This window comes from Candidatus Krumholzibacteriia bacterium (assembly GCA_035649275.1).
Lineage (GTDB): Bacteria > Krumholzibacteriota > Krumholzibacteriia.
The window spans coordinates 57,672-115,342 of the sequence record DASRJW010000024.1 but is presented as its reverse complement, the minus strand read 5'-3'; the positions used below and the strand labels follow the sequence as shown (position 1 = coordinate 115,342).

44 protein-coding genes (2 of these 44 cut by a window edge) are annotated in these 57,671 nt (G+C 68.0%); 11 read left to right on the top strand and 33 right to left on the bottom strand.

The window, feature by feature from the left end; translation table 11 throughout:
- A protein-coding gene (locus VFE28_02115) for an 8-oxoguanine deaminase (GenBank protein ID HZM14772.1) crosses the window boundary here: on the top strand, window positions 1–662 show its 3' portion. The gene continues 757 nt to the left of window position 1, outside the view; only the last 662 of its 1,419 coding nucleotides appear in the window; its start codon lies beyond the left edge, outside the window; the stop codon is at window positions 660–662.
- 8 nt (window positions 663–670) lie between these two features.
- On the top strand, window positions 671–1,195 hold the full coding sequence (locus tag VFE28_02110) for a class IV adenylate cyclase (GenBank protein HZM14771.1): 525 nt from the start codon (window positions 671–673) through the stop codon (window positions 1,193–1,195).
- A 7-nt stretch (window positions 1,196–1,202) separates the two neighbouring features.
- Here VFE28_02110 and VFE28_02105 read toward each other — a convergent pair whose 3' ends face one another.
- From VFE28_02105 to sprA, 17 genes are all read right to left on the bottom strand, one after another.
- Entirely contained in the window at window positions 1,203–2,129 is a 927-nt protein-coding gene (locus tag VFE28_02105; GenBank protein HZM14770.1) for a cobalamin-binding protein, read from the bottom strand.
- Window positions 2,130–2,147: 18 nt separating this feature from the next.
- Complete coding sequence (locus tag VFE28_02100) at window positions 2,148–3,413, bottom strand: pitrilysin family protein (protein HZM14769.1); 1,266 nt, start codon at window positions 3,411–3,413, stop codon at window positions 2,148–2,150.
- A gap of 76 nt (window positions 3,414–3,489) precedes the next feature.
- On the bottom strand, window positions 3,490–5,820 hold the full coding sequence (gene pnp, locus VFE28_02095; protein HZM14768.1) for a polyribonucleotide nucleotidyltransferase: 2,331 nt from the start codon (window positions 5,818–5,820) through the stop codon (window positions 3,490–3,492).
- 133 nt (window positions 5,821–5,953) lie between these two features.
- The gene (gene rpsO, locus VFE28_02090) at window positions 5,954–6,223 is read right to left on the bottom strand and encodes a 30S ribosomal protein S15 (protein HZM14767.1); all 270 of its coding nucleotides are present in this window, start codon (window positions 6,221–6,223) and stop codon (window positions 5,954–5,956) included.
- A 184-nt stretch (window positions 6,224–6,407) separates the two neighbouring features.
- A complete protein-coding gene (locus VFE28_02085) occupies window positions 6,408–7,340 on the bottom strand; it encodes a bifunctional riboflavin kinase/FAD synthetase (protein ID HZM14766.1) in 933 nt (310 codons plus the stop codon).
- Window positions 7,337–8,296 (bottom strand): tRNA pseudouridine(55) synthase TruB, encoded by a 960-nt coding sequence (truB, locus tag VFE28_02080; protein HZM14765.1) that lies wholly within the window; start codon window positions 8,294–8,296, stop codon window positions 7,337–7,339. Before truB ends, VFE28_02085 begins: the two co-directional genes overlap by 4 nt.
- Window positions 8,297–8,318: 22 nt before the next feature.
- On the bottom strand, window positions 8,319–9,323 hold the full coding sequence (locus VFE28_02075) for a bifunctional oligoribonuclease/PAP phosphatase NrnA (protein HZM14764.1): 1,005 nt from the start codon (window positions 9,321–9,323) through the stop codon (window positions 8,319–8,321).
- Window positions 9,316–9,708: a 30S ribosome-binding factor RbfA gene (gene rbfA, locus VFE28_02070; protein HZM14763.1), complete on the bottom strand. Its 393-nt coding sequence runs from the start codon at window positions 9,706–9,708 to the stop codon at window positions 9,316–9,318. The genes VFE28_02075 and rbfA overlap by 8 nt, the downstream gene beginning before the upstream one ends.
- Window positions 9,709–9,752: 44 nt before the next feature.
- A complete protein-coding gene (locus tag VFE28_02065) occupies window positions 9,753–10,034 on the bottom strand; it encodes a DUF503 domain-containing protein (GenBank protein HZM14762.1) in 282 nt (93 codons plus the stop codon).
- Between the two features lie 13 nt (window positions 10,035–10,047).
- Complete coding sequence (gene infB, locus VFE28_02060; protein ID HZM14761.1) at window positions 10,048–12,429, bottom strand: translation initiation factor IF-2; 2,382 nt, start codon at window positions 12,427–12,429, stop codon at window positions 10,048–10,050.
- Between the two features lie 5 nt (window positions 12,430–12,434).
- Window positions 12,435–12,761 (bottom strand): hypothetical protein, encoded by a 327-nt coding sequence (locus VFE28_02055; GenBank protein HZM14760.1) that lies wholly within the window; start codon window positions 12,759–12,761, stop codon window positions 12,435–12,437.
- A gap of 15 nt (window positions 12,762–12,776) precedes the next feature.
- Window positions 12,777–14,342: a transcription termination factor NusA gene (gene nusA, locus VFE28_02050; GenBank protein ID HZM14759.1), complete on the bottom strand. Its 1,566-nt coding sequence runs from the start codon at window positions 14,340–14,342 to the stop codon at window positions 12,777–12,779.
- Window positions 14,343–14,347: 5 nt separating this feature from the next.
- Window positions 14,348–14,845, bottom strand: a complete 498-nt coding sequence (gene rimP, locus VFE28_02045; protein HZM14758.1) for a ribosome maturation factor RimP — start codon at window positions 14,843–14,845, stop codon at window positions 14,348–14,350.
- Between the two features lie 98 nt (window positions 14,846–14,943).
- Entirely contained in the window at window positions 14,944–15,870 is a 927-nt protein-coding gene (locus tag VFE28_02040) for a M28 family peptidase (GenBank protein HZM14757.1), read from the bottom strand.
- Window positions 15,867–19,136 carry a carbamoyl-phosphate synthase large subunit gene (gene carB / locus VFE28_02035; GenBank protein HZM14756.1) on the bottom strand — a complete coding sequence of 1,090 codons (3,270 nt, stop codon included), beginning with the start codon at window positions 19,134–19,136 and terminating at the stop codon, window positions 15,867–15,869. Before carB ends, VFE28_02040 begins: the two co-directional genes overlap by 4 nt.
- Complete coding sequence (carA, locus tag VFE28_02030) at window positions 19,123–20,406, bottom strand: glutamine-hydrolyzing carbamoyl-phosphate synthase small subunit (protein HZM14755.1); 1,284 nt, start codon at window positions 20,404–20,406, stop codon at window positions 19,123–19,125. The genes carB and carA overlap by 14 nt, the downstream gene beginning before the upstream one ends.
- Window positions 20,407–20,486: 80 nt before the next feature.
- Complete coding sequence (gene sprA, locus VFE28_02025) at window positions 20,487–26,957, bottom strand: cell surface protein SprA (protein HZM14754.1); 6,471 nt, start codon at window positions 26,955–26,957, stop codon at window positions 20,487–20,489.
- 357 nt (window positions 26,958–27,314) lie between these two features.
- On the opposite strand from sprA, the gene VFE28_02020 reads away from it, so the two are divergent.
- The 4 genes from VFE28_02020 to VFE28_02005 all read left to right on the top strand — a co-directional run bounded on the left by VFE28_02020 (window position 27,315) and on the right by VFE28_02005 (window position 32,102).
- Window positions 27,315–28,685, top strand: coding sequence for an LptF/LptG family permease (locus VFE28_02020; protein ID HZM14753.1), 1,371 nt, complete (start codon window positions 27,315–27,317; stop codon window positions 28,683–28,685).
- Entirely contained in the window at window positions 28,685–29,779 is a 1,095-nt protein-coding gene (locus VFE28_02015; GenBank protein ID HZM14752.1) for an LptF/LptG family permease, read from the top strand. The genes VFE28_02020 and VFE28_02015 overlap by 1 nt, the downstream gene beginning before the upstream one ends.
- Window positions 29,780–29,977: 198 nt before the next feature.
- A complete protein-coding gene (locus VFE28_02010) occupies window positions 29,978–31,609 on the top strand; it encodes a PQQ-dependent sugar dehydrogenase (GenBank protein ID HZM14751.1) in 1,632 nt (543 codons plus the stop codon).
- Between the two features lie 31 nt (window positions 31,610–31,640).
- Window positions 31,641–32,102 carry a nuclear transport factor 2 family protein gene (locus VFE28_02005; protein HZM14750.1) on the top strand — a complete coding sequence of 154 codons (462 nt, stop codon included), beginning with the start codon at window positions 31,641–31,643 and terminating at the stop codon, window positions 32,100–32,102.
- Between the two features lie 52 nt (window positions 32,103–32,154).
- Here VFE28_02005 and VFE28_02000 read toward each other — a convergent pair whose 3' ends face one another.
- From VFE28_02000 to VFE28_01930, 15 genes are all read right to left on the bottom strand, one after another.
- Window positions 32,155–32,865, bottom strand: a complete 711-nt coding sequence (locus VFE28_02000; protein ID HZM14749.1) for a DUF5694 domain-containing protein — start codon at window positions 32,863–32,865, stop codon at window positions 32,155–32,157.
- Between the two features lie 227 nt (window positions 32,866–33,092).
- Window positions 33,093–33,713, bottom strand: a complete 621-nt coding sequence (locus VFE28_01995; GenBank protein HZM14748.1) for a CoA pyrophosphatase — start codon at window positions 33,711–33,713, stop codon at window positions 33,093–33,095.
- On the bottom strand, window positions 33,706–34,869 hold the full coding sequence (gene metK / locus VFE28_01990; protein ID HZM14747.1) for a methionine adenosyltransferase: 1,164 nt from the start codon (window positions 34,867–34,869) through the stop codon (window positions 33,706–33,708). The genes VFE28_01995 and metK overlap by 8 nt, the downstream gene beginning before the upstream one ends.
- Before the next feature lie 180 nt (window positions 34,870–35,049).
- On the bottom strand, window positions 35,050–36,123 hold the full coding sequence (locus tag VFE28_01985) for a bifunctional phosphoglucose/phosphomannose isomerase (protein ID HZM14746.1): 1,074 nt from the start codon (window positions 36,121–36,123) through the stop codon (window positions 35,050–35,052).
- Window positions 36,120–37,907, bottom strand: coding sequence for a phosphoenolpyruvate--protein phosphotransferase (gene ptsP, locus VFE28_01980; protein ID HZM14745.1), 1,788 nt, complete (start codon window positions 37,905–37,907; stop codon window positions 36,120–36,122). The genes VFE28_01985 and ptsP overlap by 4 nt, the downstream gene beginning before the upstream one ends.
- Before the next feature lie 3 nt (window positions 37,908–37,910).
- Window positions 37,911–38,210, bottom strand: a complete 300-nt coding sequence (locus VFE28_01975; protein ID HZM14744.1) for an HPr family phosphocarrier protein — start codon at window positions 38,208–38,210, stop codon at window positions 37,911–37,913.
- 149 nt (window positions 38,211–38,359) lie between these two features.
- Window positions 38,360–40,468, bottom strand: a complete 2,109-nt coding sequence (locus VFE28_01970; protein HZM14743.1) for an alpha-amylase/4-alpha-glucanotransferase domain-containing protein — start codon at window positions 40,466–40,468, stop codon at window positions 38,360–38,362.
- 12 nt (window positions 40,469–40,480) lie between these two features.
- The gene (locus tag VFE28_01965; GenBank protein ID HZM14742.1) at window positions 40,481–40,963 is read right to left on the bottom strand and encodes a PTS sugar transporter subunit IIB; all 483 of its coding nucleotides are present in this window, start codon (window positions 40,961–40,963) and stop codon (window positions 40,481–40,483) included.
- Entirely contained in the window at window positions 40,960–41,385 is a 426-nt protein-coding gene (locus VFE28_01960) for a hypothetical protein (protein ID HZM14741.1), read from the bottom strand. The genes VFE28_01965 and VFE28_01960 overlap by 4 nt, the downstream gene beginning before the upstream one ends.
- On the bottom strand, window positions 41,366–42,334 hold the full coding sequence (hprK, locus tag VFE28_01955; GenBank protein HZM14740.1) for an HPr(Ser) kinase/phosphatase: 969 nt from the start codon (window positions 42,332–42,334) through the stop codon (window positions 41,366–41,368). The genes VFE28_01960 and hprK overlap by 20 nt, the downstream gene beginning before the upstream one ends.
- Before the next feature lie 88 nt (window positions 42,335–42,422).
- Window positions 42,423–42,995 carry a ribosome-associated translation inhibitor RaiA gene (gene raiA / locus VFE28_01950; GenBank protein HZM14739.1) on the bottom strand — a complete coding sequence of 191 codons (573 nt, stop codon included), beginning with the start codon at window positions 42,993–42,995 and terminating at the stop codon, window positions 42,423–42,425.
- Window positions 42,996–43,219: 224 nt separating this feature from the next.
- Window positions 43,220–44,659 carry an RNA polymerase factor sigma-54 gene (gene rpoN, locus VFE28_01945; protein HZM14738.1) on the bottom strand — a complete coding sequence of 480 codons (1,440 nt, stop codon included), beginning with the start codon at window positions 44,657–44,659 and terminating at the stop codon, window positions 43,220–43,222.
- A gap of 28 nt (window positions 44,660–44,687) precedes the next feature.
- Window positions 44,688–45,434, bottom strand: a complete 747-nt coding sequence (gene lptB / locus VFE28_01940; protein ID HZM14737.1) for an LPS export ABC transporter ATP-binding protein — start codon at window positions 45,432–45,434, stop codon at window positions 44,688–44,690.
- Window positions 45,431–45,973, bottom strand: coding sequence for an LPS export ABC transporter periplasmic protein LptC (lptC, locus tag VFE28_01935; GenBank protein HZM14736.1), 543 nt, complete (start codon window positions 45,971–45,973; stop codon window positions 45,431–45,433). Before lptC ends, lptB begins: the two co-directional genes overlap by 4 nt.
- Before the next feature lie 121 nt (window positions 45,974–46,094).
- Window positions 46,095–47,714, bottom strand: a complete 1,620-nt coding sequence (locus VFE28_01930; protein ID HZM14735.1) for an N-6 DNA methylase — start codon at window positions 47,712–47,714, stop codon at window positions 46,095–46,097.
- Between the two features lie 120 nt (window positions 47,715–47,834).
- Here VFE28_01930 and VFE28_01925 point away from each other — a divergent pair, with 120 nt between their 5' ends.
- The 5 genes from VFE28_01925 to VFE28_01905 all read left to right on the top strand — a co-directional run bounded on the left by VFE28_01925 (window position 47,835) and on the right by VFE28_01905 (window position 54,547).
- A complete protein-coding gene (locus tag VFE28_01925; GenBank protein ID HZM14734.1) occupies window positions 47,835–49,493 on the top strand; it encodes an ATP-binding protein in 1,659 nt (552 codons plus the stop codon).
- An 80-nt stretch (window positions 49,494–49,573) separates the two neighbouring features.
- Window positions 49,574–50,809 (top strand): hypothetical protein, encoded by a 1,236-nt coding sequence (locus VFE28_01920; protein HZM14733.1) that lies wholly within the window; start codon window positions 49,574–49,576, stop codon window positions 50,807–50,809.
- A 32-nt stretch (window positions 50,810–50,841) separates the two neighbouring features.
- Window positions 50,842–51,402 (top strand): HAD family hydrolase, encoded by a 561-nt coding sequence (locus VFE28_01915; protein ID HZM14732.1) that lies wholly within the window; start codon window positions 50,842–50,844, stop codon window positions 51,400–51,402.
- Window positions 51,403–51,544: 142 nt separating this feature from the next.
- Window positions 51,545–53,131: a serine/threonine-protein kinase gene (locus tag VFE28_01910; protein ID HZM14731.1), complete on the top strand. Its 1,587-nt coding sequence runs from the start codon at window positions 51,545–51,547 to the stop codon at window positions 53,129–53,131.
- Window positions 53,132–53,905: 774 nt separating this feature from the next.
- The gene (locus tag VFE28_01905; GenBank protein HZM14730.1) at window positions 53,906–54,547 is read left to right on the top strand and encodes a hypothetical protein; all 642 of its coding nucleotides are present in this window, start codon (window positions 53,906–53,908) and stop codon (window positions 54,545–54,547) included.
- Between the two features lie 37 nt (window positions 54,548–54,584).
- Here the strand turns inward: VFE28_01905 and VFE28_01900 are convergent, their stop codons facing one another.
- On the bottom strand, window positions 54,585–57,671 hold the 3' portion of the coding sequence (locus VFE28_01900) for a BamA/TamA family outer membrane protein (GenBank protein ID HZM14729.1). 54 nt of this gene lie beyond the right edge of the window; the window shows 3,087 of its 3,141 coding nt (coding positions 55–3,141); its start codon lies off the right edge, out of view — the gene reads right to left on this strand; it ends in the stop codon at window positions 54,585–54,587.

Here is a 57,671-nt window from a genome sequence, read left to right as displayed (position 1 = left end):
AGCGCTACGGTCGCCGGCCGCTCCGCTGGATGGAGGATCTCGGCTGGCTGGGGGCCGACGTGTGGTTCGCCCACGGCGTCCATTTCGACGCGGACGAGATCGAGGTTCTCGCCCGGACCGAAACCGGAGTCGCCCACTGCCCCACCTCGAACATGCGCCTCGGCAGCGGCACCGCCCCGCTGCTGGAAATGCTCCAGGCCGGCGTCCACGTGGGTCTCGGCGTCGACGGCAGCGCCAGCAACGACACCTCCGACATGCTGGGCGAGGTCCGGCAAGCGCTGTTGCTCGCCCGCACCCGCGGTGGCCCCAGCGCCCTCGACGCCGACACGGCGTTCCGGCTGGCGACACGGGGCAGCGCCCGGCTGCTCGGTCGCGCCTCCGAGCTCGGTAGCCTCGAGGTCGGCAAGGCCGCGGACCTGGTCCTCGTCGATCTCGATCGCCTCGACCTGGCAGGCGCCCTCGCCGATCCCCTCGCCGCCGTGATCTTCGCCGGCATCTCGCACCGGGTGCACACGAGCATCGTCAACGGGCGGATCGTGGTGCGCGACGGCCGCCTGGTCACGGTGGACGAGAGCGAGATCGCCCGCCGCGCGCGCGCGCTCGCCGCCCGGATGCTGCGACAGGCAGGCGTGGAGCTGCCGTTCCGCCTCCCGGATTGGTAAGGGAAGCGATGGCGGAGAATATCGAGATCAAGCTGCGCGTGGCCGATTGGCGGGATTTGCTCCAGCGGCTGCGGGCGCTCGACGGCATCCGCGACGAGGGCGTTCTCGAGCAACGGGATGTCTTCTTCGACTGCCCCAGCGGCCGGCTCAAACTCCGGCTCGTGACTGGGCTTCCCGCCCAGCTCATCCACTACGAGCGCGCCGATGCAGCGGCGCTCCGTTCCTCCCGTTACACGCTGATCGAGATCCCAGACGGCGAAGATCTTGGCGCCGTTCTGCAACTTGCTCTCGGTACCCGTGGTGAGGTGTGCAAACGGCGCCACCTGTTTCTGCTCGACAACGTCCGCATCCACCTGGACGAGGTCCACGCTCTCGGACGCTTCGTCGAGCTCGAGGCCGTCGTCGACGCCCAGCATGACCAAGCCGCCTGTCTTGCTGCTGCCCAACGCCTTCTGCAGAAGCTTGGTCTCGACGGCGCCCCGCGGGAGAGCCATGCCTACATCGACCTCTTGCAAGGTGGTAGCGCGGACTGATCTGGGGCTAGGTCGCCGTAGAGGCAGGCACACGCACGGGAGGTGGCAGGCCGGCGGGAAGCGGGTGCACGGCGGGGTCGAGCGCGTGAGCCAGGATCTCCAGGCTATCGACCAGCCGCGGACCGGGACGGCTGAAGTACTGCGAGCCATCGGTGACGAAGACGTGCCCTGAACGGACAGCTGGCAATTCCTGCCACCCGGGGACGAACTGCAACCGCGGCACATCTTCCAGGGTGCGCTCGATACGCAAGCCGCAACAGGCGATGACCACGACCTCCGGCTGCCAGTCGATCACTTCCTCCCAGCGGAGCTGCCGGGAGGGCTCCCCTTCGCGGCCCAAGCCCTCGACGCCTCCCGCCAGCCGCACCAGCTCGGGGCTCCAGTGGCCGCAGGCAAAAGGCGGGTCGAGCCATTCCAGGAGCGCGACCCGCGGCCGGTGCCGCGACCGAGCTGCACGCGCCACCACGGCCTCGACGCGGGCGCTCAGCGCGCCGACGGCTTCGTCCGCCTGCCGCTCCACACCGGCAGCTGCAGCCACCTGCCGTATCGCGACGAAGACTTCGGCAAGCGTCCGCGGTTCCAGGTTGAGAACCCGGGGTGCAGCGGGGAGAGAACAGACGGCAGCGCGGACTTCCTCTTCGGCCACGGCGCACACATCGCAGAGCGCTTGCGTCACGATCAGCTCGGGACGCAGCGCTTCCAGCGCCGGCAGGTCGAGGGTGTAGAGGGCCCGGTTCGTCTGCAGACGATCGCGAACCAAGCGATCGATGGTGCCGCTCGCGGCGTCGACGGGGATCAGGGTGCGCGTCACCTTCGGCAGAGCCTGGACCGGCGCCGGGAAGTCGCACTCGTGGGTGACGCCGAGCAGCTGGTCCTCGAGCCCCAAGGAGCAGATGATTTCTGTGGCGCTCGGGAGCAAGGAAACGATCCGCATGGGCAGTGCGCCCCCGAATCACTGCAGGCTGGCGACGGGGCCGAGGCCGATGAGGACGTTCTTCTCCCGGCGGAGGTAGGCGTCGGCGAGGCGCGCGACATCGTCGCAGCTCACTGCGTCGAGGGCACGCAGGATCTCGCTGACGCTGATCTGGCGGCCGAAGTAGATCTCGTTCTTCGCCATCCGGGACATGCGGCTCGCCACATTCTCCATACCGAGGAGCATGCTGCCCTTGAGCTGGTCCCGGGTGTCCTCGAGCTCGCGCTGCGAGATGCCGTCGCGGCAGAGCTTCTCGTACTCCAGCCAGACCAGATCCAGGGCGGGCTTGGTGTTCTCCGGCGACACCGCCAGGAAGGTGCCGGCGAAGCCGCCATCTCGGGCGAACTCGGTCATCGTGCTCACGGCGTAGCAGAGCCCGGCGTTCTCCCGCACGCTCTGGAAGAGCCGCGAGCTCATGCCGCCGCCGAGCAAGGTGGAAAGGAGCAGGAGGGCGTAACGGTCGTCGTTCTGATACGACATGGTGGTGCTGCCGAGCACCAGATACTGCTGCGTGAGCTTCTCGTCCACCTGGAAGTGCACCGTCTCGGGATTGGGCCGCACGGACAATTCTGCATGCGGCACCTGCCCGGGGGCGAAGCCGAAGGCCGCTTCGACCTTGCCCAGCACTTCCTGGCTCTCCACCGCCCCGGAGACGGAGATGAGGACGTTCTCCCCCACGTAATGCCGGGCCATGAACTCCCGTAGATCCGGCTGGGTGATGCCGCTCACGCTCTCCCGACTGCCCAGGATCGGCCGGGCCAGGGGGTGCTCGCCGTAGAGCTTCTCCGCCAGGATCTCGAAGATCCAATCGTCCGGCGTATCGAACACGTTGTTGATCTCTTCGATGACCACGCCCTGCTCGAGCTTGATCTGCTCCGGCTCCAGGGTCGGCCGGAGCAGGAGATCGGAGATCACGTCGAGAGCGAGATCGAAATGCTCGCGCAGCACCCGGGTGTAGAAGCAGGTGTATTCCTTGGTGGTGTGCGCTTCGAGGGAGCCGCCCACACGCTCCAGGGCGAGGGCGATCTCGTAGGCCGAGCGCCTCTCCGTACCCTTGAAGACCATGTGCTCGACGAAATGCGTGATGCCGGCCACGCGCCTGTCCTCGTCCCGGGAGCCGACCCGCACCCAGACGCCGATGACAACGGAATAAGTGGCAGGCACGGGCTGGACGAGCACGGTCACGCCCGGGGCCAGCACCCGTTTCTCGATGCGTTCTTCCGTGGAATAGGAACCGAGGTGCACGGCCGCCCCTCCCTCTGCCTCCGCCCGAGCGCGACGCGGCAGGGACCCCTGCCGGCGTCGCGCCCCCTGTCCGCGCTCAGCGGTTGTAGCTGCCGCCGCCGCCGCCCCCGCCACCTGGACGGCCGCCTCGCCCGCCACCGCCACCGCCACCGCCACCGCCACCGCGCCGGCGTCTGTCCCGGCCACCGCCGCCGCCGCCACCGCCACCGGGGCCGCCCGGCCCGCGCCGCTCGTAGCCGCCGCGGTCACCCTGGGGGCCGCGATCCCCATGCGGGCCGCGCTCCGCCGGCGGGCGGTCGTAACCCGAGCCCACCTCGACGGCCTCCTCGCGGGGCAGCAAGGCCTTGTGGGAGAGCCGGACCTTGCCCTCGCTGTCGATGCCGATGACCTTCACCTGGATGGTGTCGCCCTCCTGCAGCACGTCGGTGACGTGGTTGATCCGGTGGTGGGCGATCTCCGAGATGTGCAGGAGTCCGTCCCGGTTGGGCAGGATCTGCACGAAGGCGCCGAAATCGGTGATGCGGCGCACGGTGCCGTCGTACACCGCCTCCAGCTCCGGTTCGGCGACGATGTCGCGGATCATCTGCAGGGCTTTCTCCCCCGACGCCTGATCCACGGCGGCGATCTTGATCAATCCCGTGTCGTCCACATCGATGGTGGCGCCGCTCTCCGCCGTGATGGCGCGGATGACCTTGCCTCCGGGGCCGATGACGTCGCGGATCTTGTCCACCTTGATCTGGATGGTGGTGATCTTCGGCGCGTACGGCGACAACTCCGCCCGCGAGGCCGCAAGCACCTCGGCCATCTTGGCGAGGATGTGTTCGCGTCCCTCCCGCGCCTGCTCCAGCGCCTGGCGCATGAAGTCCCGGGAGAGACCGGCGACCTTGGTGTCCATCTGGAAGGCCGTGATGCCCCGGTGCGTGCCGGTCACCTTGAAGTCCATGTCCCCCAAGTGATCCTCGACGCCCAGGATGTCCGAGAGCACTACCGAACGGCCGTCCTCGATGATGGCGCCCATGGCGATTCCCGCCACCGCATCGCGCACCGGCACGCCGGCGTCCATGAGCGCCAGGCTGCCGCCGCAGACCGAAGCCATGGAGCTGGAGCCGTTCGACTCCAGGATGTCCGAGACCAGGCGCAGGGTATACGGGAAGGTCTCTTCCGACGGGATCACTGGCGTCAGTGCCCGCTCCGCCAGCGCCCCGTGCCCGATCTCGCGGCGGCCGGTGCCGCGGATGGGGGAGACCTCGTTGACGCTGAAAGGCGGGAAGTTGTAGTGCAGCATGAAGCGCTTGGTGAACTCGCCACCCAGCGTGTCCATGCGTTGCTCGTCCTTGGCGGTCCCGAGCGTAGCCACCGCCAGGCTCTGAGTCTCGCCGCGGGTGAACAGCGCGCTGCCATGGGTACGCGGCAGGACGCCGACCTCGATGGAGATCTGGCGGATGTCCTTGGGACCTCGGCCGTCGGCGCGCACGCCGTCCTCGAGGACGGCGCGGCGCATCTCACGCTGCTCCACCGCCTCGACCGCGGCGCGGATCGCCCCCTCCGCCTCGGGAAATTCCGTCGCGAGAGTGGTAGCGACCTCGTCCTTCAGCTGATCCACGGCGCTGTAGCGCTCGAGCTTGGCACGAATGCGGTTGATCTCGCGCAGACGCCCGAGGGCCAATTTCTGCACCCGCGCTTCCAGCCCGGCGGGCTTCTCCTTGGGGGTGAAGGTCGCCTTGGGGCGCGGCCCGACGGCCTCGAAGAGCTGGCGCTGCAGGCCGTTCAAGCGACGGATCTCGTGGTGGGCGAATTCCAACGCGTCCACCAGCGCCGCCTCGCTGACCTCCTTGCAGCCGCCTTCCACCATGACGATGGACTCGTCGGTTCCGGCCACGGTGACGTCCATGTCGCTCTCGTCCATCTGTTGCACCGTCGGGTTGATGACGAACTGGCCGCCCATACGTCCGACGCGCACGCCCGAGACCACATGGGGGAACGGGATCTCCGACAGGCCGAGCGCCGTGGAGGCGCCGGTGATGCCCAGCACGTCGGTCTCGTTGTCCTGATCGAAGGAGAGCACCGTCGCGATGATCTGGATGTCGTTGGAAAAGCCGTCCGGGAAGAGCGGGCGCAGGGGCCGATCGATGAGACGTGCCGAGAGGGTCTCGCCCTCGTGCGGCCGGCCCTCGCGCTTGAAGAAACCGCCGGGGATCTTGCCGGCGGCGTAGGATTTCTCCCGGTATTCCACCATCAGCGGCAGCCAGCTCTTCGCCGGGTCCGCCTTGGGCTCCATGACCGCGGTCACCAGGATGACACTGTCTCCGAAGCGCACGACTACCGCGCCGCCCGCCTGTTTGGCCATTCTTCCGGTCTCGATACTGAAGGTCCGGCCACCGACCTCCGCCGTCACGATCTTCTGCATGCTTCCTTTTCCCTCACTTCCGCTTTCCGCTCTCGCGCCGCCCCGGGAACCGCCAATCTCCTCCGGTCCGGCGCGACGGCTGTCGCGCCACCGGGAAGATCCCATGCCGGCCCGGACGGGGCCTCGAAACAGGCTAGCGACGGAGCTCGAGCTCCTTGATGAGCATCTTGTAGTGCTCGACGTTCTTGTTTTTCAGATAGTCCAGCAGCCGGCGCCGCTGGCCGACCATCTTCAGGAGTCCACGCCTCGAGTGGTGGTCGTTCTTGTGGACCTTGAAGTGCTCGGTCAAACTCCGGATTCTCTCGGTGAGTAGAGCGATCTGGACCTCGGGAGAGCCCGAGTCGTGCTCGTGGAGCTTGAACTTTTCGATCACCTGCCGCTTGTTGTCCTTCGATAGAGCCATCGTCGCGAACCTCCCGTGAAGGACTATGGTCACGATGGCTGCAGGCGCTGGCTTGCCCAGTCACCCGCGCTTTTCGAACCGTGGGAACCTAACACAATCAAAGAACGCTGCAAAGCCCCATGTGGGCGCAGAAACGACTCGAAATCACGCCCCCAACCGTCTGTCGACAGGCAGGATGGCTGGCTCAATCGAGCTGCGCACAGGCCGCTCTGGCCTGGGCGATGTCCTGGCGGATCTGGGCCACCAGAGCCTCCGGCCCGCTGAACTTCCGCTCGTCTCGCAGGCGGGCGATGCACTCGAGCCGGAGGCCGGCACCGTACAGATCGCCGTCGAAATCGAGGATGTGGACCTCCACCGATTGGGTTCCCTCCTCGACGAAGGTGGGCACGACGCCGATGTTGAGCGCCCCCGCGTGCAGCCGCCCCTCGATGCCGACGCGTGCCGCGTAGACTCCCCGCGCCGGGACGAGCTTCTCCGCCGACAGCTGCAGATTCGCGGTGGGGATGCCGATGGCCCGCCCGCGGCCGCTGCCGCGCACCACCGTGCCCTGCAGCGCATAGGGCCGGCCGAGGAGCTCGGCGGCGGCTTCGACGTTGCCGGCGTCGAGGAGATGGCGGATGCGGGTGCTGCTCACCGGCGCGCCGCCGATCTCGAAGGCCGGCACCGAGCGCACTTCGAAGCCGAGGACGCCGCCCAGCTCCCGCAGGCGTTCCTGGTTTCCTTGTCTTTCATGTCCCAGACTCACGTTGTAGCCGAGAACGAGACGGCGGGCTCCCAATCCGGTACAGAGGAAGTCGCGGACGAAGTCCACGTAGGACATGCGCGCCAGCTGCTGGTCGAAACGGAGCACCGCCACGGCGCCGAGGGGATAGCTGCCGAGGAGCTCGAGTCGCTCCGGCAGCGGACTCAGCAAGCGCGCCCGCTTCGGCGGCCCCAGCACCGCGCGGGGGTGCGGATCGAAGGTGACCACGGCGACGGCCCCGGCCGGCGCTCCCTCGAGGGCGGCCGCTAGGATGCGCTGGTGACCGCGATGCAAGCCGTCGAAGACGCCCACGGAGACCACCGAGTAACGCGGTGCTGCGGGCAGCTCGTGCGGGAAGTTGGCGTAGACCTTCACGCCGCTTCTCCCCCTGCGTCGACGCGCACCGGCTCCGGGAAGACGCGCAGCAAACGCACGCGCGCCCACTGCTTCTTGCCGTCCACCTGTGCCATGGCCAGGAGGCGTTGGCCATCGGCGGAGAGCAACCGGTGCGGACCGGAAAGGCGCGGCACCTCCACCAGCGCCCGTAGCTCCGGCTGGGCACCGTGTCGCAATGCGGCTTCGAAGGGAGCGCGGACCGTGAGGGCCGGGAAGGAGCGGAGCGCCGCCGGCAGCGCCAGCACGCCGGCGGGGGGCGGCGAAGCCGTGCCGGCTGCCGCGGCCAGGGCTGTTTCCAGGGCTTCCAGGCTCGATGCTTCGGCCAGAGCGAAGGGGCCGACGGCGGTTCGGCGCAGCGCCTCCAGGTGCGCCGGAACGCCGAGCGCCTGGCCGAGATCGTGAGCGATGCTGCGCACGTAGCAACCGCGCCCGCAGCGGAGGTGGATGTCGGCGTAGTCGGTCCCGAGAGCGCGGAGAGCGATACTGTGCACCCGGACGCGCCGCGGCTGCCGCTCCACTTCCCCACCGGCACGGGCGATCTCGTAGAGCCGGCGCCCCTGGTGCTTCAGCGCTGAAACCATGGGCGGGGTCTGGTCGATCTCGCCGGCGAAGCGCTGCAGCGCCTCCTCCACCTGGCTGGCCGCGAGCGCCGGCACCGGCGCGCTGGCGATGACCTCCCCCGCGGCATCGTGAGAATCCGTGGCGGTGCCGAAGCGCACGCGACCTTCGTATTCCTTGGGGAAGTCGACGAAGAGCCCGGCGAGCCGGGTGGCGACCCCGGTGCAGAGGACGAGCAACCCGGTGGCATTCGGATCCAGGCTGCCGCTGTGTCCGGCCTTCTGCACCCGGGCGGCGCGGCGCAACCGGCGCACCGCACCGAAAGAGGTCAGGCCTTGAGGCTTGTCGATGAGGAAGACCCGGTCGTCGAAATGCATGACCTCGTCTCGGGAGGGAGGCTCAGCCGCGCAAGGCCTGCAGCACGGCCTGCACGATCAGCTCCTGCGCCCTGTCGATGTCGGCATCGACGCTGCAACCCGCGGCGTTCCGATGCCCGCCGCCGCCGAACTCCCGGGCAATCCGCGATACGTCCAGGAGATCCGGCGAACGCAGGCTCACCCGGGTGCGCCCGGAGTCGACCTCACGCAGCATCGCCGCCACCTGCACCCCATCCACCGAGGTGGCGTGGTTGACGAAGCCTTCGCTCTCCTCCATGCGCGCACCGCTGCGCTCCAGCATGTCCCGGGTGAGGCACAAGGTCGACAGCTTGCCGCCGGCGTGGAATTCCAGGGTGGTGAGGACCTCGCCGAGGAGGCGGAGCGCCTGCGGGCGCCGCCGGAACATGTAGTTCTCCGCCAAGCGGCCCGGATCGGCACCGAGCGCCACCAGCTCGGCGCCGACCCGCAGCGTTTCGGCATTGGTGTTGGAGAAACGGAAGCACCCCGTGTCGGTGATGAGCCCGACGTAGAGGCAGGTCGCCGCCTGGGACGTGACGCAACCGGGCCAGGCTTCGCGCAACAGGAGATAGGTCAGCATGGTGGTGGAGGCGACGCTCGGATCCGCGAGGTCCACGTACTCGCAGGGGCGCTCGGGGCCGCCGTTGCCCGGGTGGTGGTCGATGTTCACCACCACCGTCTCGGGGCTGACGTGATCGAGCACCGCGTGGATGCGCCGGAAGCTCCCCACGTCCACGGCGATGATCACCTCCGGCGGGAAGAGCTCGCCCAGCCGCGTCACGTCCCCCATGTGTTCGGTGCCCGGCAGGTCCTCGTATTGTCGCGGGAACGGATGCTGGCGGATGGCGACGATGCGCTTCCCCATCCGACCCAGGACCTCCTGCAACGCCAGCGCCGCGCCGATGGAGTCGCCGTCCGGCGATTCGTGCACGCTCACCCAGATGCGATGGTGCGACTGCACGAGGGCGCGGAAACGAGCCGCTGCGGCAGGGATGTCGATCTCAGCCATCTTCCGGCTCCTCCGGCGCGGCCGGTGCCTGCGGCTCTCCGGCCTGCTCCTTGATCTCACGCAGCAGCTGATCGATGTGGGCGCCGCGTTCCAGGGAGGCATCGTGGACGAAACGCAGCTCCGGCACCGTCCGCAGGCGCAGATGGTGGCTGGCTTCGCGGCGCAGGAAACCGGCGGCGTTCTCCAGGCCGCGCTGCGCCTGGCGCTGCGCCGTTTCCGAGCCCAGGACGCTGTAGAACACCTTGGCCACCGCCAGATCCCCGGACACCTGCACCCCGGTCACCGACACGGCCTGCACGCGGGGGTCGCGCACCCGGCGCGCCAAGAGCTCCACCAGTAGGTCGCGGAGACCGGCGTTGAGCCGGGCGAGGGCGACAGGATCCACGTTCTCTCCTCATTCCTCCGGGCGCGCGCCCGGAACTTTCGAGCTTAGCGCAGCTCCACGGCAACGTCGAGCAACTCGACTCGATGATCGCTCTCGACGAGATCGCTGGCCTTGGAAAGCACCGAGTGCACCACGCGGGAATCGTTCGACACCGTCACCAGACACAGCGTGGAGCGCTGCCAGAGATCGTGGTGATCGGCTTCGCTGACCGCGAGATTCAGCCGCCGGCGGAGGCGGTCGATGAGGCTGCGCAAGACGAAACGTTTCTCTTTCAGCGAGGTGCAGCCGGGGATGTAGAGGTCGAGTGTACAGAAGCCGACGACCATGGACGCCACCCTTTCAGAGGGTGCGCGCGACCTCCTCCAGGCGGTAGACCTCGAGGACGTCGCCCACCTTGATGTCGTCGAAGCCGGAGACACCGATGCCGCACTCGAAGTTCTGGGACACCTCGCGCACGTCGTCCTTGAAGCGCTTGAGCGACGAGACCGTGGCGTCGTAGACCACCACGTGGTCGCGGATGACCCGGATCTTGCCGTTGCGGGTGATCTTCCCTGAGGTCACGTAGCAACCGGCGATGGTCCCCACCTTGGGAACCCGGAACACCTGGCGCACCTCGGCGACGCCGTCGATGCTCTCCTTCGTCTCCGGCGTCAGCAAGCCCACCATGGCTTCCTTCACCTCGTTGACCACGTCGTAGATGACCTCGTAGAGCCGGATGTCCACGCCCTCGCGCTTGGCGAGCTCCCGAGCGTGCTGGCTCGGGCGGACGTGGAAGCCGACGACGATGGCATTGGACGCCGCCGCCAGGGTGACATCGGTCTCGTTGATGCCGCCGACGCCGCGATGGATGACGCGCACCGCCACTTCGGTGGTGGAGAGCTTCTCCAGAGACTCGGTGAGCGCCTCCACCGAGCCGTCCACGTCGCCCTTGAGAACGACCTTGAGCTCGGCGAGACCGCTCTCACGCATCATCTGGTGGAACTGTTCCAGACTGACGCGCCGGCTCGACTTCGCCTCGCGGGCGCGCTCGTACTGCTGGCGCTTGGAAGCGATGTCCCGCGCCTGGCGGTCGCTCTCGACGACGGTGAATGGATCCCCCGCCTGCGGCACGCCGTCGCAGCCCAGCACCTGCACCGGGTCGGCGGGGCCGACGTTCTCGATGCGCCGCTCGCGCTCGTTGAGCAAGGCGCGGACGCGACCCGAGTGCCTGCCGGCGACGAAGACGTCGCTCAAGTTCAGCGTCCCCTGCTGCACCAGCACGTTGACGACCACACCGTGCTGCGGCGTCTTGCGCGCTTCCAGGACGACGCCGCGCATGCGCCCTTCCCGCGGCGCCTTGAGCTCCAGCATCTCCGCCTGCAGGTGGATGAGCTCGAGCAGCTGCTCCAGCCCCTTGCCGGTCTTGGCCGACACCTCCACCGCCGTGATCGTGCCGCCCCAATCCTCGAGGAGGACGTTGTTCTGCGCTAGCTGCTGCTTTACTCGCTCGACGTTGGCATCCGGCAGATCCACCTTGTTGATCGCCACCAGGAAGGGCACGTTGGCGGCGCGGGCGTGATTGAGCGCTTCCAGGGTCTGCGGCATGACGCCGTCGCTCGCTGCCACCACCAGCACCACCAGGTCGGTCACCTGCGCGCCGCGGGCGCGCATGGCGGTGAAGGCCTCGTGACCCGGCGTGTCCAGGAAGGTGATGCGATGCCCGCCCGGGGTGGTGACCTCGTAGGCGCCGATGTGCTGGGTGATGCCGCCGGACTCGCCGGCCACGACATTGGTGCGCCGGATCTTGTCGAGGATCGAGGTCTTGCCGTGATCGACGTGGCCCATGATGGTGACCACTGGCGGCCGCGGCAGCCGGGGCGCCTCGGATTCCTCCACGTCGAGCTCGGTCTCCTCGAACTCGCTGATCCACTCCACTTCGTATTCGTACTCGGCGGCCAGGATCTCGATGGTGTCCTTGTCGAGCCGCTGGTTGATGGTGGCAAGAACGCCGTTCTTGAACAGCTTGCTGATGAGCTCGTGGGGGGCCACGCCGAGCTCGGCGGCCAGATCCTGGAGCGGCATCATCTCCACCGCTTGGATGACGTTCTCGCGCTCGTCCACTGCCACGCCGCCGGCGTGGACGCGGCGTCGCCGGCGCTGCCGGCGCGGGCCATCGATCTCGGCCATCGTCTTCTGGAAGCTTTCGCGCACCGCGCGCTCGTCGACTCCCGGCTTCTTCCGCCCCTTGGTGCCGCGCGGCCGGCGCCCGGGAGCGAACTCCGGCGGACCACCGCCGCGACCATGGCGTTGCGGCGGGGGCGGCTCGGGCGCCCGCGAGCGGGGCGGAGGCGCCGTCGAGGAACGGGGCGGGCGCGTCTCCATCGGCCGGGAGCCGCGGTGTTCAGGCGGACGGACTGCCGGTGGCGGCGGGGTCGGAGGCGCGGCGGCTTGGGCCTTGGCCACGGCCGCCTCTCGCGCCCGTTCCTTGGCGGCGCGTTCTTCCTCCGCTTTGTGCTGCTGGATCGCTGCGTGCACTTCCTTACGCTTGCTCTCCTCCACCTTGACCTGAGCTTGCGCCTGGGAGAAGCGCGCTTCGATGGCCGCCAGCATCTCCGGTGTCGCCGTGCTCATGTGGTTCTTGACTTCGTGGTCGAGATCCCGGAGCACCTTGAGCAAGGCGTCGCTGGAGACGTTGAAGTCCCGCGCCACTTCGTAGATGCGCTTCTTCTTGCTTTCCGCCATGACCGTCACCTTGCTTCCCCTCGGGACGGCGGCCCAGACTCCGCCTCCACGAGCCGCAGCAGCTCGGTCGCTAGCCGCGGATCCAGGACTCCCAGGATCGCCACCGAGGCGCGACCCACGAGGCTTCCGAGCTGCTCCTTGTCGAGGTCCACGGCGACGCAGGCCACCGTCTCCCCGACGCCGCTGTCCCGGACCGCGCTCGCCCCGGCATCACGCGCCACGAACACGGCGTGCAAGCGGCCCGTACCCGCGGCGCGCCGGCAAGCCGAGCGCCCCAGGGCGAGCTTCCGGGCTCGGTGCGCCTGCCCCAGCAGGTTGCGCAGCTTCTCCATCCGGCGCAGCCCGGCTCACCCCACCGGCGGCCGCTCGGGTGCATCGGAGGCGTCCGCCTCCGCCGCCGCGGTCTCCGCTTCCGGTTCCTCGGGCGCTTCCGGGGCCGCGGGCATCTCCCCTGCCTCGATCTCTTCGACCGTCTCGGTCTCGGCTTCCGACACCGCCGCCGGGGCTTCGGCTTCCGGCTCGTCCGGCTCCAGCTCCGACTCGTCGCGGAAGGTGAGCGTCGCCGCGGCGGCGTCCGCTTCCGGAGCCGGCACGCGGTCGAACATCTGCTCGTCGAACAGATGCTCCTGGGCCTGCAGCGCCTGAGCGAAATCGGTTTCGATCTGCTTGGCCCTCTCCACTCCCAGGGTCCGCAAGCGCGCCACCCGTTCCTCGTCCATGCCTTCCAGGCCCAACAGGTTTTCCACCTCGGCGGCGTTCAGGTCCTTCAAGGTGTGCACGTTGATGCTGCCGAGCAGGGTCACCTCTTCCGGCGTCAAGCCTTCCACCTCGTCGAGGGCGACGCGCATCTCCTTGTCGAGACGCTCGCGCTGCGCCATCTCGGTGGAGCTGACCAGGTCGATCTTCCAGCCGGTCAGACGGACGGCGAGGCGCACGTTCTGCCCCTCCCGGCCGATGGCCAGCGACAGCTGCTCGTCCTCGACCACCACGGTCATCTCCTGGCTCTCGCGCCTGATGCGGATGTTCTGCACCTTGGCCGGAGAGAGCGCCTTGGTGACGAACTGTTGCGGTTCCTCGCTCCAGGGCACGATGTCCACCCGTTCCCCCGAGAGCTCCTTGACCACCGCTTGCACGCGGGAGCCCTTCATGCCCACGCAGGCGCCCACGGCGTCCACCCGGTCGTCCTTGGAGTACACCGCGATCTTCGAGCGCCCGCCGGCGTCCCGGGCCACGGCGCGGATCTCCACGATGCCGTCGTAGATCTCCGGCACCTCGCTCTCGAACAGCTTCTCGATCAGACCCGGGTGGGTGCGCGACAGGATGATCTGCGGCCCCTTGCCCACGTCCAGGACCTCGACGACGTAGGCCTTGATCGGCAGCCCCTGATGCCAGCGCTCGCGGCGGATGCTCTCCTTGCGCGGCAGGAAGCCTTCGGCTTTCCCGAGGGAAACCAGCACGCCGGTGCGGTCTTGCTGCTGCACCGTACCGGTGATGATGTCGCCGACCCGGCCCTTGAACTCGTCGAAGATCTTGCCGCGCTCCACCTCGCGGACCCGCTGCACCAGCACCTGTTTGGCGAGCGCGATGGCGTTGCGGCCGAACTCCGAGAACGGCAGCAGCTCCCGGATCTCGTCCCCTACCTTCAGGTTCGGATCCAGCTCGTGGGCCTCTTCCAGAGTCACCTGGCAGACGGGATCCTCGATCTCGTCCTCGTCCTCCACCACAGCCTTGACGAGGAACGGCTGCACCGTGCCCTTCTCCTCGTCGATGTCGACGTGGACGACCGCGTTGTTGCCGTACTTCTTCTTGATCGCCGTCGTCAGCCCGACCTCGAGGGTCTCGTAGAGGAGACCCTTGTCCACCCGGCGCTCGCGGGTGAGCTGGTTCAGGGCTTCCAGGATGCTGTAGTTCATATCCTTCACCTTGGGGCGCTGCGGCGCCCGCCTTTGAGATCCTGCCCCAGATCCCGGTGCAGTCGCGCCTTGGCGATCTGCGCCAGAGGGATCCGGCGTTCGCCCTGGGTCGTCTCCACGCAGAGCACGTCGTCTTCCAGCGCTCCGAGCACGCCGGTCACGGAGGCACCGCCGTCCACCGCTTCCCGCAGGCGCAACTTCGCCGGTTCGCCGCGAAAGCGCCGGAAGTGTTCCGGCTTGGTCAGCGGCCGGTTGATCCCGGGCGACGACACCTCGAGATAGTACCCGGCCGGGAGGTCGGCGCAGGAATCGAGGAGCGGGCCCACCGCCCGGCTCGCTTGCGCGCACTGCTCGAGCAATACGCCGCCCGGTGCATCCAGGGTCACGCGCAGGATGCGGCGGCCCGACTCGACGGCGAACGTGACTTCGATGCACTCGAAGCCGAGAGACGCAAGCTCGTGCTCGATGCGTTCGAGGAGCCCGGAGGGGAGCGTAGCCGCCATGGGCCTCCTCTGATGCCAAAAAAAAGTGGGTCCGCGAACCCACTCAACCCCGGTCACCTTAAGCCCATCGGGCCTGGCCTGGCAAGCCCCCCCCTCCCTCAGGCTCCAGAACCGCGTCCCAGGCGCTGCAGGACGTGCAGCACCACCCGCGCCACCTCCTCCAAGCTCGCCGGGCTGCATGCCGCCGGCAGGTCGCGCGTCGTGTGCCAGGCGGGGTAATCGAGATCGATGAGGTCGACTGCCGGGATGCGCTGGAGCAGGAAGTGCATGTGGTCGTCGTAGACGGCAGGGCCGGGAGCGGAGACGAATGACTTCGCTCCCAAGGATTCGGCCACGGCGAAGACCAGGCGTGTCAACGCCGGCGCCGCTCGCAGCGAGTTCTCCTCCATGCGAATGTGCAGGTCCGCGTCTCCCACCATGTCGAGGAGCAGCATGGCGCGGGGCCGGTACGCGCCCATGGTGGCGGCGAAATGGCGGGAGCCGAGCAGATAGTGCTGCACCTCTCCCTCTTTGCCGTAGTCCTCGCCGTCGAAGAAGACGAGGTCGACGCCGACTCCCGGATCCCAGCTCCCGAGGGCTTCGGCCACTTCGAGGAGCACCGCCACACCGCTGGCGCCGTCGTTGGCACCGGGCACGGGCAGCGACTGTGCCGCGCCGCTGTCGCGATCGGCGCGGGGGCGCGAGTCGTAGTGTGCGGCGAGGAGAACGCGCGCCGGGCGCTCGGGATGGAAATGCGCCAGGATGTTGACGAGTTGCAGCGAATCGGTGCCGTACGGATCGGCGAGGCGGAACTCCTGCAGGCCGAGCTTCTCCGCCCGGCGCTCGAGGTGCGCCAGGATGTAGCGGCGGCAGCAGGCGGCGGCCGCGCTTCCCGGCACCCGCGGGCCGCAAGCAACCTGTGCTTCCAGATGTTGGAAGGCGCGAGCCCCGTCCGGGGCCGGCGGCGGTGTGGGGGGCGGCGCGCTGCTGCCACAAGCTCCGGCCGCCGCGAGCAGCATGAGCACGGCGAGGGCACACCGTCTCAAGTGCTCTCCTCGACGGGCCCGAGCCAGGGCGCTCTCCCCCAGGCCTGCAACCTTTCTTGCAGCGATTTCACGTGCACCCGTTCTTCTCGGAGGGCCCGGATGGCTCGGGCGAGAGCCAGGGCCCCGGAGAGCGTCGTCACCATCGGGATGCCGTGGGAGACGGCGGCGCGGCTGACCGCATTTTCGTCGAAACGAGAGGTCTTGCCGAGGGGTGTGTTGACGATGAGCTGCACCCGGCCGGCGTGGATCTCGTCGCGGATGTCGGGCTTGCCTTCGTTCACCTTGAAGACCCGGCGCGCCGACAAGCCGGCGGTCTCCAGCACCTGGGCGGTGCCGGTGGTGGCCAGGAGATCGAAACCGAGCTCGCGGAAAGCGCGGCCGATTTCTGGCGCCCGGCGCTTGTCGCGCTCGTTCACACTGATGTACGCGGTGCCGCGCACGGGCAGGCGTTCGTCGGCGGCGATCCAGGCCTTGAGCGTCGCTTGCCCCAGCTCCGGCGCCCAACCCATGACCTCGCCGGTGGAGCGCATCTCCGGCCCCAGATAGACGCCGGCGTCGGGGAACTTGCGGAACGGGAAGACGGGTTTCTTCACCGCGAAGCCCGCCACCACGCCCGCGGGCGGTAGATCGAGATCGTCGAGCCGGGCGCCGAGAGCGATGTCGGTGGCCCGGCGCGCCAGCGGCACGCCGATCGTCTTGCTGACGAAGGGAACGGTGCGCGAGGCGCGTGGGTTGGCCTCGAGCACGTAGACGACGCCGTCCAGCATGGCGAACTGCATGTTGAGCAGCCCGCGCACCTGCAGGGCTTCCGCGACCTGGCGCGTCGTCCGCTCCAGCGCCTGGCGTACCTCGTCGGGGAGAACGTAGGGCGGCAGCAGGCACTCGCTGTCGCCGGAGTGCACCCCCGCTTCTTCGATGTGCTGCATGATGCCGGCGATGTAGGTGGAGCTGCCGTCGGCGAGGGCGTCGACGTCGAACTCGTAAGCGTCCTCCAGGAAGCGGTCGACCAACACCGGAGCCCCTGGCATGGCTTCGAGAGCCCGCTCCACGTAGCCCACGAAAGCGCTCTCGTCGTAGACGATGCGCATGGCGCGCCCGCCGAGCACGTAGGAAGGTCGCACCAGCACCGGGAAGCCGATGCGCCGGGCGCATTCGCGCGCCTGCTCCACGTCGGCCGCCATCCCCCAGGCCGGGCTCGGGACGTGGAGATCGGCGAGCAGCGCGGCGAAGCGGCCGCGATCCTCGGCGAGATCGATCGACTCGGCGCTCGTGCCCAGGATGCGCACCCCCGCCGCGTGCACCGCCTGCGCCAGCTTGAGGGGCGTCTGGCCGCCGAACTGCACGAGCACCCCCTCCGGGGCTTCGAGCTCGAGGACGTCCAGGATGGATTCGAGCGCCAGCGGTTCGAAGTAGAGCTTGCTCGCCACGTCGAAGTCGGTGCTCACGGTCTCGGGATTGCAGTTCACCATGATGGCGTCGTAACCGCGCTCACGCGCCGCCTGCACCGCCTGCACGCAGCAGTAGTCGAACTCGATGCCCTGGCCGATGCGGTTCGGGCCGCTGCCGAGGACGACGACGCGGGGCGAGCTGCTCCGCACCGACTCGTTCTCCTCTTCCCAGGTGCTGTAGAAGTACGGCGTCGTGGCGGCGAACTCGCCGGCACAAGTGTCCACCACCTTGTAGACCGGATGCAGGTCGAGCCGCTGGCGCAGCCGCCGGAACTCTGCCGGCGCCAGGCCCACGAGACGGGCGATCTGCTCGTCGCCGAAGCCATCGCGCTTGGCGTCCTGCAGCAAGCGGCGCAGGGACGGGTCGTCGTCGGTCGCCTCCTTCGCGGCTGACCGCAGCTGCGGCGCCGCGGCGCGGAGCTCGGCGCGCCGCACCCCGAGGGCGCCGATCTCGTGCAGGAACCACGGATCCATCCCGGTCGCGGCGGCCACTTCTTCCACGCTCCGGCCTTCGCTCTCCAGCGCGGTGGCGATCTCTTGCACCCGGTTCGAGTGCGCCTCCTCCAAGCGCAAGGGCCCCGGGGGTGCCGGATCCACTCCGTGCAGGCCTCGCTCCAGGGAGCGGAAGCCCTTCTGCAGGGCCTCGCGGAAGGTGCGCCCGATGGCCATGGCTTCGCCGACCGAGCGCATCTGCACTCCGAGCACGTCGCGCTGTCCCTGGAACTTCTCGAAGTCCCAGCGCGGCACCTTCACCACCACATAGTCGAGGGCCGGTTCGAAGGCGGCGCAGGAAGTGCCGGTGATGTCGTTGGGGATCTCGTCCAGGGTGTAGCCGATGGCCAGCTTGGTCGCCACCCGGGCGATGGGGAAGCCGGTGGCCTTGGACGCCAGCGCCGAGGAGCGCGACACCCGCGGGTTCATCTCGATGATGCGCATGTCGCCGGTCTGGGGCTGCACGGCGAACTGCACGTTGGAGCCGCCGGTCTCGACGCCGATGGCGCGGATACAGCGCAAGCCCCAGTCGCGCATCTGCTGGTACTCGCGATCGGAGAGCGTCATCGCCGGGGCCACCGTGATGCTGTCGCCGGTGTGCACCCCCATGGGATCCAGGTTCTCGATGGAGCAGACCACGATGGCATTGTCCTTGGCATCCCGGACCACCTCGAGCTCGAACTCCTTCCACCCCACCAGACATTCCTCGACGCGCACCTCGCCGAGGGGCGACTCGCGGAGCGCTCCTTCCACCAGGAGCTCGAAGGCATCGCGATCGAGAGCCGTCCCGCCCCCCGAACCTCCCAGGGTGAAAGAGGGCCGGACGATCACGGGGTAGCCGAGGCCCTCGGCGAGGGCCAGCGCCTCCGCCAGGCTGCGCGCCTGGCCGCCGCGGGTGGAGACGAGGCCGGCTTCGCGCATGCAGGTGTCGAAGCTCTCCCGGCTCTCGGCGCGCATGATCGCGTCGGCCCCGGCGCCGATCAGCTCGACCTGGTGGCGTTCGAGGATCCCGGTTCGATGCAGGAGGAGAGCCAAGTTGAGAGCGGTTTGACCGCCCACGGTCGGGAGCAGGGCCTGGGGCCGCTCGCGTTCCAGGATGGCGGCCACGTAGTCCGGGTGCAGCGGCTCGAGGTAGGTGCAATCGGCGACTTCGGGGTCGGTCATGATCGAGGCCGGATTGCTGTTCACCAGGACGACGCGCAGGCCTTCCTCGCGCAGCGCCCGACATGCCTGGGTGCCGGAATAGTCGAACTCGCAGGCCTGGCCGATGACGATGGGGCCGGAACCGAGGACGACGACGGAGCGGAGATCACTACGCCGCGGCATCCGCACCACCCGCCGACACGGCCGGCGCCGGCTGGCGCTCCGGCAACGCGAGACCGGCGTGGGCGGCCGCGAGGCGCAGGAAGCGATCGAAGAGACCGTCGTTGTCGTGCGGGCCCGGCGCCGCTTCCGGGTGGTACTGCACGGAGAACACCGGCAGCTCGCGGTGCCGCAGCCCTTCGACGGTGCCGTCGTTCAGGCTCACCTCGGTGATGTCGAGGGGCAGCCGGGCGAGAGACTCGGGATCCAGGGCGAAGCCGTGATTCTGCGTCGTGATCCGCACCTTGCCGGTGCTCTTGTCGTGCACCGGATGGTTGACCCCTCGATGGCCGAACTTGAGCTTGTAGGTGCGCCCGCCGAGAGCGAGTCCGAGGATCTGGTGTCCGAGGCAGATGCCGAAGAGCGGCACCCGGCCGAGGAGACCGCGCACCGCTTCGATGCCGTAACCCACCGCAGCAGGATCGCCGGGACCATTGGAGAGGAGGATGCCGTCCGGCGCCAGGTCGAGCGCTGCCGCCGCCGGCCAGTGCGCCGGCACCACGGTGAGCCGGCAGCCCCGCGCCAGCAGACGGTGCAAGATGTTGCGCTTCACCCCGAAGTCGTAGACCACGACGTGCAGTCCCTCGCCGTTGGCGCCTTCGTCCGGGGCGCGCTCGTAGGCCGAGAGCCGCAGGTCCGCCGGTCCCGCTTCGGGCCCTGGCAGGAGCCGGTAGGGCTCCTTGCAGGTCACCACTGCGGCCAGGTCTGCATGCTCCAGGCCGGGCCAGGCGAGCGCCGCCTGGTGCAGCTCCGTTTCCGGCGCCGACCCGGGCCCGAGGCTGCCACGCTGCGAGCCGCGCTCGCGAAGCAGGCGGGTGAGCGCCCGTGTGTCCACGTCGTAGAGCCCGGGGATGCCGTGGCGCTCGAGGTAGGCGTCGAGGCTCTCGACGCTCCTCCAGTTGTGTGGGCGCGACAGGGCACGCACCACGAATCCCGCCACCTGCGGGGCGCGGGATTCGTCGTCGAAGGGGGCGATGCCGTAGTTCCCCACCTGCGGCGCGGTCATGACCACGATCTGCTGGGCGTAGGAAGGATCGGTGAGGATTTCTTGGTACCCGCACATGCCGGTGTTGAAGCAGACCTCGCCGACCACGGGCCCGGGCGCGCCGAAGGCCCGGCCGCCAAAACGAGTCCCCTCTTCGAGAATGAGTTGGGCTGGCGCGTCGCGCGGTGGGGTCCAGGCGCTGGACGGCAAGGTGGCGGGTCGCACGTGCACGAGCGCGGAGGGTAGCAAGGATACCGGCTCTTTGGCAAGAACTGGCGCGCCTCGGGCAGCGCCTAGCTGCTCCCCCACCACGCGGGCCGCGGTCCTCACTAGAAGAGGAAGGTCAAGTTGAAGCCGAGGCGGAAGGTGCTCACCGTCTGGTTGTTCTTCTCGTCGCGGCTCCGCGTGTAGCCCATCTCCACGCCGCTCGTCATGCTGCGGGAGAGGGTGAAGTCGCCGCGAGCGCCCGCCGCGATGGCGCTCGTTTGGCGCTGCGGGATGGAGACGCTCGGATCGTCGGGGTTGTTGAAGAGCTCGCCCGAATCCCGGTTGTAGGAGCCGTTGAGCTGCACGTCCAGGCCGGTCTTGAGGGCGCCGATGAAGGGCAGGCGCAAGCCGCCCTTCGGGGCGACCTTGAAGCGCATGGTCCCGGTGATCGCGCGCCGGGTGTTCGTGGTCCGCTGGCCCACCGTCTCCTCCTCGCCCGAGGTCTGGTTGAGGGAGAGGGTCGTCGCCGTGCCACCGGACCATTGCCCGGTCCAGTTGGCGGTGATCAGGGTGGTGGACGATTCGCGCCGGTTCGACTGCGTCTCGGTGCCCACGGCGTCGGTGTCCTGGCTGAAGCGCTCCGAGGCCGTGCGGTTGTACACCATGGTGAGCGTCGAGCGCTGCAGCTTCGAGCCGAAGATGCGCAACTTCTGCAGGTCGTTGATGCTGAGCTCGGCGCTCGGGAAGTTGGTCTCCCGGCTGGAATCGACGTTGATGCGGAGCAGCGCGTCCTGCCCCGAGCGGCTCTCGATGTCGTTGGCCCGCAGGCCGTAGCGCAGGGTGACGCGCAGCGCGCCGCGGAGCGGGACGGCGGTGTTCAGGTTGAGGGTCCGCGTCGTGTTGACGGGCGACGGTTCGCTGTAGCCGGGAATCCCAGTGTCGGTGCTGAATCCGAAGCGATACATGTAGTTCGCTTCCTGGGGAGCGCCGACGTAGCTGGCGCTGCGGCTGTCGCTCGCCTCGACCTTGACCGCGTCGATGCCGCCGATGAAGCGGAACAGCGGCCGCAGCGGGTTGGGCAGGCGTCGCGGCGGTGGTGCCGCCTGCAGGCTCTCGGGCGGAGCCTGCTGCCCCGGCGGGCTGCCGGGCGCTCCGGGGCCGGGCGGCGGCTGCTGCTGTTGCGGTGGCGGCGGTTCGCCGGGCCCACCCTGAGGTGGCGGGGGCTCGGCCCCCTCTTCGGCACCGCCGAACTGCCGCTCCCCCTCGGGCATCTCCCCCGACCCGGGCGGCACCACTGGCCGCGGGGCGCCACCGAAGAGCGAGGCGAGCCGCCGGTGCAGCTTGAAATCGAAGTTGACCCGGTGCGTGCGCCCGCTCAAGAGCTGGTGCACGTCGGGACGCGGCGCGCCGGTCGTCTGCTCCACCTGCACGGTGCGGCGATCGGCGTAGTTGGCGGAGTAGGAGTACTGGAACAAGCGCGGGCTCAGGTCCAAGGAGATGCCTTCGCCGCGCCCGGTGGGGATGCCGAAGTCGAAGCTCCCCAACCTGACCCGCTCTTCCTCGTTGTCCGGATGCGCCTCGCGGTAGTCGCGGGACTCGTTGAAGCTGTATTGCACGTTGAGCATCTGCAGCGGCCGCATGGCGGCGGCGGCGTTCCAGTTGAAGGAGCGCGCGCTCACCACCGGGCGCGGCTGCAGCGATCCACCGCTGCTGCCGCTGCTGGTGTAGATCAGGCTGCGGCTGTTCTGATGCTGCGCCCCGAACTTGACGTTGGTGGGCAGGAGATTGAGCTGCTGCCGGAAGAAGAGCGGGATGTTCCTCGCCTTGGGCGAGAGGTCGTAGTTCAGGTTCTGCGACCAGGACGCCGAGGTGTCGCGGCTGGTGAAGCTGCGGCGCTCGGTGTGCGACTCGTTGTAGGCGAAGGTGAGGCGGTCCAGCGTGGGCTTGAAGAGGAAGAACTTCGACGGCTTCTTCTGCAGCGACAGACCGAACCCCCGTCGCACGCTCTCGGTACGCTGCTCGTCGGCGCGCTCGGCATCGTTCTCCGTGTCGCTGGAGGTGGAGAACTTCGGGCGGCTCACGTCCCGGGCCAGGGTGTAGCTGAGCGGGATGGTCAAGCCGAGCGTCGGGATGAGCCGGGACACGTCGGGGATCTTGTAGCTGTTCTGGAAATTGTAGAGATCGCTCCCCGTGCCGGTGCGCTGCCGGAGACCGAGGAAATCGGCGTCTCGAGTGGAGAGGGTGGCGTTGAAATCGAAGACGTCGGCGACGTTGCCCTGCACGCCGTAGATCTGCGCCGTCCCCACCTCGCGCTTCGGATCCTCGAGGCGCACGTTGTTGAACCAGAAATCCCCCGATACCGGTGCGGCCCCGAGATCCGAAGCCGGCCGCAGGTGGCGCACGCCGACGAAGTGGCGCGACACCTGTTTCAGGCTCGGGTTCCCCCGCCGGGTGATCTTCAAGGTGACGGATGGATTGGCGATGTCCTGCACGAAGCGCCGCACTTGCACCACCGGACGGCCGGCGAGGGTGAGGGTGTCCACGGGCACGCCCACGTCCTCGGGGAACTTGAGATCGGTCAAGGTCCGCAGATCGAAGATCGTTTCCTGCCAGCCGCGGACGCCGAGCAGCGGCCGGGCCACCTCGTAGAAGTTGAGCGAGTCGGACCCCATGCGGAAGAAGACTTCCACGGAGTCGGCGAAGTCGGACTCCAGGTTGGTGAAGAAGTTCATGCGGTTGTAGAGCGTGTAGTCCGTGGGCCGCCCCAGAGGGTTCGTCTTCTGCGCCACCATCTCGTGACCGGGCTTCAGGTTGTCGAAGACGAGGCGGAGCGCTTGCTCCCGCGCCTGCACGCCCGCGGTGTCCACGAGGTCCGCGTCCGGGGGGATGGTGTACTCCGGGTTGTCCTTGTTGTTGATGACGCTCACTGTGTAGATCTCGTCGAAGGGTTGGGGGTCGAGCCGGGAAGCATCGGTGCCGTGCACCCCGAGCTGCAGCCACTGGTTGCCGGTGAACTTGAAGTCGAAGAGCTGGTAGTTGTAGAGCGTCCACAGCTGCTGGGCCGGATCCGCCGGCGCCTGGGGATCGTCGAACCAGATGCGGAGATAGCGGACCTGCGTGAGCTGCGGCGGCCGCTCTCCCGGACCCACCACGATCTCGTAGAGCGAATCCCGCAACAAGGACTGGAAGTCGATCCGGTAGTGCCGCCAGCCCTGGAAGCCGGGCTTGAGCTTCGGGTCGATGTTGGGGTCGTTGGCGTAGGTGGGGCTGATGTCCGTGCCCGGGTCGATGTAGGTCAGGTCCGCCAGGTTCAAGTCGACGCGGAAGAAGCTGTTCTTCGTGTCCCAGACGCCGTCGCCGTTGATGTCCTCGGTGTCGTAGCGGTTGTCGAGCTCGGTGCCGTTGGCGAAGGGGTACTGCCCTGTCGCCGGAACGTAATGGTCCGGCCGGTGGCAGTCCGACCCGCGCGGGTAGCGCTCGCTGCTCGGCGGCGGGCAATCGTCCTGCTTGCCGTTCCAGCCCATGTCGTCGGTGGTGGCGATGAACTGGAACGGCGTCTCCGCCTCGCGATTGAAGTTCGGCTGCGAGAGCGGGCCGCCGCCGCCCGGGCGGTTGGGGTTGTTGGGGAAGAAGACGAAGTCCTCGCTGATGTCGCCGAAGTCGATGTGCATGCGGCCGCGCCGGCCCGTCGGGTCGGCGATGCCGTCATTGAGCCAGAACTCGAGGGTCCGCGTCTGGGACAGGTCGAGGCCGTTGCCGGGGAAGGCGGATTCCACCCCGGCCCAGAGCAACGGGCCGCGGAAGGGCTCGCTGGTGAGCAGGTTGGTGACCTGGTCGCGGTCGAAGCCGAGCTCGAGCACGGTGAGGCCGTCGTTCGCCTCGTCCTCCGGCAAGGTGGGGTTCAAGTGGCCCCGTTTCACCCGGCCGGTGGGGTTGTAGTAGTAGGTGGGGATGCGGTTCAGCGTATCCACGGGCGCCGCCGTCGGGTCGGGCAACGCGGCCCAGCTCCAGGCCTCCCGGCTGCTCGCCACCCGGTCCGAGGTGTCGGAGCTTTCCATGTCCTCGACGAAAGCGGTGTTCTTCGTGTTCGGGTCCGGCTTCGACACCGCGACTTCCGCGGCCATGGCGATGCTGCTCGCGGCGTTGGTGCGGGTGAAGGGCAGCAGATCGGCGAGCCGGGTCAGGAAGCCGGGCTGGAAACGCAGGTTGAGGTTGACGTCCCCCACCAGGTTGCGGCTCGGCTCGTCACCGAGCTGGGGCTGGCGCGAGAAGGAACGCCGCGATTCCCACAACGCAAGAGCCGCCAAGTAGCCCCGGGGCCCGAAGTCGTACTTGCCGCTCATGCCGAGGAGCGTCGCCTGCCCGGTGCCGAGAAGGGGGCGGAAGGCGTAGCTCACCTCGATGCGGGAACTCGGCGAGATCTCGTTCAGCACCTGGCCCTTGAAGGTGATCTTGCCGCCGGCCACGGGCTCGATGTCGTAATCCACGCCGCGGACGAGGGTGCGCCCGTCGAGGCGCACGACGTCGCTGCCCTCGATGATGTCCTGCTGCAAGACGATCTGGGTCTCCGTGCCGCGGGTGGTCACGAGCAACCGGTAGTGGTTGGTCGGGAGGGTCTGGTCGGTGTCCTTCAAGGTGTAGAGGCGCGAATCCACGACCTCCGCCGAGCCGAAGAGACGCTCCCTGTCGGTCGAGGCGCTGTCTTCCGGCACCCCGGCATCGATCAGGCGCCGGACCACGATGTCTTCGGGGGGCGAGAAGGGCCGCAGACCCGGCATGAAGAGGAAGCCGTTGTCCTCGTCCAGGAGGTTGGCCCGGTGGGTGTCGAAAAGACCATCGGGCCCAGGCCGGTTGGCCTGGTCCAGCTCGTCCAGGCCGAACATGTGCAGGTAGGTGGACTGAGGGAGGTTGTCTGGCGCCGCCGGTGTGAGGTCGCCGGGGACCTGTGTCTCGATGCTGAGCTCCAGGTCCTGGATGCCTGTCGTGCCCAGATAGTAGACGTGGCGCATCATCAGGAGCGAGGTGGGGTGGCCGTAGAAGTCCGCGTCCTGGTCGGGATGGTGCAAGAGACGTAGCTTCGGCTTCACCTCCGGATCCGTGCTGCCCACCTTCTTACCCTGCGGGTCGTCGAAGCTCACCGCGAGAGCCGCATTCGGGTTCAGAGACCCATTGAGGAGATAGAGGCCGAGGACCAGCTTCTTGCCGTTCGCGTCGAAGAACACCCAGCCGAAGTCGGTCCCGGCTTGCAGAATGCGCCAGTGGCCGACTCGGTAGTTCGGATCGTAGATGTTCACGCCCGGATCCTGAGTGGGCCAGCGCGCAGTATTGGGGGTGCTGTTGAAGGTGGCGTTCATCGCCACGGTGTCGAGCCCGGCGGGGAGGTTCGCCACCGCATAGCCGAGCAGGTTACGGCTTTCCACGAAACCGTTGTTGTCGTCGATGTAGACCCTGAATCGCGGCGCAGCTGCCTGTTCGATCAGTTGCCCCAGGGTGTTCCCATCCTGCGAGCCTGGATCCAGGCCGTAGGAGTAATAGAAGCGCGTCGTGTCCGGGAGCTCGTAGAAGAAGAAACGGTTGCGGACGTAGTTCCTCTCCTCCAGGGGAACGACCGTGGCCGAGCCGCCACTCGGGGTGAGCGTCCGCGTCTCCGCCTCGGTCTCTTCCTTCGCCGCCAGCACCGTGAGGTCGAGACCGGCGAGACGCAGGTCGGTCTTGACGCCGAAGACACCTTGGGAGAAACCCGGCGGCGCCACGAGGCGCGACCCGGGCATGGCCATGTTGGTGCCGCCCAGATCGATGCGGCGGATGATGTCGTCCTCGTAGCCCTCGTACCAGACGTTGACGCGGTTCGCGTCGACACCGAAAGCGCTGCTGTTGTGGTCCACCGCCACGTGGACCTTGCCGCCGATCGTTCCTTCCAGCTTCACCTGCAGGTCCTGGTCCATATCGAGCCTGGGGAACAGGCTCTGGCCCCGGCCCTGCTCGCTGGCGATGTAGGGGCTGACGCGGCGCGACTCGCCGGCGAAGGAGATGCTCTCGCGCCCGGTGACGCGGATCGTGGTGGCGTCGCGGCCGAACATGGTGGAGAGCGGCCCGGGCAGCGAGTTCACCACCGTCACCTCGAAGCCCTGGCCGCCGCCCACCTGCGCCTGCGACCCGACGTTCTGCGCGCGGAGATGCGCGAGCGCCCAGGCGTGGTTTTCCCCCAGGAGCTGATCCTGCTGCGCGCTGGGCGCCAAGGCGGTGATGCGCAAGTAGGGCGCGCTGTAGTCGCGTGGCTCGTAGACGAAGTAGGCGCCGTCGTAGAGGTAGTACTCCGGCGGTCCTGGCAAGAACCCCGGAGCCCTCACATCGAAGACGAGGCCGGTGGTGGGACTGTACTGCAGTTCCTGGCGCAGCACCTCGCCATCGAACGACTCCGCCCGCAGGCGCGCCGAAGGACCGATCACGAGGAGCATGCCGTGCTGGCGCAGCTCCTGCCGCTCCAGGAGCTGATCGAAATCGAGGCGCACTCCGGGCGGCGCGGCGCGCGCTGCGGCGAGCGGCAGCGTCAGGGCCACCCACGCCACTACCAGGCCCGTGGCGCGTCGCACCCATCTCCGGCTCTGTCGCACTCGCTCTCGACCCATGGCTCCCTCGACCCGGAGACCCGGCACGGCGCGACCATCGCGGTGTTTCAGGGGAGAGCCGGTGTCGAGGGCATGTCCTTGCGGGAGGACAGCGCAGTCCACCGGAGAGGTCACCTGGGGTGGTGACCCGGTCCCGAATCGGGAGCGGCTCGGACTTCCTGAAGTCGCTGGCTCGGGGTCACCCGCGACTTCCGTGCACAGGGCTCGCCGGCTGGAGACGTTGCCGCCAGGGAGAAACCCTTGTGGCCCGGCGGCCGGCATGGTACGGTTCGCGGCGCTGCTAAGGACTCTCAAGCTGTGCAACTGCAAAGACTTAGCGCGATGCGAACGATCGACCGCTACATCCTGAAGAGCCACCTGGGGCCGTTCGCCTTCGGCTTCTTCGTCACCACCGGGGTCCTCTTCACCGAAGTCCTGAAGCGCTACCTCGACGACTTCCTGGCCAAGGGCATCTCCCCGCTGACGATCGCCGAAGTCCTCTTGCTCAGCCTGGGGCACACTCTTGCACTCTCCGTGCCGATGGCGGTCCTGGTGGCCACCCTGATGGCCTTCGGACAGATGGCCCAGGACCACGAGATCACCGCCCTCAAGGCCTCCGGAATGAGCCTCTACCGCGTCATGTGCCCGGTGCTGTTCGCGGCCGCCTTCGTCTGTGGTCTGATGATCCTGTTCAACAACTACGTGCTCCCCGAATCGAACCACCGGCTGGCGGGACTGCTCATCGACATCGGGCAGAAGCGGCCGACGGTGAACATCGAACCGGGGATCTACGTGGACGATTTCCCCAACTACCGGATCTACATCGGCGACAAGAAGGAGGACTCCGACGAGATCCGCCACGTCCGCGTGCAGCGCGAACGCCCGGGCACGAGTCCGGATATCCTGGTGGCGCCGCGGGGCAAGCTGTACTTCGCCGATCGCGGGCAGTCGCTCGTGATCGAGCTCTACGGCGGCGAGTGGCATCAGCTGGCCGGAGAGGGCAGCCTCAACTACCGCGTCACCCGTTTCGATTCGCAGACGGTGGTGATCCACGATGTGGCGGCGCAGCTGCAGCACACCGATCGCAAGTCCCGCGGCGACCGGGAGATGAGCCTCGGCATGATCCACGCCTCCATTGCCGACAAGCGCGGCAAGATCAGCAAGCTCTTGGAGCGGGTCGACAGCCAGTCCCGCAAGCCCATGGAGGCGAAGCTCGCCCTTCTCGATGCGGCGCGGCGCGACTCGTCCCTCGAGGCGCGCCGTCTGGTCAAAACAGGACGCTTGACCAACGGCAGCGAGGCGCGGCTGCGCGACAATGCACGCATGGAACGCACCTCCATCGAGGGCTACGACCGGGCCATCCGTCAGCTCGAGGTGGAAGCGCACAAGAAGTACGCGATTCCGGCGGCGAGCCTGGTGTTCGTCCTCCTCGGCGCCCCCTTGGCACTGCGCTCGGGGCGCTCGGGCATGACCATGGCCATCGCCTTCAGCATCGCCTGCTTCCTCGTCTACTACCTCTTCCTCACGGGGGGTGAGAAGCTGGCCGACCGCCGCTTGCTGTCGCCGTTCCTGTCCATGTGGGCGGCGAACATCCTCTTCGGCATCCTCGGCGCCGCGCTCACCTGGCGCTCGGTGCGCGAGATCTCCACCATCAACTACCGCAGGCTCGATCCGCGCACCTGGTGGCGGTGGCGCCGGCGCCCGGCGCCGTGATGCGTATCCACGACCGCTACGTGCTGGCGCTCTTCGTGCGGGTGCTCATCTTCTGCATCCTCTCGCTGGCGGTGATCTTCCTCCTCGTCGATCTCTTCGAGAAGATCGACGACTTCATCGACCACCAGGCGAGTGTGCAGCACGTAGCGCGCTTCTACCTCTTCATGCTCCCCGAGATCGTGCGCCTGACGCTGCCGGTGAACGTGATGCTGGCCACCATCATCACCTTAGGGATCCTGGCGCGGAACAACGAGGTGGTCGCCTTCGTCGCCAGCGGCGTCAGCATGCTCCGGCTCACCGCGCCGATTCTGCTGCTGGCGGCGCTCGGTGTGGCGTTCTCCGGTCTGCTGGCGGAGCACGTGGTGCCGCGGACGAACGCGGCCGAGCGCCGCATCCTGCGTGTCGACATCGAGAAGAGCGAGCCCGAGGACGCCCGCGTCCGCCACAGCTTCGCCTTCCACGGCGAGGGCGACGTGCACTGGGATGCCAAGTCCTTCAACACCCGCACCCAGACGTTGCGGGACGTCACCGTCTTCCGTTATTTGGAGGGCCGCGTCCTCTGGCGGGTGGAGGCGAAAACCGCCGTGTGGCAGGACGGCGCCTGGGAGTTCCACGACGGCAACCGGCGCCAGTTCGTGCCGGACTCCCTCGGCACCGGGATCCGGGAAGAGCTCGAGCCGTTCACGCGCCGTCGCTTCCCCGAGCTGGCCGAAACGCCGGAGGACCTGGCGCGCCTCGAGCCCATCCCGGAGGCGATGAACTACTTCCAGCTGCGCTCGCACGTGGATCGGCTGCGGCGGAGCGGCGCGCAGGTGAACGACTACCTGGTGGACCTCTACACCAAGATCAGCTACCCCTTCACCACCCTCATCATGGCCATCCTCGGTGTCGGTCTGTCGGCCTCGAAGCGGAAGCCGGGACTGCTCACCGGCGTCGGCCTCACCCTCACCATCGCCTTCTCCTACCTGGCACTCACCGAGCTGAGCGCCGCCCTGGGGAAGAACGAGAGTATCCCTCCCGTGCTTGCCGCCTGGCTCGGCCCGCTCTTCTTCGGCGTCGCCAGCCTCGGTCTCTTCGCCCGCATCAATCGCTGACGGGGTGACCAGCCTTCGGGTCTACAGCCTCGGGGTGACCCGCCCCCGGTCGACCAACATCGGAGCGGCTTTCCTCTCCCTTGACCACGCTCCGACCAGGGTCGAACATGGACGCCATGTCGAACACCCAGTCGTCGGAGCCCGTGGACCGCGTCCAGGCGGGGCCGGGCACCGCGCCGACCGCCTGAGGAGGCTGCCGTGAGCACACACCATCCGCGCCTGCAACACATCAGCAGGATTTGCGAACGAAATCAGTCTGTTGCGATCGCGGTCAAGTTTCGACGCCGTCCGGCGCCGGCAGCCGCCCTCCCTCTCCTGGTCGCGATCGTCATCTTCACCGGCCCGCCTACCCTGCAAGCGCAGACCGTGCCGACGGGTTTCGCGCTGGAAATCGTGGTCCACCAGCCGTTCGTCACCTTCCCCGTCGCCTTCGCTTTCCTTCCCGATGGGCGCATCCTGCTCCTGGAGAAGGACAGCGGCAACGTGCGTCTCGCTGCCGTGGGCTCCCACACTTCGAACATCATCGCCAACATTCCGGGCATCACCGGGGGCGGAGAACGCGGTCTCCTCGGCGTCGCCGTCGACCCGGACTGGCCCGCGCGGCCGTATGTCTACTTCCACGGCACCTACGAAGACTCCACCATCCACATCACGATGCAGACGGCGAGCGGCGACCTCAACGACCCGGGGAGCACGAACCTGAGTCTCGGGAGCCCTTACGTCCTCCTTCGCGACATCCGCGACTTCTACAACCATCACAACGGCGGCACGCTCCGCTTCGGCCCCGACGGCTACCTCTATGTCAGCATCGGCGACGAAGGCGCCGGCTGCGAGGCAACGGACCGGGATTTCCTCGGCGGCAAAATCCTGCGCTTGGACGTGAGCGCCATGCCAGGAACGGGGAGCGGCCCACCACCCAAGAGCGCCATCACGCCGCCGGACAACCCCTTCTCGGGGCCGACGGACAATGCGCGTCTTGTCTACGCTTACGGCCTTCGCAACCCCTTCCGCATCTGCATCGATCCGTTGAGCAACGACCTGGTCATCGGCGACGTCGGCGAGCTCGACTGGGAGGAGATCGACGTCGCCGTGCATGCCGGTTACGCCGGCGACAACTACGGCTGGCCGGCCTACGAGGGCCTGGTGGCGCGGCCGTGCTGCGGCGCTTGCCTGGTCGAGCCGGCGGTCGCACCGGTCCACGTTTTTCCCAACCCCCCCGATCCCGGCACCGCCTCGGTGATCGGTGGCCCGATCTACCGTCGTGTGCAAGGCTCGCCGAGCAGCTTCCCCTTCGAATACGACGGTGACCTCTTCTTCGCCGACCACTATGGTGGCTGGATCCGCCGCCTGGTGCGCTCCGGCAGCGACTGGATCCCGGCGCCGCCGGTCCCGGGACAGCCCAACTCCCTCGACTGGGCGAAAGACATCCCCTTCATCTCCGACATGCAAGTCGGCCCCGACGGCGGCCTCTACTTCCTCACCATGTTCACCGTCTCACTTGACCGCGGCCTGCACCGCATCGTCGACGTCGGGACGACCGATGCAGCCTCGAGCCTCGCCACGGCGCGGCTCTTCGCCTACCCCAACCCGGCTCGCGCTGGCAGCAAGATCACCATGGTCTACCGCCTGCCTCGCGCCGAAGCGGCGTGGCTCCGGATCTTCGACGCCAGCGGCAGGCTGGTGCGAAGCCTGCACCCCTTGCCAGAGGAGAACATCCCCTGGGACGGTCTCGACGACGCCGGACTCCCCGTCGCCTCCGGCCTCTACGTGTATCGACTGGGAACGTGGTCGAAGGAGCTCGGGCGCGGCAAGCTCACGCTCGTGCGGTGAAAACGGAGCAGGATCCGGAAGGAGCGTGAGCATGTCCGATCCTCTGAGCGATCTTGCCGACAAGGACGCCATCGTCGATCTCCTCGTCCGTCTCTTCATCGGCACGGACAACCGTGACTGGGCCGCGGTAGAATCCTGCTTCGCTCCCACGGTGCATTTCGACATGTCCAGCGTCGGCGCCGGCCCCGCGGTCGATCGCTCGCCGCGGCAAATCATCGCCGCCTGGGAAGAGGGGCTCCGGCCCCTCGAAGCGGTGCACCATCAGGCGGGGAACCATCGCGTCACCATCGAAGGGGACCGGGCAACGGCCTTCTGTTACGGGGTGGCGTTCCACTACCGGCGCACTCACTCCGGACGCAACACCCGCACCTTCGTCGGCAGCTACGACTTCGGCTTGCAACGGAGCACGAGCGTCTGGCGTATCGACTCGTTCCGCTTCAACCTGAAGTTCCTCGACGGCAACCTCGAGCTGGAGAAAGAACCGGCCGCCTAGGCGGGATGTGGACCTTCTGCCGTAGCCTCGCGTCCAGTGTCGCGCCTGGCGGTTACCGGGCAAACTCGCCGAGCTTGCGCAAACCGAAGGTGGGATCGCTGGCGAACAACTGTCGCAGCCAGCCGAGGTGTCCGGAGCCATAGAGGACCAGGATGCGCTCCTGGGGAGATTCGACCAGGTCCACGATGTTGCTGTAGATGCGGATGTTCCGTCGGAACCAGTCGGCGACCAGGTCGGCGCCAGCCCAATTCCATGCCTCGCCAAAGTGCGCTTCCCGGTAGTAGAAGCCTACGTCCTGGGCGACTTTGTCGTCCGAGTTCATGGTGAGAAGCGTCTCGAGCACGGTGTGCGAGGCCAGGTACGCATTGTTCTCCCTCACCATGTCGCCGACTTCGCGCATCAGGGCCTCCCACTCGGTCGAGTGGCCGTTGGCCTTGGCGTAGTCGACGACGCGCGGAAAGGGGAACTCGCCGTCCGCATCCACCGGGTACACGGTCGGGTGGCCGAGTTCTTTGGCGAGGCGGAAGCCGAGCTGTTCGACCTCGTTGCGAGTGAGTTCGTGCTTGCCGGCCAGGTAGGCGGGATAGTCCTTGGAGATGCGCGTGTCGCCGAAATCGCGTTCCACGGCGATCTTGGTGGGATGGAACCTCTTGAGGACGGCGATGACCTCCGCAATCTCGGCTTGGCGCTTGGGAGCCAGGACATCGTCGGCCTGAGTGTTGAAGATGTCGCGCCCCGGGTTGGCCATGTGGTAGAGGCCCACGACCAAGACCTCCGCGCGGGCCGGCGTGGTGGGCGTCTCCACCGGCGGTTGCTGCGCGTGGAGGGGAGGCGAGCTGCATGCCCAAACAGTGACAGCGGCAAGAGTCGCTCTGGATCGCATCGTCGAACCTCCCATGCCATGCTCCTGGGACAGGTCGCCACGCCCCGCCAGTGAGACGACGTCTCTGGCGAAAGGGTTACAAGGGAACGCCTTTTCGAGCCGGTGATTCAGAGCATGTCCGTCGGGACGACGGCGAGGAAGTGCTGCAGGATGCGCGAGGTGGCGCCCCAAATGACATCGTCGCCGTAGCGGCAGGAGCGCAGCCGGTAGGTCTCGCCGCGCCAGGTACGGAAGTCGTCGAACCAAGCGGTCGGATCGCGCAGCACGGCGAGCGGCACGTGCAGCACGCGCTCCACCTCGGCGGCATGGAGCTGCAAGCGCTGTCCCGTATCGACGGCGCAGACAACCGGCGTCACCAGGAAGCCGGTCACGGTCGCCACCTCGTCGAGCCGGCCGAGAACGGTGACCGCCTGGGGCAGCACGCCGATCTCCTCGTGCAGCTCCCGCAGCGCCGTGGCTTCGAGATCGGCGTCCACGGCATCGCGCATCCCGCCGGCGAGGGAGATCTCCCCTTTGTGGTGCTCCACCTGTTGGGTGCGCTTGGTGAGGATGACGCTGTAGCCCGGCGTGCGCTCCAGCAGCAGTGCGACCGCGGCAGGGCGGAGATTGCCCACCGCCGTCGCTACCCGCGGGTCCAGGTCACCGAGGCGCTCCGGTCGACGCCCCGCGAGGACCCGGCGCAGGCGCTCTTCCACCAGAGCCCAGGGCTGGTCCGGCGACTCAGACACGGCTCTTCAGCTGGTGGACGCGATCCTTCAGCTCGTCGACGCGATCGAGCTTCTCCCAGGTGAAGCCCTCGTCCTCGCGGCCGAAGTGACCGTAGGCGGCGGTCTGGCGGTAGATGGGCCGGCGCAGATCGAGCCACTCGATCATGCCCTTCGGCGTGAGCGGGAAGGTCTCGCGGACGGCGCGAGCGATGCGGTCCTCGTCCACCTTGGCGGTGCCGAAGGTCTCCACCAGCACCGACACCGGCTCCGCCACGCCGATGGCGTAGGCGAGCTGTATTTCCACCTCGTCGGCCAGACCAGCGGCGACCACGTGCTTGGCGATGCTGCGCGCCGCGTAGCTCGCCGAGCGATCCACCTTGGAGGGATCCTTGCCGCTGAAGGCGCCGCCGCCGTGGCGGCTCCAGCCGCCGTAGGTGTCGACGATGATCTTGCGCCCGGTGAGACCGCAGTCGCCTTGGGGCCCGCCGGTGACGAAGCGATCGCTGGGGTTGATGAAGTACTGGACGTTCTTGGTGTCCACGTCCTCGGTGGCGAGGACGGGCTTGACCACGTGCTCGATGAGGTCCTCGCGGATGCGGCTCTGGCTGATCTCGGGATGGTGCTGCGCCGAGAGCACCACGGTGGTGACTCGCGTCGGCCGCCGGCCGTTGAACTCGACGGTGACCTGCGACTTGCCGTCGGGGCGCAGATAAGGGAGCGTGCCGTCCCGCCGCCCCGTCCCCAGCCGGCGCGTCAGACGATGCGCCAGGACGATGGGCATGGGCATGAGGGAGCGCGTGTGCTTGCAGGCGTAGCCGAACATGAGGCCCTGGTCCCCCGCCCCATCCCGGTCGACGGCGACCTTGATGTCCGGGGACTGCTTGTCGATGGCGAGCAGCACGGCGCAGGTGTCGGCGTCGATGCCGTATTCCGCCTGGGTGTAGCCGATGTCGCGGATCACCTGCCGTGCCAGCTCGGGCACCTGCAACTGGGCGTTGCTGGTGATCTCGCCGGAAACCAAGACCATGCCGGTGGTGACGAGGACTTCGCAGGCCACGCGGCTGCGCGGGTCCACGCTCAAGGTGGCATCGAGCACGGCGTCCGAAATCTGGTCGGCGATCTTGTCCGGATGTCCTTCCGTGACCGATTCGGAGGTGAATAGGCGGGTCTCCGGCATCTCCACTCCTTCGTGGGGTTTTGGATTCCTGGCGTACACCGGGCGGGCAGTCCGGAGGCGAGGGCGCTACCCCGGCGTAGAAGCCGACTCTCCCGAGCGTGGGGGCGATTGTAGCACGGGGCCGCGCTGCGCCGCAGGGGCTTCCCCGGCAGGTGCGCTCGACCGCCTCCGAGGCCGGCGCTAGGGGGCGCGACGCAGCCGCTCTTTGAGCTGCTCGATCCGCTGCACCGGCAATGGGTCCACGCTGTGCAAGAAGGCGGTGTAGAGGCTGGTGTAGTCGACGAGAAGGGTGACGCCGAGCAGCCGCCCCAGCCGCTCCGGGCCCGAGGACTCCAGCCACTCCGCCCCGGCGAGATGGGGTGAGAGGAGCTCGGCGGTGAGGCGAAGCCGCCGGCGCACCGGCTCGGGGTCCTCGGGATCGGCGAGGCAGACGAGCCGAGTACGGCTGCAGATCGCCTCCGGCAGCGGCGCCGCCATGATCTCGTTGTGGTTCATTTCGGGGACGACGCTGGCGAAGGCCAGGGTCTTGGCGTTCTCGTGCAGCTGCGCCTTGAAGCGGCGGGCGGCAGGCTCCAGGAGACCCTGGCCGCTCACGATCCACACCAGATGACCGGCGCAAGCTCGGGCCAGCTGTTTGGCGCGGTTGTCCGCCTCCGGCTTTTCCGGTGCGAAGGTGGGCGCGAGCGCTTGGAGCTGCCTCGCTGCCGCCTCGAGCGCCACGGCCGGCGATTCCTGCAACAACCCCGCCGCATGCAGCACCCAGAGCAGCGCCACGAGCGAGTGCCCGAGGGCGGAGCGCGGCTGCAAACCGCCGGGCAAGGGGAGCACCGGCACACCTTCCGCCGCAGCGAGGCGAGCGAGCTCCCCTCCCGTGGTGAGACAAAGACGTGCGGCATCCCGCGGCGCCGCGCTGAAGGCGGCGAGGGTCTCTTCCGTGTCACCGGAGTAGCTGGAGAAGACGAAGAGCGCCGTGGCCCTTGCCCAGGGCGGCACACCGTAACCGCGGTGCACGACCACTCGCGCCCCTTGCGGGGCGGCCCAGGCGGCAGCGTAGTCGCCGCCGATGGCCGAGCCGCCCATGCCGCAAACGAGGAGCTCGGTCCAGCGGCCGCGTCCCGGCAGCGCTGCCAGCGCCTTGCGGGCCGGCGCCGCCAGGGCTCCGGCTTGCGCCAGCTGCCGCGGCAGATCCGCCACCTGGCGCAGCATGCCGCCAGGATCCGCGGCAGCAAGACGATCCACGTCGTCGAGATTCACGGAGCTTCCTCGCTCGTCTCCGCCGCCACGAGCTCGGGGAAGCGCTCGTGCATGACGGAGGAGACGAGGCGGCGGATCTCCGCCGCGGTGGAGAGACCGAGCGCCTTGCGCGCCAGCATCTTGGCTTCGTCGTAGGTGATGCCCCGGATGATGCGCTTCACCTCCGGGATCATGTACGCACTGATCGAGAGCTCGTCCAGCCCCAGGCCGACGAGGAGCACGCTGTAGAGCGGGTCGCCGGCGATCTCGCCGCACATGCCCACCCAGATGCCGTGGGCGTGCCCGGCGTCGACGGTGTTACGCACCAGACGCAGCACGCTCGGGTGCATGGGCTCGTAGAGGTAGCTGATCCGGGCGTTGCTCCGGTCCACCGCGAGGGTGTACTGCACCAGGTCGTTGGAGCCGATGCTGAAGAAGTCGGTCTCCTGCGCCAGGAGATCGGCGATGGCGACGGCCGCCGGCGTCTCGATCATGAGACCCACTTCGATGTCCGGGTCGAAGGGGCGGTTCTCCTCCTGCAGCTCGCGACGCACCTCGTCCACCAGGGCGCGGGTGGCGCGCACCTCCTCCAGGCCGGTGATCATGGGGAACATGACCTTCACCTTCCCGGCCACCGAGGCGCGCAGGAAGGCGCGCAGCTGGGTGCGCAGGATGTCGCGCCGCGTCAGCAGGAAGCGGATGCCCCGCCAACCAAGGAAGGGGTTGAGCTCGCTCTTGCCCGGGCCCAAGTAGCTGGCGAACTTGTCGCCGCCGATGTCGAGGGCGCGGAAGATCACCGGGTCCGGCGCGATGGCCTGGGCGATCTGGGTGTACTGCTGCACCTGCTCTTCCTCGCTCGGCAAGGCGTCGCGGGTGAGAAAGAACCACTCGGTGCGGTAGAGGCCGACCCCTTTCGCCCCTTTCGCCAGGGCGAGCTCCGAATCCTCCGGCGTCTTCACGTTGGCAGAGAGCTCGATCTTCCGCCCATCCCGGGTGATGGCCGGATAATCCTTCAAGGTGAGCAGCTCGCGCTCGAGCTCGTGGAAGCGCTGTCGCGCTTCCTCGTACTCCTTCCGCGAGGCTTCCGTGGGCCGCAGCACGACGAGCCCGGCGTGGCCGTCGATGAGGATGGCATCACCGTGGCGCACCTGATCGCACAGGCCCTCGAGGCCGACGACGGCGGGGATGCCGTAGCTGCGCGCCAGGATGGCGGCATGGGAGGTGCGCCCGCCGAGCTCGGTGGCGACGCCGAGGACGTAGCGCCGGTCGATCATGGCGGTGTCCGAGGGGCTGAGCTCGCGGGAGATCAGGATCGATTCGGCGTTGAGAGCGCCGAAGGACGCCGGCTCCAGGCCGATGAGAATGTGCAGCACCCGGCGGCGCACGTCTTCCACGTCGGCGCGGCGCTCGCGCAGGTAGGAGTCGCCGATGCTGTCGAAGGATTCGAGGATGCGGCCGATGACGCGGTTGAAGGCGAACTCGGCGCACATGAGATCCTGACGCACCAGGGTCTCCGTGTCGTCGATGGCCTTGGTGTCCTCGAGGATCAGCAGGTGAGCATCGAAGATCTTGGCGTGATCCTCGCCAATCTTCTCCGCCAGCCGCATGCGGCTCTCGCGGATCTCTTCACGGGCGCGGTCGAGGGCGGCGTGAAAGCGTCGGAGCTCCTCGTCCACCCGTTCCGGCGCCACGACGTAGTTGGGTGCCAAGATCTCCCGCGGGCGCTGCACGTAGGCATTGCCCATGGCGATACCAGGGGAGACGGCGACGCCGCGCAGGCGCAGTTCCTTGGCGGGACGAGGCATGCCTCACGGCTCCTCATGAAAGCCCTGCTCCACGAGCTCGCACAGCGCCCGCACCGCCTCGACCTCGTCGGGGCCGTCGGCGCGGATGATGAGCGGCGTTCCCTGAATCGCCCCGAGCGTCGCCAAACCGAGGATGCTCTTGCCGTCCACGGGCGGCACTTCCGGCGTCGACACCAGGATCTGCGCCTGGAAGCGGGAGGCCAACTTGACGAAGGTCCCTGCCGAACGCAGGTGCATCCCCAGCGCGTTGCGAATGCGCGTCTCGGCCTGGGTCATCGCCACGTGCCCGCTCGAGGGATTCACTCGGGGCGCCGCTCTGAACGGTCGTCCCCGCGTACGGCAGGCGGCGCAGCGCCACCCTGCAGCGACACGCGACTCCAGACGAGAGCCGCCGCCACGACGCATGGTAACCGACTGGCTGCGCCTGCCGCCAGCGCGCCCCCGCGTCGCTTTCATGCGTCGCCCAGACTCTGGACCAGTCTCGCTTTCCACGGCACACGCGGTTCGAGGGTGCGCAGGAAGAGAAAGGCTGTGCCCTGGTAGACGCGCTCGAAGCCGCTCTCCGAGGTGGACACGGTTTCGATGGGTGTGCGCCAGACTTCCATCGGCTCGCTGCACGCGAGGCGCACGCGGATGCCGCTCCAGGCGTCGACGAGATCGAGGCGCTCGACGCCGTGGAGGACGCCGCGGCTCGCCAGATGACCCGGATCGAGACGCACGCCGTTCGCCTCCAGCCAACGGTCCGGCGCTCGTCCGGCCAGCAGATTCGCGGCGAGCTCGACGCCGAAGCGGCACTCCGGCGCAGCCTCGCCATCCAGCCACACCTCGTATTCCGCCTCCAACGAGGCGCCCTGGAGCCGGAGACGACGGCTGACGACGAGCTTGCCGGACGCCGGCGCGCGCAACGGCACGGTGCACTCGAGGCGGACGCTGTCTCCCTCCAGACGCCAGTCGTAGGCTTCTGCCCAGGGCGAAGCCAGCTCGGGAAGCGCCGCCTTCTCCCAACTCTCCGAGGTGGCCGAGGCAGGCAGCAAGTGATCGATGAACGAACCCTTGCGGTAGGCGTCGTAGAGTAGGGCCTTCTCCAGCTCCGGTTCCTTCGCCACCACCAGGTCATGGATGCTGACGGTGCCGGAGGCGTCCGCCGCCGCCTTCTCGCTTCCACGGCGCAAGCGCTCGTGGTAGGCCTCGGGACGCCGCGCCAGCAGGTCGAGGACGTTGAAACCGCGCTGGCGGTCGTCGAGCTCGAAGACGGCGCCACCGCTGTCGGGCTTGAGCACTGCCAGTGCGCGTGTCGTGCGCAGCACGATCTCGGGCCTGCCGTCCACGTCGTAGTCCAGGACTTCCGTGGCGTGGCCGCCGTCTCCATCCAGGAGCGCTTCGGCGCGGACGATCTCGTGGTAGAGCGCCGAGCGCAGATGCGGCAAGTAGAGGCCGCCGAAGAGACCATGCCAGTAAGCGTCATTGCTCTGGCTACGGAGGAGGTGCTCCGCCGCCTGCTGCACCTCGCCGTTCCGTGACTCGCCGCGGGCGCGGGCCAGAGACAAGCGCCGGCTCAAGTGCATCATCTTCTTGTGCAGCCAGTTGCCCTCCGGATAGCGCGCCAGGAAGTTGCGCCAGAAACCGCCGCGGACGAAGTCCTGCAGCGCGGCGCCGCCTTCCTGCGCCGCCAGGAGCTCTCGCGCCGCGTGCAGTTGCGCTTGCGCCGGCACCGGCAGGGCCCACTCCATCATCTCGCTGTAGGAGGCCGTCGGCAGGTAGATGCGTCCCCGCGCCGGGTGGGTCGTCAGGCTGTCGGCGAAGGTCGTGGTCTGCAGCCAGTCGCTCTGCGCTTCGACGGCGGTGAAGAACCGCTCGAGCCAGCCCTGCTCGTAACAGCGCGCGTGCGTTCCCGGCCAGATGCCGAACTTCTCGCCGTCGTCGGCGTGCACCATCAGGACGCCCTCGCCCGCCTGGGCTTGCTGGCGCAGATACTCCACCGCCTCCTCGGGCTCGGCGAAGGGCAGCAGGTAGCGCAACCGCTTGGCAATGGGGAAGACGCGGAGCAGGTTGCCGTTGTCTTCGGTGAGAAACGAACCGAGGAGCGACGACGCGGGCCAACCGGCGCTCTGGAAGTGCGTGTCGTCCACGACGGTGTACTGCAGACCGGCGCGCGCCAAGGTCTCCGCCAGCTGCGGCTCCCAGACGCGCTCGGCGAGCCACGCCCCCCGCGGCACCACGCCGAAGCGCGACTCCAAGAAGCGCTGGAGGCGCGCGATCTGCTCCTGCCGATCCGCTTCCGGGATGGCCACCAGGATGGGCTCGTAGAAACCGCCGGAGAGCAGCTCCAGCTGCCCGCGTCGCACCAGAACGCGTACTTGCTCCAGGTATTCCGGATGGTGGGCCTCCATCCATTCCCACAAGACACCGCTCTGATGCAGGCAGGCACGCATCTGGGGATGCCGCGCCAGGACGGCGAGCATGGGCGCATAGGCCTGGGTGTGGGCATGCTCGAAGACGTGGTCGAAGTTCCCCACCGGCTGGTGGTTGTGGAGGGCGAAAACGAAGGCGGTGCGAGACATGCGCACCTTCCGTTACGGCCACAACCGGGACAGGCTCCCGGCGTCGACGGAAACGCTCGAGCTCGCCGGCAGATCCTGCGCCTCGAGCTCCACACCGCGGGCGAGAAGGGCGCGCAAGGCCGCGGCATCGGCGGCAGAAGGATGAATGTAATCGAGCAGCACCTTGCCCCCCGGAGTGTGGAGACCCCCGAGCTGGATGCGTCGCACCGGAGCGCCGGCTTCCACGAAGCGGAGCGCGTCGGCGCAGGACCCCAGGACGACCAACGTCCGCACCACGGCGCCGCTTTGCAACGCCGCCGCGGCGGCACTCACGCTCTGCACGACGATCTCGTAGTCCCCCTCGGCAAGGTCGCGGTAACGCGCCGCCTGCGCGGCGTCGGCGGCGACACCGTCATGGGCCAAGACGACGCGGCGGGGCGCGAACTTCGTCCCCCAGGTCAGCAGCACCTGCGCATGCAAGAGACAGTCGTCGATACGCACCAGGAGCTCGTTCACGCTCCCGGTCCCTTCAGGAGCTGCACCGAGCTCCTGCCGCGCTGCAGCAGGCGTTCCACCATCCGGTCGAGGTCGTAGTCCTCGCGGCGCAGGAGGAAATCCACCAGCATCGGCAGGTTGACGCCGGCGATGATGCGCACGTTCGGGAGATCCTGCAGCGCCCCGAAGCTGGAGGTGGCGCAGCTGCTGCCCCGGGAGTCCACGAAAACGATGGTGCCCGTCGCCCCGAGGCGCTCGATGGCGGCCCGCACCTTCGTCGTCATCGTCTCCAGCGAGCAACCCTCGTTGGAAACCGCCTCCAAGGCCCGGACGTCTCCCACCACCTGGCCGGCGGCGGCGCGCAAGGCCTCCGCCAGCGGCCCATGGGTGACGATGACGCCGGCCAGGCGGGGCGCGGGCGTCTCATTCTTTGTCGTTGGCAAGATACTCCTCGAGGTGCGCGCGGGCCTTGGCATTGCTGACGATGCGCTCCTGGAGGTTCTCGGCCGCATTGAAGCCATAGGTGCGCAGCATGTGATCCAGCGCCACCACCTCCGCGAGCACGGTGACGTTCTTGCCCGGGAAGATGGGGATCACCACCGTGGGGATGGAGACGTCCAGGATCTCCGAGGTCATGCGTTCCAGGCCGTGGCGATCGTAGTGCCGGTCCGGGCTCCACTCTTCGAGACGCACCACGACCTCGATGCGCTTCTGGATGCGGATGGCCCGGATGCCGAAGATCTCGCGCACGTCGACCACACCGATGCCGCGGATCTCCATGTTGTGCTGCAGCATCTCGCGGCCGCGGCCGATGACCACGTCGTCCGCTTTGCGCACCAGCTCCACCACGTCGTCCGCCACCAGTCGGTGGCCGCGCTCCACCAGGTCCAAGGCGATCTCGCTCTTGCCGATGCCGCTCCGCCCGACGAAGAGGAGACCGACGCCATAGACGTCCACCAGCGAGGCGTGCACTGAGTCGCGGGGGGCGAAGAAGTCGGTGAGGTACTCGGTGAGGGAGTGGAGAAACGGCGTGGTCGACAAGGGCGTGCGCAAGAGTGGCACGCGGCGCTCCTCGGCGCGCTGCTGCAGGTAGGGCGGCACCGGCAGCGCCTTGGTGATGATGATGCAGTTGAGCCGAAACTTCAGCAGCCGGTCGATGGCGGCGCGCTGGGCGCTGTCGGCCATCGTCTCCAGGAAGGTGATCTCGGTCTCGCCGAGGATCTGGATGCGGTCGTCCAGGAAGTTGCGCGTGTGCCCCGCCAGGCACAAGCCCGGGCGGTTCACCTCGCGCACGGTGATCTCCCGCTCCGAGGCGGCGCTGGCCGTGAGCAGCTCGAGCTTGTAGACCTCGAGCCGCCGCTCGTAGAACGTCTGCACGGAAAGCACACGCACGGGAAACCTCCCGGAAAGCCATTGTAACAACGCCCGCCCCCTGCGACCACGACGGGTGCACTGGGCGTCTGGAGTCGGGCGCGCGCTTCTAGTGCGTGGCGTGGAGGTTGAGCACGCCGTAGTTGCCGTCGCCGCGCTTGAAGACGATGTGGATCAGCTCGCTGGAGCGGTTGGCGAAGACGACGAAGGTCTCGTCCACTTCCTCCAGCCGGAGGATGGCTTCGTCCACCGTCAGGCTCTCGATGGGGAAATCACCAGCCTGGAGGATCTCGTGCTCTTGCGGCGTGCGCCCCACGGTTCCGGCCCGCAGCACGCGCAGCGTGCCGCTCACCGGCCGGCCGTTGGTGCGGGCGGCCTTGGCGCCGGCGCGCCGCCGCGCCGTGGTGCGGCGGTCCTTGAAGCGGGCCAGCTGCTTCTCCAGCTTGTCGCCCACCCGGTCCAGGGCCGAGTACATGTCCACCGCGGTTTCCTTGCCGGTGAACTCCTTGCCCCGTGTGTGCAAGACGATTTCGGCTCGGTAGCGGTGCTTCTCCGCGCTCAAGGTCACCAGGGCCGAATGGATCTTGTCCATGTACCGATGCAAGCGGCCCAAGCGCGCGTCGATGTATGTGCGCAGGGCAGGGGTGACCTCGTAGTGGCGACCCGTGACCGAGACTTGCATGGCAACACTCCTTTGCGGCGCATCCCCGTCGGGATGACTTGTTCGCGGCAGGGGGAGAAAGCAGGCGTAAACGCGAAGCCGGAGACCTGCGGTCTCCGGCAGTCTTCCGGCGCGCTGTTCCTGAGACGGGCGGTCAGCCCTCTGTTCCACGCTGGGCTCTCGCGCACTGGCATCGAGCGTTCGCCCCTCGAAAGGCTGCGAAACCGACGCGACCCGGGGCTCCGTCAGTACTGCTTCCGCAAGCGGGCGGGCAGGATCCTCAACTGCTCGCGGTACTTCGCCACCGTGCGGCGAGCGATGATCAGCCCGTCCTGCTTGAGAATGTCGGCGATCTTCTGATCCGAAAGCGGCCGCCGCGCGTCTTCCTTGCCGATGATATCCAGGATGCGCGTCTTCGCCGCCTTCGCCGACACCTCGTCTCCATCCTCGGTTTCGAGGCTGGAGGAGAAGAAGTACTTCAGTTCGAAGACGCCTCGTGGCGTCTGCACATACTTGTTCGTGGTGACGCGACTCACCGTACTTTCGTGCATTCCAATTCTACTGGCGACCTGCTGCAGGGTCAAGGGGCGCAGGAACCCCGGGCCCTTCTCGAAGAAGTCGCGCTGCTCGTCCACGATGCACTCCATGACCTTGACCATCGTTTTCCGCCGCTGCTCGATGGTCTGAATGAGCCAGCGCGCCGAGGACAGGCGCCCGAGGATGAAATCCCGGGTCTCCTTGTTGCCGTTGGATGGCCCGCGATCGAGCTCGCGCTTGTAGGCGCTGCTGATGCGCAGGCGCGGGATGTTCTTGTCGTTGAGGAAGACCACGTAGTCGTCGCCGACGCGTTCGACGATGAGGTCCGGCGTGATGTAGCGGACCTCGTCGGTCATGAGCTCCAACCCGGGCTTGGGGTCGAGATCCTTGATGGCGTTGGCGTGCTCCTGCACCTCTTCCACCGAGATGTGGAGCTTCTTGGCGATCTCGGTGTACTTGCGCTGCTTCAGCGCCTCGAAATGGTTGCGGACGATCTCGGCGGTGATCGAGTCTGCCAGGCGGCGGTGGCGCAGCTGGATGAGCAGCGCTTCCTGCAGGCTGCGGGCGCCGATCCCCACGGGCTCCATGCTCTGGATGTAGCCCAGGACGCGCTCCACCACCGCTTCTTCCGCCTTGAAGGTGTTGGCCACCTCGACGAGGGAGCAGGTCAGGTAGCCACTTTCGTTGAGGCTGCCGATGAGGTACTCGCCGATGCGCAGCTCCATCGGGTCGCTGGTGAGGATGCGGAGCTGGCTCAAGAGCGAGTCCACGAAGGAGGTGCGGGCCACGGGGACGCGCTCGAAGAACTCCTCCTGCTGATCCTCGCTGCGCTTGTAGCCCAGGTCGAAGCCTTCGTGGAAGTACTCGTCCCACGATTCCTCGGGATCCTTGTCACCGTTCTCCGACTCGGCGGGCGCCTCGGCCGTCTCCGGCACCGGGCTTTCCTCCGCCGTCTGCGCCTCGGCCCCCATCTCTTCCTCGTCCTCCTCGACCTCTTCCACTTCCTCCAGGAGCGGGTTCTGCAGGATTTCCTGCTTGAGGATCTGTTGTAGTTCCAGCGTCGGGACCTGCAGGAGCTTCAACGCCTGCTGCAGCTTCGGAGTCATGACCAGGCGCTGCGTCTGCCGCATCTGGAGGCCGAACTTCATCTCCACGATGGTGCCGCCCTTCGCAGGATTAGAGTTGGAACCGTTCCCCCAAATAAATCTTGCGCGCCTCGGGGTCCGACGCAAGATCGTGGGCCGTTCCCGACAGCAGAATCTTTCCTTCGTACATGATGTAGGCGCGATCGGTGATCCGCAGGGTCTCCCGGACATTGTGATCCGTGATGAGGACACCCATGCCACGATCGCGCAGCTGGCCGACCACCTGCTGGATGTCGGCGACCGCGATGGGATCGATGCCGGAGAACGGCTCGTCCAGGAGCATGAACTGCGGATCCGTGGTGAGGGCGCGGGAGATCTCCACGCGCCGCCTTTCCCCACCGGAAAGCTGCGTACCGCGATTCTTGCGCACGTGGGTGAGGCGCATCTCCTCCAGCAGGGCTTCCATGCGCTGGGTGCGCTCGGCGCGCGGCAGGTGCAGGGTTTCCAGAATCCCTAAGATGTTGTCCTCCACGCTGAGACGCCGGAACACCGACGGCTCCTGTGGCAAGTAACCGAGGCCGCGGCGGGCGCGCTTGTACATCGGCAGCCTCGACACGTCCTCCTCACCCAGGAGAACTTGTCCGGAATTGGGCTTGATCATGCCCACCAGCATGTAGAAGGTCGTGGTCTTGCCGGCGCCGTTCGGCCCCAGCAGCCCGACGATCTCGCCGCTTCGCACCTGCAGATCGATGCCGTCCACGACGCGCCGGGAACCATAGTTCTTCGTCAGCTGGCGTCCCTCGAGGACGCCGGCCCGGCGATTGCCGTTCGTCTTCATCGTGGTTCCGCGCCCACCGGCCCCGTGAGGCTGGGATTCTGGATGTCCACGAGGTCGAGGTTCGGGTCGGTCGTGAGCCCCCGTCCCGTGAGCACCTCCGGATCGTCGCGGCGGGTGATGCGCACCAGCTCTTCGGAGCGGATCTTCTGGTTCTCCCGATCCCAGTAGAGCGATTGCGTCTCCAAGCGCGCACCGTCCGTGGTCTCCACCACCACGTCGCCCTTCGCCGTCATGCGGCCCCCTTCCAGGAAGCCTTCCCGGGCGGTGAGCACCGAGACCACCCTGCCGGCGTCGTAGAACTCCACGCGGACCTGCTCGGCCCGGGTCTCGTCATCGTCGTAGGCACGGGCGATGCGGGCGTGGAACACGTAGCGCACCTGGCCGCTGTCGCTGGCGGTGGTCGTGAAGTTGCGCGTCACCTGGCTCGCCCCGTCGCCGGCACCCACGGTGTCGGTGTTCTCACCGCGCCCACACCCAGCTGCCAGCAAGGCGGCGAGCAGCCAGATTCCCCGACGCTTGTTTCCTGCTTTTCCGTGCATCCTCCGCCAATCTTCCCGGCCTCTCTACAGGTACTAGCAGATGCCGGCGGTCGCGTCAAGCAACACCCGTGCCAAATCATCTCTTCTATGCCAAAATGATAATTTACAATGGTTTGCAAACTCAGGAGGGGGCGACTTCCGGGGCGCTCCCGCTCAGCCTGGACAATCTCCGTGCGGTTCGTGGACTCCCCGATGGTCCCGGGTGGAGGCGCCGCTCCAGACGCGCAACCAGACGGCGCTCCGGCGCCGCCAAGCCGAAGAGATCCTCCACGCCGCGGTCGAGCCGCGCCCTGCCGCTCTCCGGGGCGCCGGACCTTTCGATCTCCTGCACCAGACGAAGGAGCGCCGCCGAGGGAGCCCGCTGCGGCCAGGGCAGGCGCCGCAAGTAGGGGGCATTCAAGCGCAGGTAGCCCCCCGACTGGGCGACGCCGCCGAAGAGACCGCGATAGAGCACGGCATAGAGGCGCGAGTTGAGCAAGGCCAAGAGCAGCGCCCGGCGAGAGTCGGCGCGCCCGCTGACAGGAACGAAGTACACCCGTCCGAGCAGATCGCCACGGGCATCGAAAGCGGCGTGGAGACGGCGGAACATGCCCGGGATCACCACCTTGGGAACCTTCTGGCGCGCCAGGGTGCGGCGCCCGAGGTCCAGTTGCTGCGGCGCGAAACGGCGGCGGCCGCGCACGCGGAACGGACGGATGTCGCCGCTGCAGATGATGCGATCCCGACCTCGATCCATGGCGCGCTGGAAGCCCGGGACCGCGAGACCGCAACCGACGGGGACCGCGTCGCCCAGGCGGGGTCCTGCGAGTAAGCGCCGCAGCAGCGGCCAGGAGTCGGCGGGGAGATCGAGGGGCACGACATGGCGCGGCAGCGCGAGAAGAGCCTCCTGTGGCCAGCGCGTCCGCACCGCTCCACCGCCGTGATGCACGGCGACGGTGTCTCCCGCGGCGGGACGCCGGTGGGCGACGACGAGGATGACGGGATAGGCGGCGTGGGCGCTGAAGACGCCGTCGCCGGCTAGATCCCAGACTTCCTCGAGGCGGAAATCCTGCAGCAGACGGTGGCGCAACGCGGTGGCGTAGTCCGACGCCAGCAGCTTGTTCGGCACGATGACGCACAGCCGGCCGCCGGGACGCAACACCTCGAGCAACCGTTGCACGAACAAGGCGCTCAGATCGGCGCGCCCCATGCCGCGCAGGTGCGAGTGCAGCTTGCGGCGGTAACCAGCGCTGAGCGCGCGCGCCGCCACCCAAGGAGGGTTGGCGATGCAGAGGTCGAAGTGCGACGGGGGCGCATAGTCCAGGAGGAAATCGGCGTGCAAGATCTTCCAGCCGACGAGGGCGGCGCCGGCGGCGCGGTGGACTTCCTCCAGAGCTTGCGCCCAGCGTGCGGCAGCGACGTCGGTTTCCACCCCTTCGCAGCCCAAGCGGAGTCGGCGGCGCGACGCTTCGCGCAGCGCCGCGGTCAGCAGGCGTCCGGAACCGCAGCCCGCGTCCAGCAAGCGCAACGGCCGGTTTCCATGCGGGCCACGCAGGAGACGCTCGGCCATGAGGCGGGCCACGCGCGCCGGCGTCGCCACCACCCCTTGCCGCGGTACAGCGACGGTGCCTTGCAGCTCACGCGCGTCTTGGAGCCGCTCGATCCAACCCCAGAGCGCCGCCGGCGAGTCGGCGTGACGTTGCACCAGCGCTTGTATGGCTCGAGGCAAGAGTTCGAGCTCTCGACCGCGCCGCCGCACCATCCGCACCCCCGCCGACTTTCCGCAACGATGGAACACAGCGAGTAAAGGCGGCCAAGCGCGTCCAGGTCAACAGATTCCGTGGCATGTCTCGTGCTGACGGGAGTGCACCGGAGAATTTCCATGCCGCGAAGTCAGGACCGCTCCACTCGCCACCTTCTGGGTGTTACGCCCACCGGCACGCCTCGCGGCGCGCGGCGGCGTCGGGCGCCGACGCGCCTGGACGGCAACGCCACGCGGCGCCTGGAGCGCCGGCGCCGACGCGACGAAACGGCGGACGCCCTGGCGGCTCTCGCTTTCCTGCTGCATGCGAAGGACCTCCCGGCGCTGCTCGATGCCATCGTGGCCGGCGCCGCACGCCACACCCGGGCCCGCGAAGTGGAACTGCACCTGCACGCGCTACCGGCGACCCACGCCGTGCGGCGCGTCGCTGCGCCTGGCAGCGGTCGAAGCAGCGGCAGCGCGCCGCCGCAACGCCTGGTCTTGCCGCTGCGCGATGGCGACGAGCGTCTGGCGACGCTGCGCTTGCTGGCGCCGCGCAGCACGCGCTTGGAGGCGCTGCACTTCTTCCTCGCCCAGGCGGGGCCGGTGCTCGGACACACGCTCCGCCGCTGGCAAGCGCTGCAGGAGGCCGAGCGTTATGAAGCGCTCTTGCAGCACTTGCCGGACTGGTGCGTCCTCGTGCTGTCACGGGATGGCGTGGTGCGCGAGAGCCGCGGTGGTAGCACGCTGCTGTCCGGGGCCGACCATTGGATCGGCCGGCCGCTGGAAAGTCGCCCAGGAGAACCGGGCGTTCTGGCGCTGCCTCGCCCCCGAGTGCGCCAGATCCTCGCCAGCGCCCGCCGCTCCGGCCGGGCGGAGCTGGAGGCGCAGGTGCAGGGACGCAACGGCGCCACCGACGTGCACCTCACGCTCGTCTCCCTCGGGAGCGAGGGCGAACTGCTCTGCGTGCTGCGCGACCTGTCGACCATGCGCGCGATGGAAAAGGCGCTGCTGCGCCGCAACCAAGAGCTCTCCGAGGCGGCGGAGCGTTTGAAGGAAGTGGACATGCTCAAGAACGAATTCTTGAGCAACGTCTCCCACGAGTTGCGCACCCCGCTCACCGCCATCATCGCCTACACCGAGGCGTTGCTGCTCACACGGCCCGAAGAGGAGAAGCGCGAGCAGTTCCTGCGCGTCATCGCCGAACAAGGGCAGAAGCTGCAGAAGCTCATCGCCGGTCTCCTGGACATCGCCAAGCTCGACTCCCTGGCCACGGAGCTCAAGCTACAGCTCGGCTCGTTGAATCAGGTGATTCAGGCTGCCGTGGTCACGGTGCGGCCCACAGCCGACAAGAACCGCATCTCCATCCACCTCGATCTCGACCCGGAGCTGCCCCTCGTCTACCTGGATGAACTGCGCTCGCAACAGATCGTCTGGAACCTGCTCACCAACGCGATCAAGTTCTCGCCCCCCGAAGCGGAAGTGCGGGTCCGCACCTGGAGCGAAGAGGGCGTGGTCTGGGCGGCGATCACCGACGCCGGCATCGGCATCGCCCCGGAACACCACGGGCTCATCTTCGAGAAGTTCGTGCAGCTCGACGGCTCGACCACGCGGCGCCATGGGGGCGTCGGCCTGGGCCTCGACCTGGTGCGGCACCTGGTGGAGCTGCACGGCGGTCAGGTGCAGGTGGAGAGCAGCCTCGGGAAGGGCGCCACCTTTTCCTTCTGCATCCCGGTGGAGAAGCGCCGCCGGCCCCGCGGCGCGCAGCCGCGCTCGGAGCGCGTCGGCCGCGCCTCCTGAGGCGGAATCCCCTTGCAGCCGCAACGAGCCGTCTCTACCGTGGCCCGGGAGGTCATCGTGTCGCCCCGGGTCGAGCCTTCATGAACCTGCGTCTCGTGGCCCACATAGGGGTGGCGCTGGCTTCGCTCTTCTGCGCCTTCTTCGCCTTCTCCTCCAGCCTCGACACCGGTTTCTCTGGCGCGGACTTCGCCGTCCTCGAGCCCGCTCTGCGGGTGCGCAGCGCGGCCGATGCCATCACGCCGCCCTGGATCCCGCCGTTCGAGCGCCCCCTTTCCCAGCTCGCCTTCGCCGGCGAGGTCTCGCTCTGGGGATTGCGCGCACCGCGCTATGTGGTCACCCACATGGTGCTGCATGCCGCGAACGCCACGCTGCTCTTCGCGCTCTTCCGGGGCCCCCTCGGATCGGCCGTGGCGGCAGGCGCCGCGATCCTCTTCGCCCTGGCCCTCGGTTTCTATGGTGAGAGCGTCTGGCGGCCGGCGCACCTGTCGATCCTCCTCGCCACCACCTTCGTCCTCGGCACGGGCATCGTGGCGCTCCGGGCCCAGCTCGAGCGCACCCCGCGTCGCCGTTTGCTGGCGACACTCCTCACCGCCGAGCTTTTCCTTTTGGCGCTTTTCTGCCACGAGGCCGGCGCCATGGCGCTGGTGATGCTGGGGGGCCTCATGTGGCCCCACCGCCGCAGTCTATCCTCGGTGCTGCGCAAGATGGCGTTCCTCGTCATCCTCGGCAGCGGCGCCGTGATCCTGCAGCTGCTGCGCGGCCAGGGCGCCGATGAACTCCTGTTGAGCGCCTCGACCTGGTTGTCGCTTCCGGTGCGGGTGCTGCGACTCCTCTCCCAGATGTTGCTGCCCCTCGCGGTGCAACCCGTCGAATCAGCTTCGGAGGCACTGCTGCCGCGAGTGCTCACCCTCGTCGAGCAGACCCGGCCGATTTCGGGACTGCTCTTCCTCGGGGCCGGGGCGCTGTGGTTCGTCAAGGGCGGCGGTGCAGTGCGCTGGCTCTTGTCGTCGTATCTCGCCTTCCTCGTACCGCTGAGCTTGCATCCGCTCACGCAGGCGCGACTCGACCTCGGCGAGACCTGCTTGCCCGCCGCGTTCCTCTGCGGCGCCGTCGCTCTCGGCTTCCACCGGCTCTGGCACCGGGTGGGCACCGCGGGCCGGGTCCTGCTGGCGCTCGTTCTGGTAGGCATCCTCTACGGCGACCTCGCGGTGGTGCGGCGTTATCAGGCGCAGGCCGCGGCCGCCGGGCGGAGCGCCGAGAGCGAACTCAGACTGCAGGCGCTGCGGCAACAGCGCGAGGCTGCGCCATACCCATGAGCCTCTCGGCACGCAGGTATTGGATCTTCGACATGGACGGAACCCTGACGGTCGCGGCCCACGACTTTCCCGCCATCAAGCGCAGCCTGGGGCTCGACCCACAACGGCCGATCCTGGAGCAGATGGCCGCTCTCCCTGAGCGAGAACGGGAGGCGCGGTTCCAGCGACTCGACGCGATCGAGCTCGCCATCGCCCGCAGCTCGAGGACACAGCCAGGGGCGCTGGAGCTCTTGAGCCTCCTGCATGCAAGCGGCGCCCGGCTCGGCATCCTGACGCGCAACAGCCACGCCAACGCCATGGAGACCCTGGCGCAATGCGGGCTGTCTTCCTTCTTCCCCGCGCCCTTCGTACTCGGCCGCGAAGCTTGCGCTCCGAAACCGAGCGGCGACGGCATTCGCAAGCTCCTGCAAGCCTGGGACGCCCGTCCCGAGCAGGCGGTGATGGTGGGCGACTTCCTCTACGACCTGCAGGCCGGACGCGAGGCCGGAACCTTCACGGTGTATTTCGACATCGGCGGCGAAGGCGAGTATGCGGCGCAGGCGGATCTCTGCGTGCACACGTTCTTCGCGCTGCGTGATCACCTGAAGGGATGAAGGTCGACGCTGTGGCTGCCATCGACTCGCGGGGTCATCGCGCCCCCCAGCCTGGAAGAGCCACGCCCAGGCCGCTATGATCACACTGGCTTTCACCGCCTTGTCCTCGGGGTGAAGTTGCAACACCGAAATGCGAGGGAAGTTGCGTCTCCGCCAAGGCTCACTCGCCGACGTCAACACCCTGAACCGCCGTTCCGGTCTCGCCAGTCTGCCGAGCGAGATCCAACGCGACGCCGGCCGGCGCCTGGCCACGGCGGCGTGGGTGTGGATCGGTCTCTGGAGTCTGGGGCTGGTGATGAACAACATCGTCGGGCCGTGGCTGTCGCCGGAACGCCCCCTGGACGATGCCTGGCCCTGGCCGGGCAATCCGGCCGCCCTGGGTTGCATCCTCGTCTCGGTGGCGGTGATTTTCGCGACCCGGCGGGCGTCGCTGTCGCTGGCTCGCCTCCTCGATCTCGCTCTCGTTTACGAGGTGGTGCTCGCCTTCGCCATCGGTCTGGTGAACCAATGGACACCGAACACCGCAGGGCTCTCCTGGATCTGCGCCCTTCTTCTCGTGCATCCGCTGCTCGTCCCGAACACCGTGCTCCGCACCGTGGTCGCATCTCTTTTGGCAGCCGCCATGGACCTCGTCGGCCTGGCAATCACCGGCGCCCGAGGCGTACCCCTCCCACCGGGGGAGGTGATCCTGTGGACGTACTTGCCCAACTTCATTTGCGCCTTCCTGGCCATGCTTCCCGCCAAGGTCGTGGCGCGGCTCAGTCGAGAGGTCACGGCGGCTCGCGAGCTGGGCAGCTACAAGCTCGGCGAGCTCCTGCGCAAGGGCGGTATGGGGGAGGTGTACCGCGCGGAACACCGCCTGCTCGCGCGTCCCGCGGCCATCAAGCTCGTCCGGCCCGAGCTCCTCGGCGTGCCGCTCGCAGAGCGCCAGCAGGTGCTGCGGCGCTTCGAGCGGGAGGCGCAGGCTACGGCACGCCTGCGCTCGGCGCACACCATCGCCGTCTACGACTACGGCATCGCCGACGACGGCACCTTCTACTATGTCATGGAACTCTTGGATGGGTTCGACCTGGATACCTTCGTGCGGCGATTCGGTCCGGTGCCCGCGGCCCGGGCCGTGCACTTCCTCACCCAGGTGTGCGACTCCCTGGCCGAAGCGCACGAGAACGAGCTCATCCATCGCGACATCAAGCCTGCCAACGTCTTCGCCTGCCATTACGGCCGGACCTTCGACGTGGTGAAGGTGCTCGATTTCGGTCTGGTCAAGCCGGCTCGCCCCGCCGACGGCATCACGAGCGCTACCGATGCCATCGGCGGTACGCCGGGCTTCATGGCCCCCGAGCAAGTGCTCGGGATGCAGCCCGTGGACGCCCGCACCGATCTCTACGCAGTCGGCTGCCTCGCCTACTGGCTCCTCACCGGTCAGCTCGTGTTCGACGGCGCGAGCGCAGTCGACGTGATCGCCCAGCACGCGCGCACACCACCCACTCCGCCCTCGCAGCGCACCGAGCTCCCCATCCCCTCGGCCCTCGACAGCTTGATCCTCTCCTGCCTGGAGAAGGAACCGGCGCGCCGACCTCAGAGCGCCGACGACCTCCTCGACTCGCTCCGCCGTTGCGGCGTGGAGCCGTGGACCGAGGCCCAGGGGCGCTCCTGGTGGCAGGCGCTGGTGCCGGAGAGCGCGCGCAGCAGCGTGCCACCCAGGAAATGGCTGCAGGAGCAGCGCTGAGCGTCGGGACGGCTGCTCTCGAAGCAGCGCTCCTCACGTCACGGCCGCAAGTTCAATTCCCCTCGCCACGATGGGCTTATCTCGGAGTCCCCCGGCAGCGGAAAACGCCGAGAACTCAGGCACGCCCTCACCCTCGGGCATGGAGAATGGTGAGCGGTCTCCTTCCCTCCTCGACACCAGCCAGCGGAAAACGCCGAGAACTCTGGCACGCGCCTCCGCAGATGGAAAACAGTGAGAGGTTGCCGGCCCGAGTAGCCGACAATTCCTGCACTCGTTTCGGGCACTGTCTCGGGAGCCTGCACTCAATCAGTGCACCTATGCGCCAGGGGCTCCCCGACACGCCGCCACCGCGCTCCTCGAGTGCTGTCGCGGTTTCGACTAGAAAGATCCGTGCCGGTCAATGAAATGAGACGAGTGGATGTTGGCTTGGGAACGAGGAGCCATGCCCAGCTGCTCGTGAGCAAGTGAACGAGCGCTTGCCGAAGTCATCGGGGGTTTCGAATTCGAGGCGGGTTCGGGGGTGCAATTCGAGCGGGGTTCCGCCGCCTGTCGGGGCAACCCTGATGGGGCCGCCCCTGAGGCGGGTGTAGCTCCTGTACGCGCCACCAGCCAGCCCTCGACGCATTAGCGTAGTAAAGGAGATCTCTACTGGGACTTGCTATCTGGATACCAGCAACCCGGGTACGAACTACATCGTTGCCGAACTGGGTACCCTACCGTCGATCGCGGGGGCGGAATTCTCCGTGACCGGCTTGCCACCCGGAGCCACGGCCGGTGGTGACGCCTAACCCTGCGGCGATCGCCATCGGTGACCCGTTCGGAGATTGGTGCGCCATGAGCTTCAGCGATTGCCCGGGCACCGCCTACGGCGCCGTCCTGCTTTACACGGTGACGATTCTCGCTCCCCCGGGGCAGTCGCCGGTCTATGCCTTGCAGGTCACCGGCCACCACACGCCGAGCAATCCGGCGATCGATGGTCCTGTCGTCCACCGCTGCAACTCGCCGTTGTTCACCGCGGTCTCGGTCCAGGGTGGCTCGACCTCACCGGGTCCGCTGCTCCCGGTGCCTTCGGATCCACTTCCGCTGGATGCGGCGGTCAACGTAACCCGTGAACCGCAGTTGACCTGGGGATCGACGGGGCCATCTTACTGCTGCGGTATCGGCACGGCGTACGTCAATGTGTACTTCGGGACCACCCCGGACCCGCCGCTGGTGTGCCTCGCGCTGGAGGATTGCCAGCCTTTCACTCCCGGACTCCTGGAGCCGGAAACCACCTATTACTGGCGAGTCGTAGCGAGCCCCGACCAGGATTGTGGCAAGGTCTCGGGTCCGGTCTGGCGTTTCACGACGGGTACGACGACGGTCGCCGTCCAGTCGACGCACTGGGACGTGGTGAAGCGACTGTACCGGGAGTAGGCGAAGTGCGGATGCCTGGCGTGGATCTCGGGGAGAGCTAGAAGTCCGCGCCGACAGCGACACTCGAGCCGCGCCGCGTGTGGCCCGTGCGCGGATCGTAGAGTTGCGCCCAATCGAGGCGAAGAATGTAGGCGCCGAAATCGATGCGCGTGCCGAAGCCGTAGGCCACCTGCGGCCCCAGATCCACGTCCATCCCCGCGGCCGCGCGGCTGGTGCGAAGCCACACGCTGTCCCAAGCCGAGCCGGATTCGGCGAAGAGAACGCCGCGCACGTTGCCGAGCTCGAGCGGCAAGGGCCAGCCGAGGGCGAGGTAGCGCAGGAGTGGGAAGCGGAACTCCAGTCCTGCGAGACCAGCGTGAGTTCCCGCGAGCGCGCCGTAGGCGTAACCGCGCAGCGTGTTCGCTCCACCCAGGAAGAAACTCTGCGGCGTCGCCCCCCAGCTCCCGGCGAGGTAGCCACGGGCGGCCAGCGTGAAACTGGCCCCGAAGCTCCAGTACTGCCGCCAGTCGAGTTCGAGGGTGCGGAAGTCGAGCTCGCCGAAACCGGACTCGAGGCCGAGGCGCAGGCGACGCCCCATGATCGGGCCGGTGGAACCGAAGAGCGCCGTGTCCACCACGTAGGCGAGCCCGGGGCCCGCGAAGCTGCGTAGCTCCTGCACGCTCCCATCCCCCAAGGTCTCACCCAAGAAGAAGCGGCCGCGAACAGCGGCGAGCTGCATCGACATTTCGACACGAGAGAACTTGTCGAAGGGACGGATCGCGGCGGCGCGCACGCCGAGATACGTCTGCTTCTCGACTCCGGCTACCGCGGAGGCCAGGAACCCGTAACGCCGCTGGTGCTGGAAAACGCCGAACTGGTAGTTCGTTCGTCCCGAACGGTTCAGATACTCGAGGGAAAGATCGGAATCCTTGAGCGAGCCATAGATGCCGAAGCCCACACTGAGCAAATGATCGCCGAGGAGGTCACTGAAGTGGATGAGCGAGGCACCGCCGAAACCGCCCTGGCTTCCCACGACCCCTGCTACCTGCGAGACATCGGGGGCGAGGTGCGCATGGTACGGGCGCTCGACGAAATCCATCGCTTCGGGCGCCGGCAGCAGCACGCCTGGCGGCGTCGTGGCCGCCGCCGGCGAGGTCATGCCGGCGCCGGGGTGAAGGGCCGCCGATGCTGCGCCAGCGGCCGCGCTGGAGTCGCGAGCAGCCGAGGCTGGCGCGATACCGTCCCACGCAAGCGAGGACGGCGCCATGGTGTCTCGAGCAACCGAGGACGGCGCGATGGAGTCGACCGACACGGTCTTCATCGCGAGGGAGTCGCGAGCGACGGAGTCCGCCACTGTGCTGACCGCGCTCATGGAGTCGGGAGCGACAAGGCCTGCCGCCTCCGTCGCACCGTGTTTCGTGACGAGGTTGGCGATGGCGCCTTCCAGGGGACGCATGACGCTGGCCGGGCGGTCGATACGGAAGATGTCCCAGCCGCTGTTACCGAAGGCCGAGAACACCAGGCGATCGCTCCCCCGGGCCCAGGACAGGGCCGGACTCTCCGGCAAGACGCCACCCACACCGGTCACCGTGTCGGTGAGGCGGAAGACGTTCGACGTCGCGAGGTGCAGCACATAGATGTTCGGGATGCCGTCCGGGTCGGCGATGAAGGCGATCGAGCCGCCGTCTCCGGACCAGACAGGGCTGGCAGCGGCACCTGTTCTGAAGGGGCGTAGCAATTCGCGTCTGCCGCTCTCCAGCTCCAGAAGAGCGATCTTCCAAGTGCCGAAGCGCAGTGCCTCGAAGTCCGCGTCCTCACCGTCATCGGTGACGTAGACCAGTTTCCGGCCGTCCGGTGACCACTGCGGATCCCGCTCGCCGGCGCGGTCGGCGGTGAGCCGGCGCAGATCGGTGCCATCCCTGCGGACGCGATAGAGATCGCTCTGCCCACCCTCGAGACCGACGAAAACCAGCTCGCCGCCGTCCGGCGAGAAGGTCGGAGTCTGCAGCTCGTCGAGACCAAAGCGATATTTGGCGACGACACGTCGGCGCTGCACGTCGAGGAGATTGAGGGCGTCCTCGCCGCGCGACTGCGAGACGAAGGCGAGGGTCTTGCCGTCGGGCGCCCAGGCGGCGCTGGCGTTGAAGAAACGCAGCGATTCGAAGTCTCCGCTCTGCTCGCCGTGCACGACCCGGCGCGAGCGCCCTTCCTCCATATCGCGGACATAGAGGTCGCGGGTGAGCCCGGCGTCGCTCACGTAGGCCAGGTAGCGGCCGTCCGGCGAGATGCTCGGCACGAGGAGCATGCCGGCGTTCTCGCTCTCTCGGGTGACCACCGGGGTGGCGTACTCGCGGTTCAGCTGGTGCTGCCCGAGCTCGGGCAGGTGCCGCCGGCGCACGGCCGTGGTCCACGCCTCGGAGAACTGCTGCAACGAGACGCCGGCGACATCCTCGAACGCCCGCTCCAGGCTGCGACTGGTGGCGAGCGCACGCAGCAGGTCGCCGATGCGGCGGCTGCCGTAACGCTCGGCGAAGTAGGAGAAGACGCTCTGGCCGAAGCGGTAAATACGGATGTCCTGGACTTGCTCCAGCTGCGGCAGCGACAGGAGCCGTCCCGAGAGGGCCGCATCGCGCAGCCACATGGCGGTGTAGCTGTCCTGCTGGGGCCGCGACAGGTACTCGGCCAGGCCCTCCATCACCCAGAGCGGCGGCGCGAAGGCGAAGGGATTCAGCGGATCGCCCTGGGTGGAATCGAAAAGAATGTCGATCTCGAAGGCATGCACGAGCTCGTGGGTGAGCACGTGCTGGAAGTCGCCCCAGGAACCGTTGAAGGGCAGGAAGACGCGCCGCCGCGCCAGATCGGTGATGCCCCCGGTGCCGACGTCGATCATGGACGGCGTGATGTGAGTCTGCTGGAAGTCGGAGTGCGAGGCGTAGAGGACGAGGGGAATGCGCCGCGGCAACTCGTGACCGAGGACGGCGGCGAGCTCGGTGTAGGCCCGTTCCGCCAAGCGCGCCGCGTCGTGCACCATGGCCGCTTCACCGGCGTAGAAGTGCACGTCGAAGTGCCGGGTCTGCAGGACACGCCAGTCCTGCTCCTCGTACTCGACCTTGTTCTTGCCGAAGTACTGCAGCTGCGCCTGCGC

Bases quoted from the DNA above. Each gene is read 5' to 3' on its own strand.
- pnp (HZM14768.1), bottom strand. From the start codon at position 5,820: ATGCAGAAGATCGTGACGGCGGAGGTCGGTGGCCGGACCTTCAGTATC.
- VFE28_01920 (HZM14733.1), top strand. From the start codon at position 49,574: ATGAACCTGCGTCTCGTGGCCCACATAGGGGTGGCGCTGGCTTCGCTC.
- VFE28_02105 (HZM14770.1), bottom strand. From the start codon at position 2,129: ATGCGGATCGTTTCCTTGCTCCCGAGCGCCACAGAAATCATCTGCTCC.
- carB (HZM14756.1), bottom strand. From the start codon at position 19,136: ATGCCGCGGCGTAGTGATCTCCGCTCCGTCGTCGTCCTCGGTTCCGGC.
- truB (HZM14765.1), bottom strand. From the start codon at position 8,296: ATGCATTTCGACGACCGGGTCTTCCTCATCGACAAGCCTCAAGGCCTG.
- metK (HZM14747.1), bottom strand. From the start codon at position 34,869: ATGCCGGAGACCCGCCTATTCACCTCCGAATCGGTCACGGAAGGACAT.
- VFE28_02005 (HZM14750.1), top strand. From the start codon at position 31,641: ATGTCCGATCCTCTGAGCGATCTTGCCGACAAGGACGCCATCGTCGAT.
- ptsP (HZM14745.1), bottom strand. From the start codon at position 37,907: ATGCCTCGTCCCGCCAAGGAACTGCGCCTGCGCGGCGTCGCCGTCTCC.
- VFE28_02065 (HZM14762.1), bottom strand. From the start codon at position 10,034: ATGGTCGTCGGCTTCTGTACACTCGACCTCTACATCCCCGGCTGCACC.
- VFE28_01970 (HZM14743.1), bottom strand. From the start codon at position 40,468: ATGTCTCGCACCGCCTTCGTTTTCGCCCTCCACAACCACCAGCCGGTG.
- VFE28_02015 (HZM14752.1), top strand. From the start codon at position 28,685: ATGCGTATCCACGACCGCTACGTGCTGGCGCTCTTCGTGCGGGTGCTC.
- VFE28_02075 (HZM14764.1), bottom strand. From the start codon at position 9,323: ATGGCTGAGATCGACATCCCTGCCGCAGCGGCTCGTTTCCGCGCCCTC.
- rpoN (HZM14738.1), bottom strand. From the start codon at position 44,659: ATGAAGTTCGGCCTCCAGATGCGGCAGACGCAGCGCCTGGTCATGACT.
- nusA (HZM14759.1), bottom strand. From the start codon at position 14,342: ATGAACTACAGCATCCTGGAAGCCCTGAACCAGCTCACCCGCGAGCGC.
- rpsO (HZM14767.1), bottom strand. From the start codon at position 6,223: ATGGCTCTATCGAAGGACAACAAGCGGCAGGTGATCGAAAAGTTCAAG.
- VFE28_01930 (HZM14735.1), bottom strand. From the start codon at position 47,714: ATGGTGCGGCGGCGCGGTCGAGAGCTCGAACTCTTGCCTCGAGCCATA.
- rimP (HZM14758.1), bottom strand. From the start codon at position 14,845: ATGGCGGCTACGCTCCCCTCCGGGCTCCTCGAACGCATCGAGCACGAG.
- VFE28_01925 (HZM14734.1), top strand. From the start codon at position 47,835: ATGCCGCGAAGTCAGGACCGCTCCACTCGCCACCTTCTGGGTGTTACG.
- VFE28_02110 (HZM14771.1), top strand. From the start codon at position 671: ATGGCGGAGAATATCGAGATCAAGCTGCGCGTGGCCGATTGGCGGGAT.
- raiA (HZM14739.1), bottom strand. From the start codon at position 42,995: ATGCAAGTCTCGGTCACGGGTCGCCACTACGAGGTCACCCCTGCCCTG.
- lptC (HZM14736.1), bottom strand. From the start codon at position 45,973: ATGCACGGAAAAGCAGGAAACAAGCGTCGGGGAATCTGGCTGCTCGCC.
- infB (HZM14761.1), bottom strand. From the start codon at position 12,429: ATGGCGGAAAGCAAGAAGAAGCGCATCTACGAAGTGGCGCGGGACTTC.
- VFE28_02020 (HZM14753.1), top strand. From the start codon at position 27,315: ATGCGAACGATCGACCGCTACATCCTGAAGAGCCACCTGGGGCCGTTC.
- VFE28_01915 (HZM14732.1), top strand. From the start codon at position 50,842: ATGGACGGAACCCTGACGGTCGCGGCCCACGACTTTCCCGCCATCAAG.
- lptB (HZM14737.1), bottom strand. From the start codon at position 45,434: ATGAAGACGAACGGCAATCGCCGGGCCGGCGTCCTCGAGGGACGCCAG.
- VFE28_02055 (HZM14760.1), bottom strand. From the start codon at position 12,761: ATGGAGAAGCTGCGCAACCTGCTGGGGCAGGCGCACCGAGCCCGGAAG.